Here is a 56,641-nt window from a genome sequence, read left to right as displayed (position 1 = left end):
CGGCGCCTCGACCTCGGTGCCCAGCAGGTGGCCGATCTCGTGGTGGAAGATCAGCGGCAGGCCGGTGATGCACAGCAGCAGCATGAACACCGTGCAGACAAGGCTGCTCCACTTGTGCACCCAGGCCCAGGTCTTGATCTTTCGGCTGTCCATGTCGTCGTGCGTCGTTGGGTGGAGAAAAGGCTAGAAGCGGTAGGTGGCGCTCGCCACGATGTTGCGTCGCGCACCGTACCAGCAGTCGCCGCGCGACAGGCAGGTGCTGAAGTACACCTTGTCCGTCACGTTGTTGATGTTGAGCGCATAGCGCCACTGGGCCGTATCGTAAGCAAACACCAGGTCGGCCAGTGCCACGCCGGGGATGCGCGGGCCGGTGCCGAACTGGGTGTCGCGGAACGAACTCATCACGCGCACGCCCGCGCCGGCCGAGAAGCCGCTCATGCCGGCCACCGAGAACCTGTACTTGGCCCAGAAGCTGGCCTGATGCTTGGGCAGGCCTTCGATCTGCGCGTCGGCGTCGGTGTAGTTGTAGTGGGCGATCAGGTCGAGGTTCGCGCCCACCGAGCCCTTGGCTTCCAACTCGACGCCCTTGGTCTTGGTGAGGCCGCGCTGCGAGAACACCTTCGGCTGCTCTTCGACGATCTGGTTCTTCTCGCGCAGGTCGTACACCGCGGCGCTGAAGGCCATGGCGCGGTTCTTCGGCTCGTACTTGACGCCCGCTTCCCACTGCTCGCCGCGCAGCGGCGAGAAGATGCGGCCTTCGCGCGGCGACTGCGGCGTGAACGACTCGCTGTAGCTCAGGTACGGCGACCAGCCCGAGGGATGGGCGTACATCACGCCCAGGCGCTTGGTGGTGGCGCTGCTCTTTTGCTCGTCGCTGCCGGCGGCGCTGGACACGGCGCGGTCATGGCGCAGGCCGGCCACGAAGATCCAGTTGTCGAGCTTGATCTGGTCCTGCAGGTACAGGCCGGTCTGGCGCTGGCGGGTGCGCGGACGCGCCACGCGCTCGGGTTCGTCCACGTGGCCGTACACCGGCGCATAGAGGTCGATGGTGTCCGCGGTGGTGCCGCCCCAGACGTTCTCGCGCTGGCGCGCGAAGTCCGCGCCCACGAGCAGCGTGTGCTTGAGCGCGCCGGTCTGGAAGTGGCCCTCGACGTGGTTGTCGAGTGTCTGTGTGCGGTTGCGGGTCAGCTGGCTGTCGAAGTAGCGGGGGAACACGCGCTTGAAGATCGGGTCGGTCGACCAGCTGTCGAAGCCGCTGAACGCGCCGCCGTAGTGGTAGCGGTTGTCGTTTTCGTTCTTCGCGTAGCGGAAGTTCTGGCGCACGGTCCAGCTGCCGTTGAACTTGTGCTCGAACTGCCAGCCGAAGGTCTGGCGCTCGCTGTTGTAGTAGTCGCCGGCCTCGCCGATGAAGCGGCTGGCGGGCACGCGGCCGTTCGGGTTCGGCAGCAAGGTGCCTTCCCACGGCAGGAACTGCGAGCTGCTGCCGCTCTTGTCCTTCTGCCACAGGCCCTGCAGCGTGAGCGAGGTCGCCGCGTTGGGCCGCCAGGTGAGCGAGGGCGCGATCACGCTGCGGTCGTCGGGCACGTTGTCCACTTGCGAATCGGACTTGCGCTGCAATGCGATCAGCCGGTACGACAGCGAGCCGTCGGCATTCAGCGGACCGGTCAGGTCGGCCTGCACCTGCTTGCGGCCGAAGCTGCCGAACTGCACGCCCACCTCGCGCTGGGCCTCCTGCAGCGGCCGCTTGCTGACCATGTTGACCACGCCCGCCGCGGTGCCCGCGCCGAACAGCATGCCCGAGGGGCCGCGCAGCACTTCGAGGCGCTCCAGCGTGTAGGGCTCGGTGCGCGTGGTGCTGGTGTAGTAGCCGTAGGCCTGGCGCAGGCCATCCAGGTAGATGTCGGGGTAGGCGCCGCGCACGCGGATCGAGTCGGTGCGCGAATCGACACCGTAGGCGTCGGAGCGCACGCCCGCCGCGTAATTGAGGGCGTCCTGCAGGTTGTTGGCGCCCTGGTCGACCATCTGGTCGCGCGTGATCACGGTGACGGACTGCGGCGTTTCCGACAGCGGCGTGTCGGTCTTGGTGGCGGTGACGGCGTTCTTCGCGCGGTAGCCGATCACGGGCGAGGTGGCGGTTTCGGCTTCGGCGTTCGCATCGACGCGCACTTCGGGCAGCGAACCCGTACCGCCCGTTTGCGCCAGAACGTGCTGCTGCGCGTAGATCGCCAGACAGCCCACCAGCACTGAAGCGGCCCTGCGCCGCGCCCTCATTCTTGCCATGTTTTTATTGCTCATTGAACACTATTGATAACAATTCGCATTCTATTGTCAAGAAAGTCGCGGTCCACGGGTTTTCCAGCACACGGGGGCGAAGCGTTGCAAAACCGCCGCGGTCGCCGTCGCGAGCCGGGCTACGATGCCGCCCGCACGCCCTTGCGTGCGCTGACAGGCCCCATGCTCAAGCTCCTCGCCTCGTTGTTTCCTGCGCTGCGCGGCCCGGCGCTGATGCTGGCCGTGCTGGTGCTCACCGGCTGCGCCGGCCTGCCGCCGCGCCTGCCCGATGGGCCGCCCTCGATCGCCATTCCCGCTTCGTCCGCCACCCCGCTCGGCCATGCCGCCGCCAGCCTCGATTCGCCGCCCGACGGGCTGTCGAGCATGCGGCCGCTGATCGAGGCCTCGTTCGCGCTCGATGCGCGGCTGGAGCTCATCCGCCGCGCCCGGGCCTCGCTCGACGTGCAGACCTACCAGCTCGGCAACGACAAGACCGGCCGCCTGCTGCTGCGCGAACTGCGCGACGCCGCCCGGCGCGGCGTGCGCGTGCGGCTGCTGCTCGACGACTTCTACACCGCCGGCATGGACCGCCTGCTGCTCGGGCTGGCCGCCGAGCCGAACGCGCAGGTGCGGCTGTTCAACCCTTTCGTGAACGCGCGCGATCACTCGTCGCTGCGCTGGCTGGAGTTCTTCGGCGATTTCCGGCGGCTCAACCACCGCATGCACAACAAGCTGTTCATCGCCGACGGCGCCATGGCCATCGCTGGCGGGCGCAACCTCGCGGACGAGTACTTCCTGCGCAGCGAGAGCGCCAACTTCATCGACTTCGAACTGCTGTTGGCCGGCCCGGTGGTGCCGCAGTCGGCCGGGATATTCGACACCTACTGGAACAGCGACGTGGTCTACCCGCTGCAGCGCATGGCCGGCACGACGCTCACGCCCGACGAGCTCAAGGCCGCCTTCGACGCCGCGACCTCGCCCGCCTTTGCGCCCCTGCCCGATCCGCTGGCCGCCACCGACCTGCTGGGCGACCTGCCGCTGGGCGCGCAGCTGGACAACATCGGCGAGACGCGCTGGATCCGGGCCGAGGCCGCCGCCACCGCCGACAGCCCGAACAAGGCCCTGGGCACGATGGCGCGTCCGCAGGAGTCGCTGGCACAGCGCTTCCACGAGATGCTGGGCGCCGCGAAGTCGAACGTGGTGGTGATCTCGCCCTACTTCATTCCCGGCGACGAGGGCATGGAGCGCATCCGCATGGGCCGCGACCACGGCCTGAGCATCACGGTGGTCACCAACTCGCTGGCCGACAGCGACGAGCCGCTGGTGAACATCAACTACAACCGCTACCGCGTCGACATGCTCAAGCTGGGCGTGAACCTGTACGAGGTGAGCACGCAGCAGCTCAAGCGCAGCGGCCAGTTCCGCAGCCTGCTCAAGAAGGCGCGCGGACGCCTGCACGCCAAATTGGCGCTGGTCGACCGCCAGTGGGTGCTGCTCGGCTCGATGAACCTCGACCCGCGCTCGGCCCTGCTGAACACCGAGTTCGGCGTGCGCGTGCGCAGCTTCGAGCTCACGCAGGCGCTGCTCTTCGCCTACCAGCTGGACGACATGGAAGGCGTGTACCGCGTCGTGCTCAAGCCCGACGGCCAGAACGTGCAGTGGATCGGCACCGGCGACGTGCACAACGAGGTGCTCGACAGCGAGCCCGACTCCAGCATGCTCACGCGCCTGCAGCTGCTGCTGTTCTCGTGGTTCGTGCCGACCGACCAGCTGTGAGCGGCGAGCGGGCGGCCCCGCGTCGCATCCTCGCCACAAATGCAAACGCCTCGCATTTAGCTCTTTAGAATTCAGCCCGCCGCGTCCAGCGGCCGTCATGGCGTCCCGCCACGGAGCTTCTTCCGTCCGCGCTGCGCCATTGCCTCACCCAGACATTTCCAGTTCAAGGCAGGGCACGACAACGCCCTTCGTCTCTCGCGACGAAGGGCGTTGTCGCGTACGGCTGCGCCTGCGCGGCACCGCCCTCCAAGAACAAGCACAACCGGACAACATGAAGCCCTCCTCCCGCACAGCCACCCGCACCGCCACCCCCTCGCGCCCGCTGTGGCCCCTTTCGCTGCTGGCCGGCGCCGCCCTCGCGTCGCTGTCGGGCGTGGCGCTGGCACAGGCCAGCGCCTCGACCCTGAAGGAAGTCACCGTCAGCGCCGAGGACGACAAGGGCTACGCCCCCGCCGCCGCCAGCACCGCCACCAAGGGCAGCGCGCCGCTGCGCGACGTGCCGCAGGCCGTGAACGTGCTGCCGGAGCAGCTGCTGCGTGACCAGGGCACCGTGTCGATGCAGGACGCCCTGCGCAACGTGCCGGGCGTGAGCTTCAACCACGGCGACGGCCAGCGCGACCAGGTCGTGATCCGCGGCTTCAGCGGCATCTCCGACTGGTTCGTGGATGGCGTGCGCGACGACGCGCTGTACTTTCGCGACCTGTCGGACACCGAGCGCATCGAGGTGCTCAAGGGCCCGGCCGCCGTGCTCTACGGCCGCGGCTCCTCGGGCGGCCTGATCAACCGCGTGACCAAGAAGCCCGTGTTCGAGCGCCGCTTCGGCGAGGTCTCGCTGGGCCTGGGCAGCCACCACTACACGCGCAGCACGATCGACCTGAACACGCCCATCGGCGAGAACATGGCCTTCCGCCTGAACGTGGCGGGCGAGCAGTCGGACAGCTACCGCGACCAGCAGTTCACCGACCGCCACAACATCGCGCCCTCGCTCGCGATCAAGTTCAGCCCGCAGACCGACCTGCTGCTGCAGTACACCAACCTACGCGACCAGCGCCTCACCGACTTCGGCATTCCGGCGCTCAACGGCCGCCCGGTCGATGTGCCCATCGGCGCCTACTACGGCTCTGCGCACGGCAAGCGCGACGACACCGTGACCAGCAAGGTGCAGACCTTCACCGCCACGCTGAACCACCGCTTCAGCGACGCGCTGAGCCTGCGCAACACCACGCGCTATTCCAGCTACCACCTGGACCGCAACAACACGCTGCCCAGCGGCACCACCGACCCGGTGCGCCTGACGGTGGGCCGCACGCGCGGCATCGTCGACCGCGACGAGAGCGGCTGGTTCAACCAGACCGACCTGACCTGGCGCAACGACCTGGGCGGCTTCAAGCAGGAGTGGCTGGTGGGCGCCGAGTTCGGCGTGCAGCGCAAGCGGCTGTTCAGCGTGTCTTCCGCTACAGGAGCGCAGCGCGTGAACCTGTTCAGCCCGGTGGCGGACCCGCTGCCGATCCCGCTGGCCACCTACCTCGCCGACGGCGCGATCCCGAGCAACAGCGAGTTCAAGACCGCGGCCGTGTACTTCCAGGACCAGATCACGCTGGCGCCGCACTGGAAGGCACTGATCGGCGGGCGCTACGACGTGTTCAAGCAGGACACCAGCTTCGAGCGCAAGCTCGCGCCGCTGGAGCGCACCGACCGCAAGTTCAGCCCGCGCGCCGGCGTGGTGTGGCAGCCCGACACGGTGCAGTCGTACTACGTGTCGTACAGCCGCTCGTTCCAGCCTTCGGGCGAGAACTTCGCGCTGTCCACCGGCAACATCGACAACGCGCCCGAGATCACCGTCAACAAGGAAATCGGCGCCAAGTTCGACCTGCTCGACGGCGGCCTGAACCTCACGACCGCGCTGTTCAACCTGGAGCGCTCGGGCATCAAGAACACCGACCCGAACAACCCGCGCCGCCAGATCAACGTCGGCACGCAGCGCACCAACGGCCTGGAGCTTGCGCTCAACGGCCGCCTGCCGGGCCGCTGGGACGTGAGCGCGGGCTATGCCTACCTCGACGCGAAGATGACCAAGTCGCTCGCCACCGTGAGCTCGCTGCAGCTGCCCGTGGGCGCCGCGATCCCGGTGCAGGGCAAGACCGCCGCGCTCACGCCGCGCCACTCGGCCTTCGTGTGGGCCATGAAGGACCTCGGCCACGGCTTCAGCGCCGGCGGCGGCCTGAACTACGTCAGCGCGCGCTATGCCTCGCTGAGCAACCTCGTCACGCTGCCCTCGTACCTGACCGCCGACCTCGCGGCCAGCTACAAGACCGAGCGCTACGAGATCGCGCTGAACCTGAAGAACATCGCGAACCGCAAGTACTACGTCTCGGCCCACGGCAGCGTGGACAACCTGATCCTGCCGGGACCGGGGCGCGAGGTGCAGCTGACGCTGCGCGCCAAGTTCTGAGAAGGCCTCAGGTCGCCGCCGCCACCTTGCGCCGTTGCAGCCACGTGACCCACCAGGCACCCGCCGTGCACAGCACCAGGTAGACGACGGCGACCAGGATGTAGACCTCGACCACGCGCCCGTCGCGTTGTCCCACCTTGCTGGCGGCGCCGAGAAAGTCGTTCAGGCTGATCACGTAGACCAGCGAGGTGTCCTTGAGCAGCGCGATGGTCTGGTTGATGAGCGAGGGCGTCATGTTGCGAAAGGCCTGCGGCAGGATCACGTGCCGCATCGCCTGCCCCGGCGACATCCCCAGCGACTGCGCCGCCTGCATCTGGCCGGCGCGCACGCTGCCGATGCCGGCGCGGATGATCTCGCAGTAGTACGCGGACTCCGCGAGCACGAAGGCCACGAGCGCGGCGTAGATCGGCCCGACGCCGAGGTTCGGGTCGCCGGTCACGGCGCGCAGCACCACCGGCATCAGGAAGTAGATCCACAGGATCGTGAGGATCAGCGGGATCGAGCGGAACAGGTTCACGTACCCCGCCACGAGCGCCGCCACCGGCCGCGGCGCGAAGATCCGCGTGATCGCCAGCAGGGTCCCCAGGCCGATGCCGGCGGCCATGGAGGCCGCCACCAGCAGGGCGGTCATCTGCAGGCCCTGCAGCAGGTACGGCCAGGCGCGCTGCAGGGCGACCCAATCGAAGTCGTAGCCCATCACGCGGCGCCCAGCAGCCCGGGCACGCGCACCCGATGCTCGATGCGGCGCATCAGCACGATCACGCCGTAGGTGATCGCCATGTAGATGAGCGTCGCCACGATGAAAGCCTCGAAGGGATGGGCGCTGAACTCGCTGAGCTGGCGCGTCTGCCCGGTGAGCTCCATGAGCCCGATCGTCAGCGCGACGGCCGAGTTCTTGAACACGTTCAGGAAGTCGGACGTCAGCGGCGGGATGACGATGCGCAGGGCCTGCGGCAGGATGACGTACCGGTAGGCCGCCACGGTTCCCAGGCCCATCGCCATGGCCGCCTGCTTCTGGCTGCGCGGCACCGACTCGATGCCCGCGCGCACCTGCTCGGCCGCCTTCGCCGCCGTGTAGAGCGTGAGGCCCACCAGCACGGTGAGGAACTGGTTCGCGGTCGGGTTCATCTGCTTGATCGCATGGCCCCAGGCGGTCGGCAACAGTTCGGGCACCACGAAGTACCAGAGAAACAGCTGCACCAGCAGCGGCGTGTTGCGAAAGCAGTGGATGTACACCGCCGACAGCGCGCGCGCCGTCCGGTGGGGCAGCGTGCGGGCCACGCCGGCGATCAGGCCCAGGCCCAATGCCAGCGTCCAGGCCAGCAGCGACAGCGCGACCGTCCACAGCAACCCGCGCACCAGCATCAGGCCGTACAGGCCCTCCCCCGTGACCGAGGGTTTGAAGAAGATCAACCAATCCCAGGTGTAGTGCATCGCGAAAGGTGCCGGCAGGCGGTTCGGTTCGTGAAGGGGTGGCCGCGCCCGCGCCTTACAGCGGCTGGTCGCTCGGATGGCGCACGAGCTCCTGCATGTCGGGCGACATCGGGAAGTTGACCGTCACACTGCCCTTCACCGCGATGGGCTTGAGGAAGTACTTCTCGTACAGCGCGGTGAACTCGCCCGATCGCATCATCCCGGTGATCACGCCGTCGACGAGCTTCTTGAACGCCGCGTCGCCCTTGCGCAGCATGCAGCCATAGGCCTCTTTCTGCTGCGGCACGCCGACCACCTCCCAGTCCGCCGGGTTCCTGGCGCGGGCGATGTTGCTGAAGAGAATGATGTCGTCCTGCGTCGCGGCCACCGCGCGCCCGGTCTCCACGGTCAGGAAGTTCTCGTTGATGTCCTTGGCCAGGATGATCTGGATGCCCCACTTGTTCTTCTCGTTGAGCTGCCGCAGCATGCGCTCCGCCGTGGTGCCCGCGCTGACCACGACGTTCTTGCCGACGAGGTCGGCCCAGTGCTTGATGCCGGAGTTCTTGCGCACCAGCAGGCGCGCGCCCACAACGAAGAAGGTCGTCGAGAACGACACCTGGTTCTGCCGCTCGGCGTTGTTGGTGGTCGAGCTGCACTCCAGGTCGACCGTCTGGTTGGCCACCAGCGGAATGCGCGTCTGCGGCGTGACTTCCAGGGTCTTGACCTCCAGCCGGGCGAGCTGCAGGTCCTTCTTCACCTGGGCGACCACGCGCTGCGAAATTTCCCAGGCGAAGCCAGCCTGCTTGTTGTGGTCGTCCAGGTAGTTGAACGGGATCGAGGCGCCGCGCGTGGCCACCGTGATCGCCCCGGTGTCCTTGATCTTCTTGAGCGTGCCGTCCAGCGGCGATGCGGTCTGCGCGGCAACGCCGGCGCACAGCGCGAGGCCGGCCATGGCGAGGAAGGAACGGATCAACGCGGCGTGAAGGGTCGGCTTGAAAGTCATCGCGGGCTCCAGGTGTCGGGGATCAGAGATCGAAACGCGTGGCGCAGGCGTCCAGCGCGCCGAGCAGCTCGTCGCGCAGGGCCTGGGGGTCGTCCAGGCCGATCGACAGGCGGATGACCGGCCCTTCGACGTCGCAGAAGTTGCGCCTGGCGAGTTCCTCCGCCGGGTAGAAGGCCGCGATGCTGCGCACGCCGCCCCAGCTGGCGCCGATGGCAAAGCGCTTCAGGCCGGCGAACAGCGCCCGGTAGGCGTCGTAGGGGCAGTCCACGAGCTGCAGCGACATCACGCAGCCGGGCTGCGCGAAATCGCGCGCCCACAGCGCATGGTCCGGCGCGCCGGGCAGCGCCGGAAAGAGCATGCGGCGCACGAGGCGGTGCGCGGCGAGTTGCCCGGCGATCAGGCACGCGCTGGCGGCCTGGCGCTCCATGCGCACCTGCATCGTGTCCAGGCCCCGGGCCACCAGGAAGCAGTCCTCCGGGCTCACGGCCAGCCCCATCAGCGACTGCAGGCCGCGCAAGGACCGGTACAGGCCTTCGTCCTGGGTGGTGACGCTGCCCATCAGCACGTCAGAATGGCCGCCCATGTACTTGGTGCATGCGTGAATGCACAGGTCGACGCCGTGCGCCAGCGCGGCAAAGCCCAGCGGGCTGGCCCAGGTGTTGTCGATGGCGGTCAGCACGCCACGGGCCCGCGCCACGGCGGTGATTGCCGGCACGTCCTCGACTTCCATCGTCACCGTGCCGGGCGACTCCAGCCAGATGAGCCGCGTGTTCGGGCGCACGAGGCGCTCGATGCCCGCGCCGATGCGCGGCGCATAGAACTCGACCTCGATGCCCAGCGCCTGCAGCCGTTCGACGGCGAAGGACTTGGCCAGGCCGTAGGCGGCATCGGTCATCAAGAGGTGGTCGCCCTTCTGGAGCAGCGCGAGCAGCGCGCCGCAGATGGCAGCCTGTCCGGAAGGAAAGACGATGCCGTGGGCGGCGCCGTCCAGCTCGGCGATGCGCGCCTCGAGGGCGCGCTGCGTCGGCGTGCCCGTCGTGCCGTAGCTGAAGCCGTCCGGCAGGCGGGTGCGGCGGTGCACGAAATCGTCGAGCGAATCGAACACGACCGTGGAGGCGCGCCACACCGGCGGCGCCAGGCTGGCGAAGGCGGCGTCTGCAGGGGACGCGCCGGGATGGGAAATGGAAGGGTTCACGGTGGAATTCAGTTCGCGGGGGCCGATTCGATGAGCTGCAGCGCATGCTTCATCTGCTCGACGGCCATGGTTTCGAGATCGGTGTAGACCTTCATCTCCACGCCCAGGCGGGTGAAGGTCTCGCGGGCGCTGGCGATCCGGGCCGGGTCCTGCGTCTTCGGGTTGGCCAGTGCCGCCTCGAGGCGCTTGTACTCGCTGGTGAGCAAGGCCGGCTGCTCGCCGAGGGCACGCAGGCCGGCATTGGTCATCGAACGGATGCGCAGCAGCATCTTCACGTCCGACTGCTCCATCTCGCCCTGCGCCCGCTCCAGCGCCAGCCTGGCGGCCACCGCCTGCGGGCTGTCGGGCTTGCGGGTGGCCGCGAGGGTCTGGAACCTGGCGACGTCGCTGGAAAAATCGTGCGCCCATGCGGGCGCCGCACACGCCAGGACCGTCACTGCAAGCGCTGTTCGAAGGTTCATCTCGCGTCTTTCGGGAAGTGGCTGAAGACACCAACTCTAGGACGCTGGAGATAATCCGGATCGCGCTCGAAATTCTTTCTCCATAAGTGGTTGTTATATGTTGCTCCGAGAGATCGAGGTGTTCCGTTCCGTGATGTCCGTGGGCTCCGCGAGCAAGGCGGCCGCGCTGCTGGGCGTGACGCAGCCGGCCATCAGCCAGTCGCTGCGCAGGCTGGAGGAAGCCGCGGGCTTTCCCCTGTTCCGCCGGCTGCGCGGCCGCCTGCACCCCACACCCGAAGCGCAGGCGCTGCTGACCGAGGTCGAGCGCGTCTTCGTGGGCCTGAGCAGCATCGAGCACCGCATGCGCAGCCTCAAGCGCTTCGGCGTCAACACGCTGCGCATGGCGGTGTACCCGGCCTTCGGCCTGAGCTTCGTGCCGCGGGTGCTGTCGCGGCTGGTGGCCGAGCGCGGCGACGCCGACGCCCGCCCGCAGATTTCGCTGCAGGTGCTCAGTTCGCGGGAGGTGCACGAGGCCGTGCTGGGGCGCCAGGTCGACTTCGGGCTGATGGCCGACGAGATGCCGACGACCGGTCTGGAGCACTCCGAATTCGCGCGCTTTCCGGGCGTGGTGGTGATGCATGCCAAGCACCGGCTGGCCCGCGCCAGGACCATCCAGCCGCATCAACTCGCCGAAGAGCCCTTCCTCGCGCTCAACCCGGAAGATGCGTCCCGGCGCCGCCTGGAGCGGGCCCTGGCGGACTGCAACGTCGCGCTGAGCGTGCTGGTCGAGACCCCGTACGCGGCCAGCGTGTGCGAGATGGCCCTGAGCGGCATGGGCATCGGCGTCGTCAACCCGGTCACCGCGCTGGAGTACGCGCAGCGCGGCCTGGCCGTGCGCCCGCTGTCGCTGGAGGTGTCCTTCGCGGGCCTGCTGGTGCTGCCGCCGGGACAGCCGCTGTCCGGCCTGGCGGTGCGCGTGCTCCAGCTCATGCGCATCCAGCTGGCCGAAGACCAGAAGGCCCTGGCGGGCCTTCTCAAGCCTCGCGCCAGGTAGCGCCGCGCAGGCGCAAGGCATTGGTGATCACCGACGCCGAGCTCAGGCTCATGGCCAGCGCCGCGATCATCGGCGACAGCAGCCAGCCGGTGAACGGGAACAGCACGCCCGCGGCCAGCGGCACGCCCAGCGCGTTGTAGAGGAAGGCGAAGCCCAGGTTCTGCTTCATGTTGGCGATGGTCTGCTCGGAGATGACGCGCGCCTGCGCAATGCCGCGCAGGTCGCCCTTGACCAGCGTCACCTGGGCGCTGTTCATCGCCACATCGGTGCCGGAGCCCATCGCCACGCCGACGTCGGCCTTGGCGAGCGCAGGCGCGTCGTTGATGCCGTCGCCGGCCATCGCGACGATGCAGCCCTCGCGCTGCAGCCTGTCGACCAGCGCGAGCTTGTCGGCGGGCTTCACTTCGCCGTGCACCTCGTCGATGCCCAGCTTCGCGGCGACGGCGCGGGCCGTGGTCAGCCCGTCGCCCGTGGCCATGATGACGCGCAGGCCCGAAGCCTTGAGCGCGGCCAGCGCCTCCAGCGTGGTGGGCTTGATCGGGTCCGACACCGCGAGCAGGCCGGCCGCCTGGCCGTCCACCGCCAGGAACATGACGCTCGCGCCCTCGGCCCGCAGCGCCTCGGCCTGCGGCTTGAGGTCGTCGACCCGCACGCGCAACTGCTCCATGAGCGCCGTGTTGCCGAGCGCCAGCTTCCGGCCGGCCACGGCGCCGCTCACGCCAATGCCGCTGCTGGATTCGAAACCCTCGGGCGTGTCCAGCGCCAGCTGGCGCTCGCGCGCCGCCCGCACGATGGCGTCGGCCAGCGGGTGCTCGCTGCCCTGGTCCAGGCTGGCGGCCAGGCGCAGCACCTCGTCGGCGGTGAAGCCGGGCGCAGGCACCGCGCGCTCGAACTGCGGCCGGCCTTCGGTCAGGGTGCCGGTCTTGTCGACGATGAGCGCATCGACCTTGCGGAAGTTCTCGATCGCCGCGGCATCGCGGAACAGCACGCCCTGCGTGGCCGCCTTGCCGGTGGCCACCATGATCGACATCGGCGTCGCAAGGCCCAGCGCACAGGGGCAGGCAATGATGAGCACCGCCACGGCATTGATGAGGCCATAGACCCAGCTGGGCTGCGGCCCGAAGAAGCCCCAGGCGAAGAAGGTCAGCACCGCGATGGCGATCACCGTCATCACGAAGTAGCCGGCGACCTGGTCGGCCATCCGCTGCATCGGCGCGCGGGAGCGCTGGGCCTGCGCCACCATCTGCACGATGCTCGCGAGCACGGTCTGCGAGCCGACCTTTTCCGACTGCATGACGAGGGCGCCGTTGGTGTTGAGCGTCGCGCCGATGAGCTTGTCGCCCACGCGCTTGGTCACGGGCAGCGGCTCGCCGGTGAGCATCGACTCGTCGACCGCGCTGCCGCCTTCGATCACCACGCCGTCCACCGGCACCTTCTCTCCGGGGCGCACGCGCAGCCTGTCGCCGACATGCACATGGCCGATGGGCACGTCTTCCTCGGTGCCGTCGGCGCCGATCCGGCGCGCCGTCTTGGGTGCGAGCCCCAGCAGCGACTTGATGGCCGCGGAGGTCTGCGAGCGCGCCTTGAGCTCGAGGATCTGGCCCAGCAGGGTGAGCGAAATGATCACCGCCGCCGCTTCGAAGTAGACCGACACGCGCCCCATCGACACGAACGACGCGGGGAACACGCCGGGCGCCACCGTGGCCACGACGCTGTAGGCAAAGGCGGCGGCCGTGCCCAGGCCGATCAGGGTCCACATGTTCGGGCTGCGGTTCGCCACCGACTGCACCGCGCGCACAAAGAACGGCCAACCGGCCCACAGCACGATGGGAACAGTGAGCACGAGCTCGATCCAGCTTTGCGTGCCCATCTCGAACCACTGCAGGCGGTGGCCGGCCATGGCGAGCACGGTGACGACAACGCTGAGCGGCAGCGTCCAGAAGAAGCGTCGCTTGAAGTCTTTCAACTCGGGATCTTCGCCCTCGTCGAGGGTCGGCATCTCGGGCTCCAACGTCATGCCGCACTTGGGGCAGTTGCCCGGGTGGTCCTGCCGGATCTCCGGGTGCATGGGGCAGGTGTAGACCGTGCCCTCCGCAGCGGGCTGCGCAGGGCCCGCGGGCGCATGCCCGTGCGATGCGTGGTGATCGTGGTGGCCGTGATGACCGTGGGGGTGTCCTGCGTGCCTGGTGGACGTGTCGTTCATTCGCGTTCTCCGACAGGAAAGGGGGAAGCCCTTGAGGGGGAAGCGATCAGTGTCCAGGTTGACACGATGTGAAGGTCAAGCCCTGTCGCGCGATACCCTGGAAGAAAAAGCGCCGGCATGGCGGCCGGCGCGTGAAAGACGCGTGCGCATCACGCTCACTTGCCGGCCTTGCCCACCAGCACCGCGCCCTTCATTCCGGCGTCGTAGTGGCCCGGCTGCAGGCAGCCGAAGTCGACCTTGCCGGCCTGGGTGAACTGCCAGACGATCTCGCCGGTCTTGCCCGCGGCCAGCGTGACCATGTTCGGATCGGCGTGCTCCATCTCCGGGTTCTTCTTCATGGCCTCGTAGTGCGCCAGCAGCGCCTTCTCGGTCCCGAGCACGAGCTCGTGCTTCAGGACGCCGGAGTTCTTGACGACGAAGCGCACCGTCTCGCCCTGCTTGACCTTGATGTCCGCCGGCGTGAAGCGCATCGAGTCCGTCATGTCGACCTGGACCGTGCGCGTCACCTTGGCGGCCACGCCGGGCTTGCCGACGGCGGCTTCGGCATCGTGGCCGTGGCCACCGGCATGGGTGCCCGAGGCAAAGGCGCCGGCAGCGGCCAGTGCGGCTCCTGCGGCGAAAACGGTGTTGCGGAAGGTGTGTGTCATGGTGTCCTTGGAGATTGCCGGGATGCCGCGACTCTAGGAAGCCAAGCCCGTCCACCACCGATCACCCGGATTACAAAAAAGCAATCTGCGCGTTCGACCTCTGTGCGTCGGCGACATGGGCACGGCCTTATTTTGCCCGGACAAAATAGCCGAAGACCTCCCGGCCGAGGGCACCCGCCCACCCGGTGTTTCCCCGGAAAAGCACGGCGGTGCCAAACGGCGGCAAGGGCGCCGCCCTTGAAAGGTCATCGAATGCCCTTATGATTAGCACTCGCTGCTGACGAGTGCTAACAGCCCTCCCATCCAGTCGACAGGTCGCCGGTTTCTCCGGCGCCCGACCACAAACAAACCCGTTTCTTACCCTTCCAGGAGATGCAATGAAACTTCGTCCTTTGGCCGATCGCGTGATCGTCAAGCGTGTTGACAGCGAAACCAAGACCGCCTCCGGCATCGTCATCCCCGACGCAGCCGCCGAAAAGCCCGATCAGGGTGAAGTCCTGGCCGTGGGCCCGGGCAAGCGCAACGACAAGGGCGAACTGGCCGCACTGACCGTCAAGGTCGGCGACCGCGTCCTGTTCGGCAAGTACAGCGGCCAGACCGTCAAGGTCGATGGCGACGAACTGCTCGTGATGAAGGAAGACGACCTGTTCGCAGTCGTCGAGAAGTAATTCTTCTCCTCCTTTCGATCCCATCCAAATTCAATCCATTCGGAGTTAATTCATCATGGCAGCAAAAGACGTAGTCTTCGGCGGAGAAGCCCGCGCACGCATGGTCGAGGGTGTCAACATCCTGGCCAACGCAGTCAAAGTGACCCTGGGCCCCAAGGGCCGCAACGTGGTGCTCGAGCGTTCGTTCGGCGCCCCCACCGTGACCAAGGACGGTGTGTCCGTGGCCAAGGAAATCGAACTCAAGGACAAGCTGCAGAACATGGGCGCCCAGCTCGTGAAGGAAGTGGCCTCCAAGACCAGCGACAACGCTGGTGACGGCACCACGACCGCCACGGTCCTGGCACAAGCCATCGTTCGCGAAGGTTTCAAGCTGGTGGCTGCCGGCATGAACCCGATGGACCTGAAGCGCGGCATCGACAAGGCTGTCACGGCCCTGGTCGCCGAGCTGAAGAAGGCTTCCAAGCCCACCACCACGTCGAAGGAAATCGCGCAAGTCGGCTCCATCTCGGCCAACAGCGACGAAACCATCGGCAAGCTCATCGCTGACGCGATGGACAAGGTCGGCAAGGAAGGCGTGATCACCGTGGAAGACGGCAAGTCGCTGGACAGCGAACTCGACGTCGTCGAAGGCATGCAGTTCGACCGCGGCTACCTGTCGCCCTACTTCATCAACAACCCCGAGAAGCAATCGGCGCTGCTCGACAACCCCTTCGTGCTGCTGTTCGACAAGAAGATCAGCAACATCCGTGACCTGCTGCCCGTGCTGGAGCAAGTCGCCAAGGCGGGCCGTCCGCTGCTGATCATTGCCGAAGAAGTCGAAGGCGAAGCCCTGGCGACGCTGGTCGTGAACACGATCCGCGGCATCCTGAAGGTCGTGGCTGTGAAGGCTCCTGGCTTCGGCGACCGCCGCAAGGCCATGCTGGAAGACATCGCCATCCTGACGGGCGGCAAGGTCATCGCTGAAGAAGTGGGCCTGACGCTCGAAAAGGTGACGCTGGCCGACCTGGGTCAAGCCAAGCGCATCGAAGTGGGCAAGGAAAACACGATCATCATCGACGGCGCTGGCGCTGCTGGTGACATCGAAGCCCGCGTGAAGCAAGTTCGCGTTCAGATCGAAGAAGCGACCAGCGACTACGACCGTGAAAAGCTGCAAGAGCGCGTGGCCAAGCTGGCCGGCGGCGTGGCAGTGATCAAGGTTGGCGCTGCCACCGAAGTCGAAATGAAGGAAAAGAAGGCTCGCGTCGAAGACGCCCTGCACGCCACCCGCGCTGCAGTGGAAGAAGGCGTTGTGGCTGGTGGCGGCGTGGCGCTGCTGCGTGCCAAGCAAGCCGTGGGCGAGTCGGTCAAGGGCGACAACGCTGATCAAGAAGCCGGCATCAAGCTGGTGCTGAAGGCCATCGAAGCGCCCCTGCGCGAAATCGTGAACAACGCCGGCGGCGAAGCCTCGGTGGTGGTGAACGCTGTGCTGGCCGGCAAGGGCAACTACGGCTTCAACGCTGCGAACGACACGTACGGCGACATGCTCGAGCTGGGCATCCTGGACCCGACGAAGGTCACCCGCACCGCACTGCAGAACGCCGCTTCGGTGTCCTCGCTGCTGCTGACGACCGAAGCCATGGTTGCTGACGCACCCAAGGACGAGTCCGGCGCCGGCGGCGGTGGCATGCCCGACATGGGTGGCATGGGCGGCATGGGCGGCATGGGCATGTAATTTCGCTCGCCCCCAGGCTGCGCGGCACTTCGTGTCCGCTACGCCAACCCCCTACCGGGGGCAACACCTGCGGCCCGGCAAAGCCGGTTCCGCGGTGTTTCGCGAAATGAAAAAGCCCCGCTTCGGCGGGGCTTTTTCTATGGGCGCTCGGTATTAGATCGGGCCTATCGGAACTGGTCGCGCAGCGCCATGTAGAGCACTTGGAACCGCGCATGCCGCGTCTTGTGTCCATCGGCTCCTTCGGATGAAGGCTCCAGCGTCTGCTTCACCGGCGGCAACGTGCACACCTCGGCCACCGCGCCCCCATCGGCCAGCCACGCCAACCGCGCCGCACCGAGCGCACCGCCGGTCTCGCTGCCCGCATACAGCGTCAACGGCACCTGGAAGATGTCGGCCAGCAACTGCCCCCACCACACACTGCGCGCACCGCCCCCCACCAGCGCGACTTCACGCAGCGGCATGTCGGCCGGCAGGCGCAGCGTGTCGAAGCCATCGCGCAAGCCGAAGCTCACGCCCTCGACCACGGCATAGGCGATCTCCGCGGGGCCGTGCGCATGAGTCAGGCCGAACAGCACCCCTTGCGCATTCGGGTTGTTGTGCGGCGAGCGCTCGCCCGACAGGTACGGCAGGAACAGCGGGCAGCGCGCCCGGTTCGCCAGCGCGACCGAGGCTGCGGCTTCGAGCAACGCCGCCTCGTCCGCGAACTTGAAGGTCTTCGCTGCCCAGCTCACCGCGCTGGCGGCCGAGAGCATCACCGACATCTGGTGCCAGCGCCTGGGCAGCGCGTGGCAGAAGGCGTGCATCGCCTGCGCGGGGTTCGGCAGGAAGCGGTCGGTCGAGACGAACACCACGCCCGAGGTGCCGAGCGAGACGAAGCCCTGCCCCGGCTCCACGAGCCCCATGCCGACCGCGCTGGCGGCGTTGTCGCCCGCGCCGCCGGCGATCTTCACGCCGTCGCACAGCCCCCAGCGCGTCGCGAGTTCCGGCTTGAGCAGCGCGGAGACTTCACTGCCCTCGACCAGCCGCGGCATGTGAGCGCGCGTGAGCCCCGTGGCGGCGAGCAGTTCGTCGGACCAGTCGCGCGCGCCCACGTCGAGCCACAGCGTGCCGGCCGCGTCGGACATCTCGCTGACCGCTTCGCCGCTGAGCATGAAGCGCAGCCAGTCCTTGGGCAGCAGCACGCGCGCCACGCGGGCGAAGACCTCGGGCTCGTGCTCGCGCACCCACAGCAGCTTGGGCGCGGTGAAGCCGGGCATCGCGAGGTTGCCCGCGATCTCGCCCAGGCGCGGCACGGCGCGCGTGAGTGCCTCGCACTGCGCACCGCTGCGGCCGTCGTTCCAGAGGATGGCCGGGCGCAGCACCTCGCCTTCCGCGTCGAGCAGCGTGGCGCCGTGCATCTGGCCCGACAGGCCGATGGCGCGCACCTGCAGCAGCGCCTCGGCGTGCGTGGTGCGCAGCTCGGCCATGACCGCCTCGAGCGCCTGCCACCACTGGGCAGGCGCCTGCTCGGACCACAGCGGTTGCGGCCGGTCGACCATGAGCGGCGCGCGTGCCACGCCGACGATGCGGTGATCGTCCGCGAGCAGCAATGCCTTGAGCTCGGACGTGCCGAGGTCGAGTCCCAGATACAAGATGGTCTCCCTGATGGCGCCTTCGGAGCGGGCGCGTTCGCCTTGAAAGAAGTCAGCCGAAGCGCGTGTCGGCCTGGCGCCTGAACTCGCTCGGCGTCATGCCCTTGATCTCGAGAAAGCGCCGGTTGAAGTTGGCCACGTTGTTGAAGCCCACCTGGTAGCAGATGTCGGTCACGTAGTGGTCGGTCTGCATCAGCAGGTGGCAGGCGCTGTTGATGCGCACGCGGTTCACGAAGTCGGTGAAGCTGTTGCCCGTCGAGCGGCGGAAGAAGCGGCTGAAGCGGCTCTCGCTCATGCCCAGTTCGGCGGCCACGTCCGACATCGAGATCGAGTCGGTCATGTTGTTGGTGATGCGGTTCACGATGTCGTTGATCTGGTCGACCTGCGCATCGCCGTCGCTGCCCTGCACGCCCTGCATCTGCACGCTCGACAGCAGCCGGTAGTCGGTGCACTGCGCCAGGTCGGCCATGAACTCGCAGAACAGGCCCAGGCGGCGCACGCCGCGCGCGGCCTTGATGGCATCCCAGTGCGCCAGCGCCTGCGCCGACATGCCGAAGAACTCGATGCCGTGGCGCGCGCGGTCGAGCAGCGGCATCACGTCGCGCAGCTCGGGAATCTCGGCGGCCGCGCGCTCGATGGGCTCGTGGCGGAACTGGATCACGCGGTCGCGCCCGGCGGCGCCTTCTTCGGGCACATCGAGCGAGATCCAGTTGTGCGGCAGGCGCGGCCCGCACAGCACGAGGTGGCCGGGCTGGAACGGCCCGATCCAGTCGCCGATGAAGGCCTTGCCCGAGGTCTCGGTGATCAGGTGCAGCTCGTAGTCTTCATGGAAGTGCCATCGCACCAGCGGGCTCGGAAAGCCGTGTGCGAGGCAGCGCACCAGGCCGGTTTCTTCCGGGGCCTCGTAGCCCAGCGACGGGGAGCGCGCGAAGTCGCGCTCCAGTTCGGGTTGGCGTTGACGAGGGATCGCGCGTTTGCGGGTGGTCGTGGTCATGGCGGCACGGATCGATCAGGGCCGGGAAGCGACGGCCTCGTTGTCTTCCTGCGAAAGCGCCGTGCGAACGGCTTCCAGCGTCGGTGGATCGGCGCCCTCGCGGGTGCAGTTCAGGGCCGCGGCGGTGGCGGCAAAGCGCATCACCGCGCGCCAGGCGTCGTCGCCCAGTTCGGCCAGTTGCGCCGGGTGCTCGACGCCGTGCGCCAACAGCGCCACCGACAGCCCGGCGGTGAAGGTGTCGCCCGCGCCGATGGTGTCGACCACCTCGACGCGCGGCGCGGCCACGGTGAGCGGCGCGCTGCCGGTGCGCCACAGCGTGGCGCCGGCACCGCCGCGCGTGACGACCACGGCGCGCGCGCCGGCCGTGAGGCATTCGGCCGCGAGCGCATCGACCGGCCGCCCGGGAGCGAGCAGCGCGGCGTCTTCGTCGCTGAGCTTGACCAGGTCGGCCATGGCGAACCACTCGGTGACGCGGGCGCGGTAAGCGGCCATGTCCGGGATCAGGCTGGGCCGCACGTTGGGGTCGAACACGATCACGCAGCGCCCCGTGTGGGCGGCCACGAGGTCGGCGATGCGCGACGACGCCGGCTCCTGCAGCAGCGAGATCGAGCCGAAGTGCAGGAAGCGGCATTCCGCGGGCAGCTGCGGCAGCGGCTCGGGCGCCCAGGTGGCGTCGGCGCTGCCCCGTGTGTAGAAGGCGTAGCGGTTGGTCTGCGGCGTGCGCTCCACGAACGCCAGCGTCGACGGTGCGTCGCTGCGCAGGATGAGCCGGGTGTCGACGCCGTTGCGTTCGAGAAAGGCCATCAGCCGCTCGCCGAACAGGTCGGTGGACAGCTGCGTGAGAAAGCCGGTCGGCTGCCCGAGCCGTGCGCAGGCCACGGCCGTGTTCAGCGGCGAGCCGCCTTCATGGCCGAGGAACGCCAGGGCGGCGCCTTCGCCGGCGGTGAAATCGATCAGGGCCTCGCCCGTGAGTGCAATGCGCATGGTGCTTGGATTTTCTTCTTCTGTCAGGGCAAGGCGCGGGCGTCGGCCAGGAAACCCGCTTCGGCAGCCAGGGTGGCGGGATGGTCGAGCAGCTCGGCAAAGAGGCGCGGCGGAATGGTGATGGCGCCCACGCCCAGCCCCAGCAGCGCCAGGTAGGCCGCGCGCGAACGGATGCTCGCCACCAGCAGCCGCGTGCGGGGCGAAGGCCGTTGCGCCACCAGCGACTGCATCTGCGCGATGAGCGCCAGCCCATCGATGCCGGCGTCTTCGAGCCGACCGAGGTACGGCGCCGCATAGGCCGCGCCCAGCTGCGCGGCGAAGTGCGCCTGCTCGGGCGCGTACACGGCGGTCCACGTCACAGGCACGCCCTGGGCGATGAGCCGCGCGCCGGCGTCCAGGCCCTGGCGCGTGGCGGGAATCTTGATGACGAGCTGGCCGGGGTCGAACTGCGGCAGCAGGACGGCGGCGTCTTCCAGCATGCCGTCGACCTCGTTCGAATACACCTGGGCCTGCACCTGGCGCGCGCCCAGGTCGATGCAACGTTTCAGCAGATCGGGGACGTAAGCGCGCCCCACGCCGGCGCGTTGCAGCAGCGTCGGGTTGGTCGTCACGCCGTGCACCACCGGGTGCGGCAGGCAGGCCTGCAGCTCGGCCAGGTCGGCGCTGTCGAGGTACAGGTGGAAGTCGTCGTTCATGCAGAAATGCGGAAGGAAGGTAGGGTTCAGCTCATGACATTGCCGCCGTCGACATTGAGGGTCTGCGCCGTGATGTAGCGCGCCTCGTCGCTGGCGAGAAACACCGCCGCCCCGGCAATGTCGCCCGGCACGCCCATGCGCCCGAGCGGCACGGCGAGGCCGACACGCCGCTTCTTCTCGCCCGGCGCCAGCCCTTCGGCCTTGGCGAACAGGCTGTCGACATGGTCCCACATCGGCGTGTCGACCACACCGGGGGCGATGCCGTTGACGCGGATACCGTGCGGCGCCATGGCCAGCGCGGCGCTCTGCGTGTAGCTGATGACGGCCGCCTTGGTCGCGCAGTAGTGCGACACCAGCGCCTCGCCGCGGCGCCCGGCCTGCGAGGCCATGTTGATGACCGACGCGCCCGGCGTGCCGGCCTCGACCATGTGGCGCAGCACGGCCTGCATCACGAAAAACATGCCCTTCACGTTGACGGCGAAGAGCCGGTCGAACGAGGCTTCGTCGCTGTCGAGCAGCGGCGCGAGGTCGAACACGGCGGCGTTGTTGAACAGCGTGTGGACGGGACCGAAGGCGACCTGCGCCTCGGCCAGCATGTGCGCGATGGCCTGCGTGTCGGTCACGTCGGCCGCGATGTAGGCGAGCGTGTCGGGGTGGGCTTGCTGCAGTGCGCGCACGGCCTCGGGCGCGGCGGTCGCGCGGTCGATCACGCTGCAGCGCGCACCCTCGGCGATGCAGGCCTCGGCGACCGCCAGGCCGATGCCGCCGCCGGCACCAGTCAGCAGCACATGGCGGTCCTGCAGGCGGCCGCTCATGGCGCGGCCTTCTCTTTGATGAAGCGGGCCACGCGCTCGCCGGCACGACGCACCGCATCGACGAGCCGCGCATCGCCCGCGAGGCGGCCCCACAGCCCGGCATCGGCGCACAGCGCCGCCACGGGGTCGGCCGCGTCGCAGATGGCGTGCGCGGCAGCATCGTCCATGCTCTGGTCCTGGTAGGCGTAGGGCAGCGCGCCCCGGTGCCAGCGCTGCAGGAACGCGAGGAACAGTGCGGGCAGCATCGCCACGCTGTCGATGCCCTGCCCGGCCGCGAGCCGCTCGCGCACGGTCGGCGCGATGAAGCCCGGGATCTTCGAGAAGCCGTCGGCCGCCACGCGCTGGTTGGTGTCGCGGATCGCGGGGTTGCCGAAGCGGTCGAGCACCACGTCGCGGTAGGCCGCCAGGTCGATGGGGCTGGGGCTCAGGCACGGGATGACGTCGTCGGTCACGTAGTCGAAGGCCATGCGGCGAATGGCCGCGTCGTGCGTGCCTTCGTGGATGAAGCCCAGCCCCGCCAGCGTGCCGGCCCAGGCGATGCAGCTGTGCGTGGCGTTGAGGATGCGGATCTTGGCCTCTTCATACGGCTGCACCGACTCGACCAGCTCCACGCCCACGCGCCCCCAGTCGGGCCGGCCGGCGATGAAGTCGTCTTCGATCACCCACTGGATGAAGCTCTCGCCCGTGACCGCCGCGCCGTCGTCGCGGCCCGTGGCGGCGCGCACGCGCGCGCGCAGCTCGGGCGGCGGGCGCGGCGTGATGCGGTCGACCATCGCGTTCGGGCAGCGGGTGTTGGCATCGACCCAGGCCTGCAGCGGCGCGTCGCCGACGAGCGCGATGAACTCGAGCAGGCCCGCGCGAAAGCGGTCACCGTTGTGGCGCAGGTTGTCGCAGTTCAGCAGCGTCACGGGGCCCGCCTGCGCGGCATGCCGTGCCCGCAGGATCGCGCAGACCGCGCCGTAGATCGTCTCGCCGGCCTCGCCGCGCCGCGCGCGTTCGATGTCGGCCGCGAGGTCGGTGAACGACAGGTCGAGCTTGCCCTTGGTGTCCAGGTAGTAGCCGGCCTCGGTCACGGTGAAGGAGACGATGCGCGTGGACGGCGCCGCGCCGCGCGCGATCACCGGGGCCAGCGAGGGCTCGTACGGCAGCACTTCGCGGATGGCTTCGATCTGCTCGTAGCGGTACTCGCCGGCCGGCGACACCGTCTCGAGCGTGTAGCGCCCGCCCTGGGCCTGCAGCGCCGCAACGACCTCGGCCATGTCGGGCCGGATGTTGGCGCCCGACAGCGACCAGCGGGTGTCGCCCGCATCGATCAGCCGCTGCAGGTAGACGGCCTGGTGGGCGCGATGGAACGAACCGAGGCCGAGGTGAAGCACCGTGAATTCCGAAGGCGCCGGTGGGGTGGGCACGAGGCCCGCTGCTGCGAGGGTCACGGGGAAGGTCCGTTGAAAGTGAGGGGCGTCGGATCAGGCGGCGACGGCGCGGCCTTCGCGGCTGAACAGGTGCAGCACGGACGGGTCGAGCTCGACCGCCACGTCGTCACCAGCCTGCAGCGGCGTGCGTTCGTTCTGGCGCGCGATGAGCGGCACGCCGCCCACGTCCACGTGGATCAGCGTGTCGGCGCCCAGCGCCTCGATGAGCTCGACGCGGCCCGGCACGCCGGCGGCCGCGCCCTGCTTCGGATGCACGCGCAGGCCTTCGGGGCGCACGCCCAGGAAGCCGTCTCTGGGCAGGCGCCCGCCGGTGGCGGCGGAAAAACTCGGGATGGCGCTCGCCGCCACCATGTTCATCGACGGCATGCCGATGAACTGCGCGACGAACTGGTTGGCCGGTCGGTCGTACAGCTCCAGCGGCGTGCCGACCTGCTCGATCAGGCCGTCCTTGAGCACCACCACACGGTCGGCCAGCGTCATGGCCTCGACCTGGTCGTGCGTCACGTAGATCGTGGTCGCGCCGAGCGCGCGGTGCAGCTTGTGGATCTCCACGCGGGTGTTGCCGCGCAAGGCCGCATCGAGGTTCGACAGCGGCTCGTCGAACAGGAACACTTTCGGCGCACGCACGATGGCGCGGCCGATGGCCACGCGCTGGCGCTGGCCGCCCGACAGGTCCTTCGGCGTGCGGTCCAGGTACTGCGTGAGGTTCAGCGTCTTGGCCGCGTACTCGACCTTGGTCCTGATCTCGTCCTTGGCCACGCCCGCGAGCTTCAGAGCGAAGGACATGTTGTCGTACACGCTCATGTGCGGGTACAGCGCGTAGCTCTGGAACACCATCGCCAGGTCGCGCTTGCCCGAAGGCGTCCAGGTGATGTCCTTGCTGTCGAGCAGCAGGTTGCCGCTGGTGATGGGTTCGAGCCCCGCGATCAGGCGAAGCAGCGTCGACTTGCCGCAGCCCGAAGGCCCGACGAAGACGATGAACTCGCCCTTCTGGATCTGCAGGTCGACGCCCTTGATGATGTGGACGTCGCCAAAGCTCTTCTTGATGTTCTTGAGTTCGAGGTAGGCCATGAGATGTCTCCCTTTCTTTACTTGACGGCGCCGAAGGTCAGGCCCTGCACGAGCTGCTTCTGGCTGAACCAGCCGAACACGACGATGGGCGCAATGGCCATCAGCGAGGCGGCCGACAACTTGGCCCAGAACAGGCCCTCGGGGCTGGAGTACGAGGCGATGAGCGTGGCCAGCGTGCCGGCCTTGGCGGAGGTGAGGTTCAATGCCCAGAAGGCTTCGTTCCAGCTCAGCACCAGGCACAACAGGCCGGTCGATGCGAGCCCGCCGACCGACAGCGGCATCACGACATGGCGGAACTCGGTCCACAGGCTCGCGCCGTCCATGCGCGCAGCCTCGAGGATCTCGTTCGGAATGTCCTTGTAGGCGCTATAGAGCATCCACACCATGATCGGCAGGTTCGACAGCGTGAACACGATGGTGAGCGCGGTGAGCGAGTCCAGCATGCCCGCCGTCTGCGCGAGCACGTAGATCGGCACCAGCGCACCGACGGCCGGCATCATCTTGGTGGAGAGCATCCACATGAGGATGTCGCGCGTCTTCTTCGTGCGGAAGAAAGCCATCGAGTACGCGGCGGGCGCGGCGATCAGGAGGCCCAGGATCGTCGAGCCCAGGCTGGTGATGAGCGAGTTGCGCGCGTACAGCAGGTAGTCGCTGCGGCGCTGCACTTCGCCGAAGTTGTCGAGCGTGGGCTCGAAGATGAACAGCGGCGGCACGTGGATCGCCTGCAGCTCCGTCTTGAAGGCCGTGAGGAACAGCCAGCCGAGCGGGAAGAACAGAAGCAGTGCCACGGCCCACGCACCGACGGTGCGCAGCAGCTGGGGAAGGAAGTTGCTGGGTTGCATGGTCGTTCCTTCTTCAGTCCAGGTTCTTGCCGATGATGCGGATCAGGAACACCGCGACGATGTTGGCCAGCACCACCGCGAACAGCGCACCGGCCGACGCCACGCCCACGTCGAAGTTCATGAGCGACTGCTTGAAGATCATGTAGGTCATGTTCGTGCTCTCGTTGCCCGGGCCGCCGTTGGTGGTGATGGCGATCTCGGCGAACACGCTGAGCAAAAAGATCATCTCGATCATGATCACCACGGCCATCGGGCGGCCCAGGTGCGGAATGGTGAGATAGAAGAAGCGCTGGAACGAACTCGCGCCGTCCATGCGCGCGGCTTCCATCTGTTCGCGGTCCAGCGACTGCAGCGAGGTGATGAAGATCAGGCAGGCGAAGGGCAGCCACTGCCAGGCCACCATGATGATCACGGAGAACAGCGGCACGTCGGTGAGCCAGTCGACCGGCTGCGCGCCGAAGAAGCGCCACACGTCGGCCAGGATGCCGTAGATCGGGTTCATCATCATGTGCTTCCACAGCAGCGCATTCACTGCGGGCATCACGAAGAAGGGCGAGATCAGCAGCACGCGCACGATGCCACGGCCCGGGAACGGTTCGTTCACCAGCAGCGCAAGCAGCACGCCGAACACCACGGTGATGACGATCACGCTGCCGATGAGCAGCAGCGTGTTCCACGTGGCCGGCCAGAAGTCGGGGTCGGTGACGAAGTAGTGAAAGTTCTCGATGCCCGCGAACGTGCGTTCGCCGGGCTGCATGAGGTTGTAGTTCACGAAGGAGAAGTACAACGTCATCAGCAGCGGCACGATCATCCACAGGAAGAGCGTGAGCACGGCGGGCGCCATGAGGGCGCGGGGCAGGAGTCTTTTCATGGTCTGTTCCTCTCAGGCTGCGGCCCTCTCCCCGCGGGGAGAGGGGAAGAAGCGTGGCTTACTTGTAGTAGCCGGCCTTCTTCATTTCGCGCTCAGCCGCGAGCTGCGAAGTCTTCAGCGCCTGGTCCACAGTGACCTTGCCCGACAGCGCCGCGCTCATCTGCTGGCCCACCGCCACGCCGATGGCCTGGAACTCGGGAATGGCCGCGTACTGCACGCCGACGTACGGCGACTTGGGCAAGGTGCTGTCGCTGAGGTTGGCGCTGTCGATGGCCTTCTTCTCGGCGGCGGCGAACTTGGCGACCTTCTGGAACTCGGGGTTCGCGTAGGTCGACTTGCGCGTGCCGGTGGGCACCGTGCCCCAACCATGCTCCTTGGCCACGAGGTTGACGTACTCCTTGGAGGTCGCCCACTTCACGAAGGTCTGCGCTGCGGCGCCCTTGGTCGAGCTGGAGGGAATCGCGAGGTTCCAGGTCCACAGCCAGTTGGCACCCTTGGGCGTCACGGCGACCGGCGCCTGTGCGAAGGCCACCTTGTCGGCCACCTTCGACTGCTTGGGGTCGCTGATGAACGAGGCCGCGATGGTCGCGTCGACCCACATGCCGCACTTGCCTTCGTTGAAGAGCGCCAGGTTCTCGTTGAAGCTGTTGGCCGAGGCGCCCGGCGGGCCGTAGGCCTTCATGAGGTCGACGTAGAAGCCGATCGCGTCCTTCCAGGGCTTGGTGTCGATCTGCGGCTTCCACTGCATGTCGAACCACTGGCCGCCGTTGGTGTTGACCAGCGTGGTCAGGAAGGCCATGTTGTCGCCCCAGCCCGGCTTGCCGCGCAGGCACATGGCGTACAGGCCGCCCTTGGGGTCATGGATCTTGCCGGCCAGCTCCTTCACCTGCGCCCAGGTGGGCTGCTCGGGCATCTTGAAGCCCACCTTGTCGGCCAGGTCCTTGCGGTACATGAGCATCGAGCTCTCGCCGTAGAAGGGCGCGGCGTACAGCTTGCCTTCGTGCGACAGGCCGGCGCGGATGGCGGGCAGCAGGTCGTCGGCGTCGTAGGCGGCATCGGTGGCGATGGGCTGCAGCCAGCCCTTCTTCGACCAGATCGGCGCTTCGTACAGGCCGATGGTCATCACGTCGAACTGGCCGCCCTTGGTGGCGATGTCGGTGGTCACGCGCTGGCGCAGCGTGCCTTCCTCCAGCGTGACCCACTTGAGCTTGATGTCGGGGTTGGCCTTTTCGAAGAAGGGCGTGAGCTTCTGCATCTCGATCATGTGGCCGTTGTTGACGGTCGCGATCACGAGTTCGGTGGCGGCGTGGGACACAAGGCCCGTGCCGATGAGTGCGAGGGCGAGGCCCGCTTTCAGAAAGCGCTTCATGGTGTCTCCTTGGGTGAGCGACGCCTCGGTATCGTGGTCGCCGTGCCCGGATTCTGGAGAAACGCGCTTGCGATTTTGGTATTTCGAGCGGCCAAACCAGTACTCTCTTGCACCAGTTGGCTAGTGGAATCCCTAGTTAACGCAATTCAGGATGGAAAAACGTCCGACTGAAGTTCTCGCCCGTCACGCGTGCCCACCCAGCAGCTGGCGCCGGAACTGCGCCGCCGCCGGCGACAGCGCCCGGTCCTCGCGGGTGATGAGGCAGATCGGCGGCACCCGCACCGGCAGCTCGACCGGCACGGTGCGCAGCACGCCCAGCCGACCGTAATGGTTGGCCTGCGAGGCCGGCATGACGGCGGCCATGTCGGAGTTCTCCAGCAGCGCCGTGATGGCGATGGGCGATGCCGTTTCGATGATGTCCAGCCGCGCCTGGATGCCCGCCTCGCGCATCGCCGCCTCGAAGCGCCCGCGCTGCGGCGAGCCCGGCGGCTGCAGCACCCATGACCAGCTCGCCATCTCGGCCAGCGTGACCGTGGCCGCGCGCTCGAACACCGGGTGCGCCGCGCGCACCACGACCACCTGCGACTCGCCCAGCAGCGGCACGCTCGCGTACTTGGCCTCGTCGTGGCCGTCGGTGAGGCGGCCCAGCACGAGGTCGACGTCGCCCTGCTCCAGCTGCGCCTGCATCAGGTCGCTGGTTTCGACCACCACCGACACGGCCACCTGCGGATGGCGCAGGTGGTACGCCACCAGCGCCGGCGCCAGCAGCTCGGGCACCGCACCCGGCACGCTGCCCACGCGCAGCGCGCCGCTCAGGCCGGAACGCAGCGCGAGCATTTCCTCGCGCGCGGTGCCGAAGTCGCTGAGCACGCGGTGGGCGTAGCGGATCAGGATCTCGCCGTAGGGCGTGGGCGCCATGCCGCGCGCCAGGCGCTCGAAGAGCTGTTCGCCCAGCGACTCCTCCAGCTGCTGCAGCAGCTTGGTGGCCGCAGGCTGGCTGATGTTCATGGCCTCGGCCGCGCGGCCGAGGTGGCGGTGCGCATCGAGCCGGGCGAGCAGGAGCAGCTGGCGCGGCCTCACATGCAGCATCAGCGAGGCGTCGGTGAGGCCGGGTTTCATGCACAAAAGTATATGGAGCTTCGGCCTTTTTCGATTGGATCGCGCGCCAGAAGCTCCGTAGGCTCGAGCCCACAACAAGCAGGAGACGACGCGATGACCCTCTTTCCCCTGGCCCGCGGTGCCGGCCTGGCGGCGCTCCTGGCGCTGGCGGCCTGCCTGAACGCGGGTGCGCAGCCGGCCTACCCCGACAAGCCGCTGCGCATCCTGGTCGGCGCCTCGCCCGGCGGCGGCACCGACATCCTCGCGCGCGTGCTGGCGGACAAGTTCGCGCCCGTGCTCAAGCAGCCCGTGACGGTGGAGAACCGCCCCGGCGCCTCGAACACCATCGCCGGCGAACTCACGGCCCGCGCGCCGGCCGACGGCGCCACGCTGCTGCTGGCCACCAACACGGCGCAGGCCGTGGCGCCGCACATCCTCAAGCTCAAGTACGACCCGCTGAAAGACCTGCAACCCATCGGCCTCGTGGCCGTGATGCCCAACGTGCTGGTGGTGTCGGCCAGCTCGCCCTACAAGTCGGTGAAAGACCTACTGGCCGCGATGGCCGCGAAGCCCGGCGGCTTCAAGTACGCGTCGTCGGGCATCGGCAGCACGCAGCACGTGGGCGGCGAAGCCTTCAACCTGGCCACGGGCATGACCTCGATCCACGTGCCCTACAAGGGCAGCTCGCAGGCGCACATCGACATCATCTCGGGCGAGGTCGAGATGATGTTCGACAGCACCTCCTCGGCCATGGGCCAGATCCGCGCCGGCAAGTTCCGCGCACTGGCCGTGAGCGCACCGCAGCGCTCGCCCGAGCTGCCCGACGTGCCCACGCTGGCCGAGCAAGGCGTCAAGGGCGCCGACGTGTCGACCTGGTACGGCCTGTACGTGACGGCCGGCACGCCGCGCCCCGCGGTCGAGCGGCTGAGCGCCGAACTCACGCGGACGATGGGCCTGGCGGACGTGCAGTCGCGCATCAAGGCCCTGGGCGGCGAGCCCGGCACGCTGACCGGCGAACCCTTCGCGGCGATGAACCGGCAGGAGTTCGACCACTACGGCCGGCTCGTGCGCGATGCGCGCATCAAGGCCGAGTGAGGCCGTCCCTTCTTTCTCTTTTCTCCACCTCCATTGCCGACCATGTCTACCCCATCGACAACCCCGCGCGTGACCTCCGCCAAACCCCGCATCGCCGTGCTGCTGGGCGACCCCAGCGGCGTCGGCCCCGAGATGGCCGTGAAGCTGCTCGCGCGCCAGCGCAACCTCGACGCCGCGCGCGTGCTGCTGATCGCCGACCCCGTCGTGCTGGCCGCAGGCGAGCGCGTGGCGGGCACGAAGCTGGCGCCGCTGCAGGTGAACGCCCTGGACGATCTGCGCTTCGAAGACGGCCGTCCGAGCCTCCTCGTGCGCGACTGGATGGCGGGCGAGGAACCGGTGCTCGGCGAGTCGAACGAGCGCTCGGGCCGGGCCTCGTTCGAAGCACTGGAGCTGGCCACGCAGGCCGTGCGAAACGGCCAGGCCGACGCGATCCTCTTCGCGCCGCTCAACAAGCATTCACTGCGCCTGGGCGGCCTCGTGCACGAGGACGAGCTGCGCTACATGCAGGAGCGCTTCGCGGTCACCGGCTTCGTCTGCGAGTTCAACCTCACCGGCTCGCTGTGGACCTCGCGCGTGACCTCGCACATCCCGCTGAAAGACGTGGCCCGGCACATCACGGTAGAGGGCGTGCGCGACGCCGTGAAGATCATCGCGTCGGCACTGCGCCGCGCCGGCGTGACACACCCGCGCATCGCCGTGACCGGCCTCAATCCGCACGCGGGCGACGGCGGCTCGATCGGCATGGAAGAGATCGAGATCATCGCGCCCGCCATCGAACAGCTGCGCGCCGAAGGCCACGACGCGCGCGGCCCGTTCTCGCCCGACACCGTGTTCATCGGCGCACGGCGCGGCGACGTGGACGCGGTGGTGTCGATGTACCACGACCAGGGCCAGATCGCGATGAAGCTCATGGGCTTCGAGCAGGGCGTGACCTTGCATGGCGGCCTGCCCGTGCCCGTGGCCACCTCGGCCAGCGGCAGCGCCTTCGACATCGCCGGCCAGGGCGTAGCGCAGATCGAAGGGCTGCAACAGGCCTTCGACTTGTGCGTGCGGATGGCAAGCGGCGCGCCTGCTGCACCTGCATCCGTCGAGGCGGCAGTGGCCTGAGCCGCCTGGCGCCCCAAAGAAAAAGGGCCGCGTGTGCGGCCCTTCGAAGGAAAAAAGCTCAGGCGCTCGGCGGTTCGCCGTAGGCGTTGCTCTCCGGCTGCGTCGGCTGAACGAAGAAATAGATCAGCACGAGATTGATCAGCGGGATGATCGACAGCAGCAAGAACCAGCCGCTCTTGCCGATGTCGTGCAGGCGGCGCACGCCCACCGCGAGGGCGGGCAGAAGCAGGGCCAGCGCTGCAATGAAGTACACGTACTCATGGATCAGGCCCGTCACGACGAGCACGCCGAACTGGGCCAGAAAAAACCACCAGAACTCGGAACGCGACGCACGACCCGTGAAATCGGTGTACTTGGCGATGCACGTCTTGACCGCTGTTTGAAAGTCCATTGACTCGCTCCTCTTGATGAATCCCAGGGAAATTTCCCCGGGGCCATCATATCGGCGCACTGTGCAACGACAAACTCGGCCAAACCGGCCACCACGCTGCAAACCAATGGCCTAAAGGCCTAGTGGATAGAGCCTTTGGCCAAGGCTTGCGAGGCTTGCAGTGACGTGCGCCGTCAGGTGCTCAGCCGCTGCAGCAGGCCGGCCGTGGAGGCATCGAGCCCCGAGACATCGCCTGAGGCCAGGCGCGGTTCGATGTCGCGCGCCAGCACCTTGCCGAGTTCCACGCCCCACTGGTCGAAGCTGTTGATGCCCCACAGCGCGCCGCTGGTGAACACGCGGTGCTCGTACATCGCGAGGAAGGCGCCCAGTGCTTCGGGCGTGAGCTTCTCGAACACGAAGAAGGTGCTCGGCCGGTTGCCCGGAAAGTTCTTGTGGCCGCCTTCGTCGAGCTTGCCGACCATCAGCGCCTGCGCCTGCGCAAGCGCATTGGCCAGCAGCTTGGGGTGGTGGCCGTCGAGGTCGTGCGAGGCGTCGCGCACCGCCATGAACTCGAGCGGGATCACGTCGGTGCCCTGGTGCAGCATCTGGAAGTAGGCGTGCTGTCCGTTGGTGCCGGGCTCGCCCCAGAGCACGGGCGAGGTGCCGAAGGCCAGCGGCGCGCCGCTCGCATCGACCTGCTTGCCGTTGCTCTCCATCTCGAGCTGCTGCAGGTAGGCCGGCACGCGCTTCAGGGCGCTGTGGTACGGCGCGATGCTGCGGCTCGTGAAGCGGTGGAAGTTGCGGTACCAGACATCGAGCAGGCCCAGCCGCACAGGCAGGTTCTGCTCGAGCGGCGCGGTGCGGAAGTGCTCGTCCATCGCATGCGCGCCCGCCAGCAGCCGGCGAAAGCCGTCGGCGCCGATGGCCAGCGCGATCGGCAGGCCGATGGCCGACCACAGCGAATAGCGGCCGCCCACCCAGTCCCAGAAGCCGAAGGTGGTGTCGATGCCGAACTGCTTCGCGGCCTCGACGTTGGTGGTGAGCGCGGCGAAATGGCCGGCGATGTCGGTGCCACCCGACTGTTCGTACCAGCGCTTGGCCGAGAGCGCGTTGGTCATCGTCTCGGCCGTGGTGAAGGTCTTGGAGGCGAGCAGAAACAGCGTGTGCTCGGGCGCCAGGCCCTTGAGCACGCCCGCCAGTTCGTGGCCGTCGACGTTCGAGACGAAGTGAAAGCGCTTGCCCGGCGCCACGAACTCCGCGAGCGCCAGCACCGCCATTTGCGGGCCGAGGTCGGAGCCGCCGATGCCGATGTTGACCACGTCGGTGATCGTGTGGTCGCTGCGCACCTTCTCGGCGTAGGCCAGCATGGCGTCGAGCGTGGCATGCACCTCGCGCAACTCGTGGGCCGTCTGGCGGCCGGTGGCCGCGTCGGCCGGCGCGCGCAGCAGCGTGTGCAGCACGGCGCGGTCTTCGGTGTTGTTGATGTGCGCGCCCGCGAACATGGCGTCGCGGTGGGCTTCGAGGCCGCATTCGCGCGCCAGCGTGAACAGCAGCGCCTCGGTGCGCGCGTCGATGAGGTTCTTCGACAGGTCGGCGAAGACGTGCGGCGCCTCCTGGCTGAAGCGCGCGAAGCGCCCGGCGTCCTCCACGAAGGCATGGCGAAGATCGAACTGGCGACCGGCCGTGTCGAAGCTGGACTGCAGTTGCGCCCAGGCCGGCGCGCGGTCACAGCGCAGGGTCATGGTCATGTTTACTTGCCGCTTTCCTGCATGAGCTTTTCCAGCTTCACGGCGTCGGCCGCGAAGGCGCGGATGCCTTCGGCAAGCTTCTCAGTGGCCATGGCGTCTTCGTTGAGCGCGAAGCGGAAGCCGGCTTCGTCGTAGCTCACCTTCTTCGCGTCGCCCGTGGCGGCGGCCTTGGCGTCGAGCGCGTGCGTGAGCGGCTCGTTGCTCGCGGCCAGCTCGGCCAGCAGCTCGGGGCTGATGGTCAGCAGGTCGCAGCCGGCGAGCGCCTGGATCTGCCCCACGTTGCGGAAGCTCGCGCCCATGACCTCGGTTTTGATGCCCTGCTGCTTGTAGTAGTTGAAGATTTCGCGCACCGACTTCACGCCGGGGTCGTTGGCGCCCGCGCTGGCGGCTTCGTCCCACTTGGCGCCGGCCGACTTCTTGTACCAGTCGTAGATGCGGCCCACGAAGGGCGAGATGAGCTGCACGCCGGCCGCGCCGCAGGCCACGGCCTGCGCGAACGAGAACAGCAGCGTGAGGTTGGTGCGGATGCCCTTCTGCTCGAGCAGGCGCGCGGCCTCGATGCCTTCCCAGGTGGAGGCGACCTTGATCAGCAGGCGCTTCTCGGTGTCGATGCCCTCGGCCTTGTACAGCGCCACGATGCGCTCGCCGCGGGCCACGGTGGCGGCGGTGTCGAACGAGAGGCGTGCGTCGACTTCGGTGGACACGCGGCCCGGGATGATGGAGAGGATTTCGGTGCCGAAGCGCACCAGCAGGCGGTCGATGACCTCGTCGAGCGGCTTGCCGGCGTGGGCCTGCACGGTTTCATCGAGCAGCGGCCGGTACTCGGCCTTCTGCACGGCCTTGAGGATCAGCGACGGGTTGGTGGTCGCGTCCTGCGGCTTGGAAATGCTGAGCTGCTTGAAGTCGCCGGTGTCGGCAACCACGGTGGTCCACTGGCGGAGTGCATCGAGTTGGTTCATGAAATCAATTATCCGGGGAGGGGTGTGACAAGTCCTGCACGCAGTTGCGCGGCGGTCGATGTTTTCATGCGAACCGTAGCACGGGTTTTCGCGAAGCTCCATCGGCCTGCAGCGCGAAGGGTTGTCGGCCGCCCTGCCCTACAGGGGCTGTGGTCCCCGGCTGACGGCAGCCAGCCGCGGCCCGGGGCACCCTGAACGGGACGCGACATCCACGCCGAGAACGACTTTCCCCAGGAGCCCTCATGACCCCTCGCCCCCCACGCCCCGCGACCGCCGCCGGCCGCGCCTTCGACGACCGCCGCACCAGCCACGCGATCGGCGCCATGGCCACCGCCTTCGTCGTGGGCGGCGTGGCCACCTGGTACGCGCTGGGCGCCGCACGCACGGCCCGTGCCCGGCCCGCCGGTCCGGCCGACGGCGCCCCGCTGATGCGCGCGCCGCTGCAGGTGGTGGCGCCGGTCGACCTGCACCGCTACGCCGGCGTCTGGCACGAACAGGCGCGGCTGCCCAACCGGTTCCAAAAACAGTGCGCCGGCCCGGTGAGCGCCGAGTACACGCCGCAGCCCGACGGCACCGTGCAGGTGCGCAACCGCTGCGTGCGCGACGACGGCAACTTCGACGAGGCCATCGGTAGTGCGCGCGTGGTGCCCGTGGCCGGCCAGCCCGGCGCGGGACGGCTGCAGGTGCGCTTCGCCCCCGCCTGGATGGGCTGGCTGCCGCTGGTGTGGGGCGACTACTGGATCTTGAAGCTCGACCGCGACTACCAGGTGGCGCTGGTCGGCACGCCCGACCGTGAGTACCTTTGGGTGCTGTCGCGCGCGCCGCGCCTGGAGGACGACGCGCTGCAGGCCGAGCTGGACTACGCCCGCAGCCTGGGGTTCGACACCGACAAGGTGGTGCTCACCGGCAGGTAGCGCTGCAGTTGCGCCGGCAGCTTGTCGGGCGCGGTGCAGTGGATGGCGTGCCAGCCGAAGGCGCGGGCCATCTCGACGTTGGCGGCCGAGTCGTCGATGAACACCGTCTGCTCCGGATCGAGGCCGTGGCGCATGGCCAGCAGCTCGTAGATCTCGCGCTCGGGCTTGAGAAACTTCACGTCGCCCGAGAACACGCCGCCGTCGAAGCGCTGCATGAAGGCGTGCAGGCGCTCGAGGGCGCGGGCGAACGGCACGGGCATGTTCGACAGGTAGTACAGCCGCAGCGGCTCACCGGCGTCGCGCTGCACGAGCAGCTCTTCGAGCATCGCGACCGTGACGTCGATCGGCGCCAGCCGCTCCCCGAGCCCGTCGAGCATGGCGTGCAGCGACTCGGCCGGCAGCGCCAGCCGCGCCGACATGCGGGCGATGGCCTCGTCCAGCGTGCGGGTGCCGCAGTCGAAGCCGGTCCAGTCGTCGTGATGGAAAAGGGCCCGGCCCAGGGCCGCGGCGGCGGCGTCAGTGGGGGCGTGAGAGGGGAGATGGGCCTGGACCAGCCGTGCCGGCTCCCAGGCGAACAGCACGGCGCCAAGATCGAAAACCACGTTCATGGCGCCATTGTTTCATGCGCCGGGCACCACGCTCACGCCATGGGTTCCGAGCGACAGGGTGGTCTGCGTGCCGGCCGCCAGCGGGCGCGACAGGTCGGTCGAGACCACGAAGACCGGCCCCAGCGGGGTGTCGAAGCCGTATTCGTAGAAGCTGCCCAGGTACGCCGACTTGCGCAGCGTGGCGGGCAGGCCATCGAGCGCGCCGATGTCCCAGGCCTCGGGCCGCACCGCCACCTTCACCGTGCCGGGCGCCACCGCGTAGCGCGGCTGCAGCCGCAGCGGGCCGAGCGTGACGCTGCCGTCGGCCTGTGCCACGGCCGGGAACACCATCGCCTCGCCCATGAAGCCGGCGACGAACTCGCTCTCGGGCCGGCCGTACAGCTGCTCGGGCGTGCCGCGCTGGGCGATCACGCCGTGGTCCATGACGATGATTTGGTCGCTCACGGCCAGCGCCTCGCTCTGGTCGTGCGTCACGTAGGCCACGGTGAGCTTCAGGCGCTGCTGCAGCGAGCGGATCTCCTCGCGCATCTCGCGCCGCAGGCGGGCGTCGAGGTTGGACAGCGGCTCGTCGAACAGCAGCACCGCCGGCTCAAGCACCAGCGCGCGCGCCAGGGCCACGCGCTGCTGCTGGCCGCCCGACAGCTCGCTGGGCAGGCGCTCGTCGAAGCCGACCAGGCCCACGCCCCGGAGCGCCTCGCGCGCGCGCAACGTGGCTTCGTCCTTCTTCACGCCGCTCATGCGCAGGCCGTAGCCCACGTTCTCGATCACGTTCATGTGCGGGAACAGCGCGTAGCTCTGGAACATCATGCTCACGTTGCGCTCGCCCGGGCCGAGCGTCGTGACGTCGCGCCCGCCCATGAAGATCGAGCCCGAGGTCGGCGACTCGAGCCCCGCGATCATGCGCAGCGTGGTTGTCTTGCCGCAGCCCGAGGGGCCGAGGATGGTGGTGAGCGTGCCCACGGGCACCTCGAAGCTGATGCCCTTGACGGCCATCGGGCCGTTCTTGTCCGTGCCGTAGCGCTTGGTGACGTTGCGGAATTCGATACCGTTCATACGGAGAGGCTTTCCATTTTGTGATGCCCTTGGTGATTGGGCGTGGCCCCGCGTCTTCCCAACTTGCGCTCTCCGACCACGAACTGCACCAGCGCAATGGCCAGCGACATCAGCACCATGAGCACCGTGCAGTAGGCGAGCGCGATGCCGTAGTCGCCATTGCCGACGCGGCCGATGATGTAGGTGGTGGCCAGTTCGTTCTCGGCCGTGACCAGGAAGATCACGGCGCTCACCGTCGTCATGGCGCGCACGAAGCTGTAGACCAGCGCGGCCACCAGCGCGGGCTTGAGCAGCGGCAGCACCACCTTGAACAAGGTCTGCGAAGTCGAGGCGCGCAGCATCAGCGAGGCCTCGTCGAGCGAGCGGTCGAGCTGCTTGAAGGCCGCCGTGCCGGCGCGCACGCCCACCGGCAGATTGCGGAACATGAAGCACAGCACGATGATGAGCCCCGTGCCCGTGAGCTCGAACGGCGGCACGTTGAAGGCCAGGATGTAGCTCACGCCCAGCACTGTGCCCGGGATCGCAAAGGCCAGCAGCGCGCCGAACTCGAAGGCGCCCTGCCCCTTGAACTCGTTGCGCGCCAGCAGCCAGGCGATGAGCAGGCCCAGCGCCGCGGTGATCGGCGCCGAGATGCCGGCCAGTTTCAGCGTGGTGATCAGCGAGTTCCACGCCGTGCCGGCCCACACCAGCCCGAACTGGCCCCACTCCAGCGCGAAGGCGCTCTTGAAGTGGTTGAGCGTGAAGCTGTAGTCGCGGCCCCAGGTCTGCACGAAGCCGCCCGCGAAGGCGAACAGGTAGACCACGGCGGTGAAGGCGATCCACGGCAGCGCGATGCACTGGATGGTGCGGCGCACGCCATCGGGCAGCGCCATCGCGATGCCGGCGTCGCCCTTGCCGCTCACGGTCGTGTAGTTCTGCTTGCCCAAGAGGCCGCGCTGCAGCGCGAACACGCCGAGCGCGAACAGCGTGAGCACCCAGGCCAGCGATGCCGCGCGGCCCTGGTCGTACTGCGCGCCGACGATGGCAAAGAAGATGTCGGTCGACAGCACCGAGAACTGCCCGCCCACCACCACCGGGTTGCCGAAGTCGGCAATGCTCTCGATGAAGCCGACCAGGAAGGCGTTGGCCAGCCCGGGCTTGAGCAGCGGCAGCGTCACGGTGAAAAACGCGCGGCGCCGGTCGGCGCGCAGCATCTGCGCGGCCTCTTCCAGGCTCGGCGCGATGCCCTGCACCACGCCGCGCATGATCATGAAGGCGATGGGCGTGAAGGCGAACAGCTGCGCCACCAGCACGCCCGGCATGCCGTAGAACCAGCGCGTGGGCTCGATGCCGAACACGTTCTCCAGCACCTGGTTGACGATGCCCGCACGGCCGAACAGCAGGATCAGGCCCAGGCCGACCACGAACGGCGGCGTGATGATCGGCAGCAGCGCCAGCACGCGCAATGCGCCCTGCCCGCGCCGGCTGCCGCGCTCGGCCATCAGCGCCATCAGCGTGCCCAGGAAGGTGGTGCCGGCCGCGGTGAGCAGCGCCAGCACCAGCGTGTTCCAGGCCACGCCGCAGCGCACGCCGCCCGCCAGGCAACCCAGGCCCCAGATGCGCTCGGTGAACACGCGCGCCGCGAAGGCCGTGATCGACCACTGCCCGTCTTCGTTGAAGAAGGCGCCCGACAGCGCCCGGCTCACCGGGTAGGCGATGAACAGCGCCATCAGCACGCCGCAGCCGACCACCGAGGCAGAGACGAACAGATCGCCCTTGAACAGGCCGAGCCGCGCCATGCCGAAGGCCGCCAGCAGCACCAGCGCCGTGAGCGCCACGAAGCCGCCCGCGCCGATGCCGAACTGGTTGACCGCCAGTTCGCCGAACTGGGTGTTGAGTGCCGCGACGCTCCAGCCGCGCGCGCCGATGGTGAAGCCCGCCACGGCCAAGCCGATGGCGCCGATCGCGCCGCCCGCCAGCAGCCAGCGCCCCTGCGCCTTGCCGGCCGGCAAGGCCGCACCGACGGCGCACAGCAGCAGCCCGGCCAGCCCGATGAAGAGCCAGCTGCGGCCCTGCGTCGCCGCCTGCATCAGGCCGTTGGCGCCTTCCGCCTGCCCGAAGACCTGCGGAACGGCTTCGTACCAGGTCGCATCCTGGATCGCATACCAGGGCAGCACGAGATAGGCCGCCAGGCCCAGCGCGACCCAGGCCCAGATCCATCGCCGCGCGCGCCGGGCGGCGGCCAGGGACGCCGGGTTGGCCGGCGCGCCTTCGTTGGAACGCGCCTGCACTTAGCGCGGCAGCGAGTTGACGTCTTTTTCCCAGCGCGCGATCAGGCGACGGCGCTCGGCGCTGGCGCCGTACTTGGCGTAGTCGTAGCTGATGAACTTGATCTTCTTGAAATCAGGAATGCGCGGGTCGAGCTTGGCGCTCGCATTGCTGGGCAGCTGGAACTGCTTGTTGGCGGCGCCCAGCTCCTGCGCGGCGGGCGTGAGCGCCCATTCGTAGAACTTCTTGGCGGCATCGAGGTTGCGCGCGCCCTTGATGACGCTCATGGAGCCGATCTCGGCGCCGGTGCCGTCGCTCGGCGTGATGGTTTCGACCGGAAAGCCCTGCATCCTCTCGCCCGGGCCGTCGTGCACGAAGCTGATGGAGATCGCGGTTTCGCCGCGCGCCACCGCCTTGATCGGGCCGGTGCCCGAGCGCGTGTACTGGCCCACGTTCTTGTGCAGCGCCTTGAGGTAGTCGAAGGCCTTGTCCTCGCCCATGAGCTGCACCAGCGTGGCGATCATGGTGTAGGCCGTGCCGCTCGATGCGGGGTTGGCCACCTGGATGTCGCCCTTGTACTCGGGCTTGAGCAGATCGGCCCAAGTCTTGGGCACGGGCAGCTTCTTCTTGGCCAGCAGCTCGGGGTTGTAGCCGAAGCCCAGCGGGCCCGAGTAGATGCCCACGGTCTTGTAGCCCGACTGCTTGGCCTGCTGCTGGGCCCAGGGATGCAGCTGCGTGAGCGTGGGCGACTTGTACTCAAGCGTGAGCCCCTGCTCGGCCGCCTGCAGGTGCGGGTCGCCCGTGCCGCCGAACCAGACGTCGGTCTTGGGGTTGTCCTTCTCGGCGATGAGCTGGGCCAGCGCCTCGCCCGAGCCCTTGAGCGCCATGTTGATGCGCACGCCCGTGGTGCGGGCGTAGACGGTGGAGATCACGTTGCACCACTCGGCCTGCACCGAGCAGATGACGTTGACGGTCTGCGCCGACGCGGCGGCCGACAGACCCAGCAGCGCGGCTGCCGTGAAAAGCTTCTTCATTGGTATTCCCCTGCCTCGGCAATAAAAAAAGGCCTCGCGGCCATGGGACAGCGTAGCTTTAGTACAGGTGTGCCGAATCGGTACAAGTACCATCGCGACTGGCACGTTGCCTGCTCGGCATTCAGACAAAGGAAAGTTTTCTCATGAGCTTCGATCTCGTTCTGTTCGGCGGTACTGGCGACCTTGCGTGGCGCAAGCTGATGCCCGCGCTGTTCCAGGCCTTCAGGCACGGCAGCCTGCCGCAGGACGGGCGCATCGTCGGCGTGGCACGCGACGACCTGTCGGACGACCAGTACCGCGAGCTGATCCAGTCGCGCTTCAGCGCCGTCGAAGGCGCCAAGCGCCCCTCCCCCGAGGAGTTCAAGAAGTTCGCGTCCATGCTGCACTACCTGCGCATGGACCTGTCCAAGCCCGCCGACTACGCCAGCCTGGCCGACCTGCTCAAGCAGCGCGATGCCAAGACGGTCGTGATGTACGTGGCCACGGCGCCCGCGCTCTTCACGCAGGTGGTCGAGCAGATCGCCGCCGCCGGGCTCAACGGCCCGCGCACCCGCGTCGTGCTCGAGAAGCCGCTGGGCCACGACCTCGCCTCCAACCGCGCCATCAACGCCGCGGTGGGCAAGGTGCTCGAAGAGAAGCAGGTCTTTCGCATCGACCACTACCTGGGCAAGCCCTCGGTGCAGAACCTGTTCGCGATGCGCTTCGGCAACGCGCTGTTCGAGCCCATCTGGCGCCGCGAGCACATCGCAAACATCCAGATCACCATGGCCGAGGACCTGGGCGTGGAAAAGCGCGGCGCCTTCTACGACCAGACCGGCGCGCTGCGCGACATGGTGCAGAACCACGCGCTGCAGCTGCTGTGCGCCGTGGCCATGGAGCCGCCCATCAACGCGCACGCCGACGCCATCCGCGACGAAAAGCTCAAGGTGCTGCGCGCCCTCAAGCCCTGGACGCCCGAGAGCCTGGGCCTGCACGCGGTGCGCGGCCAGTACACGGCCGGCACGGCCTACGGCGAGCGGGTGCAGGGCTACCGCGACGAGCCGGGCGTGAACCCCGACAGCCGCACCGAGACCTTCGTGGCGCTGCGCACCGAGATCGCCAACTGGCGCTGGGCCGGCGTGCCCTTCTACATCCGCACCGGCAAGCGGCTGGCCTCGCGCGACGCGCGCATCGAGGTCAACTTCCGCCCCACGCCGCACGCCATCTACCGCGCACCGGCAGGCAACGTGAACAAGCTGGTGATCAACCTGCAGCCCAAGGACGGCCTGGAGCTGCACATGCTCGCGCAGGCGCAGGACAACCGCCAGCGCGGCGGCAACGGCCACGCCAGCGCCGCCCAACTGGCGCCGGTGCAGCTCGACCTGGACTTCGACAAGCGCTTCGGCGCCGAGCGCGTGGGTGCCTACGAGCGCCTGCTGCTGGACGTGATCGACGGGCGCCTCAACCTGTTCGTGCGCAGCGACGAGCAGGAAGAAGCCTGGCGCTGGGTCGAGCCGCTCATCGACTCCTGGGAATCCGATGGCGGTCCGCGCCCCTATGCGGCCGGCACCTGGGGCCCCAGCGCCTCGAGCGCCATGATCGCCCGCGACGGTTTCGCCTGGGGCGAGGAGCAGTAGAACCGCCGAATGCGCCGCGCCTTCAGCCGAACTGAAGGCAGCGCATGCTGAGCGTGCCCGACTGGAAGCCTTCGTAGACCGTCTTCGCACGCTCGCCCGGCGCCGCAGCGCCCAGGGCATACAGGAAGGGGAAGTAGTGGTCCGGCGTGGCCACGGCGGTCGACGCCCCTTCGAGCTTTTCGTAGCCGATCAGCGCGCGGTCGTCCCGGCCGGCCAGCGCGGCTTTCACCGCCTCGTCGAACGACTGCGCCCACGGGCGGCTCGCCTTGAGCCCATCGGGCGTGCCGCGGTCGGTGGCACGCAGGTTGTGCACCACGTTGCCGCTGCCCATCACGAGCACGCCCTGGTCGCGCAAGGCCGCCAGGTCGCGCCCCACCGCATGGTGGAACGCCGCCGGTTTGTCGTAGTCGATGCTGAGCTGGAAGACCGGCACGTCGGCCTTCGGATAGAGGTGCTTCAGCACGGCCCAGGTGCCGTGGTCCAGCCCCCACTGCTCGGTCGCGATCACCGGCGCCTGCTTGACGGCGCCGATCGCTTCGCGCGCCAGTGCGGGATGGCCGGCCGCTGGGTACTCGATGTCGAACAGCGCCTGCGGAAAGCCGCCGAAGTCGTGGATCGTCTTGGGCCGCGTCTGTACCGTGACCCCGGTCGCACCCTGGCTGAGCCAGTGCGCCGACACGCTGAGGATCGCCGTGGGGCGCGGCAGCTCACGGCCCCAGGCGGCGAGGCGGCGCGTGAAGGCGTTGTCCGCCAGCGCGTTCATCGGCGATCCGTGGCCAATGAAGATGACGGGCATGCGGCGCGCCGGTGCTGCGCCGGCCGCGTGTGCGATCTCGGTCATCGACGCCAGCGCGGCGGTGGCGCCCAGCGCCGAGCCCATGAGAAAGCCGCGGCGGCCGAGCAGGCGGGTCATCGGGGTGGAGGTCATCGTGTCAGGGGGTGTGGATTCGGGGCCAACCTGGGACTGTGCAACAGAGTGAGGGCTGGGAAAGTGCGTTTACGCACACCGCCCGGCGCAAGCACCATGGTTCACGGCACGAATGCACGCAGGCGTTCGCCCAGCGGCGCCAGGAAATCGCGCAGCAAGGGCTCGCGCATCAGCGTGTCGAGGTAGCCCGGCGCCAGTCGCCCGTTCTCCGCATACACCGCCAGCACGCGCAGGCTTTCACCACGCAGCACGGTGGTCGCGTGGACGTCACCCTGCCGCTCGCTAGCGCTCGCCATGTCGCGCAGCAGCGCCGTGGCATCGTCGGCATCGGGCGCCCACTGTTGGCCGTAGAGCCGGGCCAGCCGCTGCGCCTCGGCGGACGGCACGTCGGGGAAGACCAGTGGCAGCAGACGCTCTCGCACACGGGTCAGCGCCGTCACATCGGTTTCCACGGGTCCCGCAGCGTGGCGGGTCGTCAGTTGGCTGAGACTGATGCCGAGGTTGGCGAGCCGCGCACCGCCGCGCACCAGTTCCAGCAGCAGGCCGAGCCATGCGAACCGGCCGAGCGTGGCGTCGAAGCCGAGTCCGCGTTGCTGGATGCGGGGCAGCGACAGCATCAGGCCGCCCATCAGCAGCGGCTGTTCATGCGGCAAGTGGGCCAGCAGCGCGGCCAGGATCTGGTCGTGCATCTCCGGCAGGCGCTGCATCGGCGGTTCCTCGCCGCCGTCGCGGGTGTACCAGGCACCGACCGCGCCGATCTCCGGCGACGCCCGCAGGAACGCGGACTGCACTTGCAGGCGCTCGGGCGCACAGCGCACGGTCGGCGCCCACAGCGCCAGCGCGTCGCCGCGCGCCTGCATCAACCCCCATTGCGCGGCGGCGGCCCAGCCCATCGGGACGGGCGCCTGCAACAGCAGCAGCCCGGCCAGGCGCGGGTCGGCGGCCATGCGCGCGCGAACCACGTCGACGGTGGCGTCGGTGGAGCCGTCGTCCACCACGATGATCTGGTGCGGTGCGAGGCTTTGCTCGGCGATCGATGCCAAAGCCTCCGCGACGTTCGCCTCGTCGTCTCGCGTCACCATCAGGACGGACACCTGCGAGGCAGGCTCATCCATGCGCCGTTCCCGCTGCCCCACCCATCGCTGCCGAGCCGCCGCAAGATAACGCTGCATCGCCTCCGCCAGCACCTCATGCTGCGGCGGCAAGGACTGCAGCGCCCGCGGCCCGGCGATTTCCAGCGCACGCCGCCGCGGCGCATCGGCCACCAGCGCGCGCACGCGGTCGACCAGCTCGTCCTTCGTGCACCCTTCGACCGCGTCGCGCAGCACCTGCGGAATCTCGGAATGCGGATACAGCTCCGACACCACGGCCTTGCGATGCCGCAGCAGGATCGACAGGCGCGGCAGCTCGACGGTACTGGAGTGATCGGCCTTGCGCATGTTCAGCCCGACCTTGGCGCGCGGCAGCAAGGCGTCGCGCTGCGACGGCGTCCAGGCGGTGCCGAAGGGGTAGGCCACGCGCAGTCCGGCGGCCGTCAATGCCTCCAGCACCTGCAGCCGCCGGGGCGTCGTCTCGCCGAAGAAGATGACGTCGATGTCCTGCTGCGCGTCGTCCAGCACTTCGGACTCCGGCACCAGCGGCGTGGCCAGCGGCTCGAAGCCCGGGCCCACGTAGTCGGATCGATGGATGCCCAGCGCCGGGTGGTACACCATGTTCTCGAGGCTGTACTCCCACACATGGGCGCGCTGCAGCAGCCGTTGGTAGCCGGGCATCTCCGCGAGCAACGCGGGCAGGGCCGGCTCGAAGTTGACGACGATCGCGTTCGGCGGCAGCTCGTCGTCCGAGGGCAGGCTCAGGCCCATCGCGAAGAAGAAGAGGTTGATGTCGTCGTTGTCGACACCCGGCCCCGGCGCGATGCTTGTGATGTAGCCGAGGCGTTCGCAGGCCAGGCGAAAACCCTCCATCACCTCCCGCACGTTCTCGTTGCCCAGCGAGCAGAAGCGCAGGTGCGGCCGATACGGAAAGTCCGTCGGCCAGCCCTGCGGGCTGCCGCCTTCACTCACAAGCGGCCTTCCTCCACCGCATGGCAGGCCACCTGCACGCCCTTCAGGCTCAGCAGCTGCGGCCGCTCGGTCGAGCAGCGCGCATTGGCGTGCGGGCAGCGCGGATGAAAGGCGCAACCGGTCGGCGGGTTCAGCGGGTTCGGCACCTCGCCCTGCACCGGCGTACGTGCGCGGCCGGTGTGCTTCATCTGCGGGATCGCGTCGAGCAGCATGCGGGTGTACGGATGCTGCGGCTCGGCGAAGAGCTTCTGCTTGTCCGCCACCTCGACCAGCCGGCCCAGGTACATCACGCCGACCTGGTCGGCCACGTGGCGCACCACGGCGAGGTTGTGCGAGATGAACAGGTACGTCAGGCCCTGCTCGCGCTGCAGGTCCTTCATGATGTTGAGCACCTGCGCCTGCACGCTCACGTCGAGCGCCGAGGTGGGCTCGTCGCACACGAGGAACTCGGGCTGCGTGGCGAGCGCGCGCGCGATGGAGATGCGCTGGCGCTGGCCGCCCGAGAACTGGTGCGGGTACTTGCTCATGTCCAGCGGCGAAAGGCCGACCGACTGCAGCAGCTCGCCCACGCGCTGGCGCAGCGCGTCCTTGTCGCTCAGGATGCCGTGCTCGCGCAGCGGCTCGCCGATGATGTCCTCGACGATCCAGCGCGGGTTGAGGCTCGCGTAGGGGTCCTGGAAGATCATCTGGATGCGGCGGCGCAGCTGACGGCCTTCAGGCGTCTTGAACGCGGCGTGCGCGTCCTGCCCGTCGAACTGCAGGCCGCCGCGCGTGGGCGCATACAGGCCCACCAGCAGGCGCGCCACGGTGCTTTTGCCGCAGCCCGATTCGCCGACCAGCGCGAGCGTCTTGCCGCGCTCGATGGAAAAGCTCACGCCGTCCACTGCATGCAGCAGCACGCGCGGCTTGCGTTCGAGCACGCGGTTGAGCCAGGGCGGCGACACGTCGAAGGTGCGTGCGAGGTCGTGCGCGACCACGAGCGGCTCGCCGGTCTTGGTCTTTGCTGCCGCAGCGTCCTTGCGGGGTTCGATCACGGCGCTCATCGGGTCACCTCTGCGAGGGGTTCGGCCGCCTCGGGCGTGGCGCGCTCGCCGGCCGCCAGGGCGTCGTGGTGCTGCGCGGCGATCTCGGCCTGCCCCGCATGCGGGTCGGCGGCGTCGTGCAGCCAGCAGGCGGCGCGCGTGGCGCCCGCGTGCATCAGCTCGGGCCGTTCGGTCAGGCAGCGTGCGAAGGTGCGCGGGCAGCGCGGGTTGTAGGCACAGCCGGTCGGAATGGCATTGAGCCGCGGCATGGCACCGTCGATCTGGTTGAGCCGTTCGCGGTCGCTCGTCATGTCGGGGATCGACGCCATCAGTCCCGAGGTGTAGGGGTGCGCGGGCTGGTGGATCACCTCGTGCACCGGGCCGATCTCGGCGATGCGGCCGGCATACATCACGGCCACGCGGTCGCAGGTCTCGGCGATCACGCCCATGTCGTGCGTGATGAGCATCACCGCCGCGCCGCGTTCCTTGCAGACCTGCTTGAGCAGCTGGATGATCTGCGCCTGGATCGACACATCGAGCGCGGTGGTCGGCTCGTCGGCCACGATGAGCTTGGGCTCGGCCGCGAGCGCAAGCGCAATCACCACGCGCTGGCGCATGCCGCCCGAGAACTGGTGCGGGAAGTGGTCGATGCGCTGTTCGGCGGCGGGAATGCCGGTGTCCTGCAGCAGGCCGATGGCGCGCTTGCGCGCTTCCGACTCGGTCACGGGCAGGTGGGTGCGGATGGTCTCGATGAGCTGGCGGCCCACCGTGTACAGCGGGTTCAGCGAGGTCAGCGGATCCTGGAAGATCGCGCCGATCTTGCGGCCGCGGATGGGGCGCATCGCATCGAAACCGAGGTTGTCGATGCGCTGACCCTCGAGCAGGATCTCGCCGCCGGCCACGCGGCCCGGCGGTTCGAGCAGGCCGATGATGGCCGCGCCGGTGAGCGACTTGCCCGCGCCCGATTCGCCCACCACGCCGAGGATTTCACCGGGCGCGATGTCGAAGGAAATGCGGTCGAGCGCGCGCAGCGTGCCGCGGCGGTTCGGAAATTCGACGACGAGGTCTTTGACCTGGAGCAGCGTCATGGGGGCGTTCTCCTTTTCTGTTCAGCGCAAGCGCGGATTGAGCGCGTCGCGCAGCCAGTCGCCGAGCAGGTTCACGCTGAGTGCGATGAGCACCAGCATCAGGCCCGGGAACACCGTGATCCACCATTCGCCCGAGAACAGGTACTGGTTGCCGATGCTGATGAGCGTGCCCAGCGAAGGCGAGGTCGGCGGCACGCCGACGCCCAGGAACGAGAGCGTGGCCTCGGTGATGATCGCGGTCGCGACCTGGATGGTGGCCAGCACCATCACCGGCCCCATCACGTTGGGCAGCACGTGGCGCAGCATGATGCGCAGCGGCGCCACGCCAGTGACGCGCGCGGCCTGCACGTATTCCTTGTTGCGCTCCACCAGCGTGGAGCCGCGCACGGTGCGCGCGTACTGCACCCAGCCCGTGAGCGAGATCGAGATGATCAGCACGCCGAAGGCCAGCGACTCGTGCGCGCCCGGAAAGAGCGCGCGGCCGACGCCGGCGATGAGCAGCGCGACCAGGATGGGCGGGAACGACAGCATCACGTCGCACACGCGCATGAGGAAGGAGTCGAGCCAGCCGCCGAAGAAGCCGGCCAGCAGGCCGAGCACCACGCCGACGACGACCGACAGCACCACCGACACCACGCCGACGATCAGCGAGATGCGGGCGCCGTAGATCACGGCCGAAAGAATGTCGCGGCCCTGGTCGTCGGTGCCGAGGATGTATTTGGTGGAGCCTTCAGCGCTCCACGCCGGCGGCAGGCGGGCGTCGCCGAGTTCGAGGGTGGCGAGGTCGAAGGGGTTGTGCGGCGACACCCATCCGGCGAACACCGAACAGAAGACGCACACCAGCGCAATGACGGCGGCGGCGATCGCCACCGGCGAGGTGCGGAAGCTGTAGCCGACATCGCTGTCGAGCCAGCGAGCAAGGGTTTTTTTCATCGCCGGGCCGCGTGGGGGTTATTTTTCATCGTGAGGCAAAAAAGAATGGGCCCGCAAGAAGCGGGCCCATGGTCGGGCCGCTCAGGCAGCGGCCCACGGTCGACTTACTTGATGCTCATCCACTTGAAGTACATGAAGTTGTCGGCCAGCTGCACCAGCTCGACCTTCTTGCTCACGCCCCAGGCCAGCGACTGCTGATGCAGCGGCAGGTGGCCGATGTCGTCGGTGTGGACCTTGAAGGCTTCCTTGATCATCTCGTTGCGCTTGGCCTTGTCCGACTCGGACTGGATCTTCTTGGTCAACTCGTCCAGCTTCGGATTGCAGTAGGCGCCCAGGTTGAACTGGCCCGTGCCCTTGTCGTCGGGACACGAGGTGAGCGAGCTCAGCGCGTTGTGCGAGTCGTAGGTGGTCGGGGTCCAGCCCAGCATGTAGAAGCTGGTGTCGCGGCGCAGGATCTTCGGGAAGTAGGTGCCCTTGGTCTCGGCCACGAGGTTGATCTTGACGCCGATCTTGGCCAGGTTGGCGGCCACGCTCTGACAGATCTGGCCGTCGTTGACGTAGCGGTCGTTCGGGCAGTTCATCGAGACTTCGAAGCCGTTGGGGTAGCCGGCTTCGGTCAGCAGCTTCTTGGCGGCGTCGACGTCGAAGGGCAAGCGCTTGTCCTGGTCGGCGGTCCAGCCATTGATGCCCGGGCCGACGAGCAGCGCGGTGGGCTTGGAGGCGCCGCGCATCACGGTGCGCTGGATGCCGGCGATGTCGATGGCCTGGTAGAAGGCCTGGCGCACGCGCTTGTCCTTGAACGGGTTCTTGCCCTTCACGTTCGAGTACTGCAGCTCGTCGCGCTTCTGGTCCATGCCCAGGAAGATGGTGCGCATCTCGGGGCCGGTGATGACGCGGGCGTTGGGCGCGGCGTTGATGCGCGCGATGTCCTGCACGGGCACGGGCTCCATTACGTCGACTTCGCCGGAGACCAGCGCGGCCACGCGCGTGGCGGGGTTGGCGATGGGCGTGAACACGATCTCCTGCGCGTTGCCGTCGATCTTGCCCCAGTAGGTGCCGTTGCGCGTGAACACGGTGCGCACGTTGGGCTGGCGCTCGCGCACGCGGAACGGGCCGGTGCCGTTGGCCTTGAACGAAGCGGTGTTCTCGATGCCCTTGCGGCGGTCGACGGGCTTGGTGGCCTGGTTTTCCTCGCACCACTTCTTGCTCATGATCATGGTGAGCGAGATCACGTCGGGCAGGATCGGGAAGGGGCCGTTGGTTTCGATTTCGACGGCGAGGTCGCCGACCTTGCGCACGGCCTTGATCTCGCTGAGCGTGGCCTTCATGTCGGAGCCGTCGCCCTGCGCACGCGCGAAGCTGAACACCACGTCGTCGGCGCTGAACGGCGTGCCGTCATGGAACACCACGCCCTTGCGCAGTTCGAAGCGCCACACGTTCGGCGAGGTCTGCTTCCAGCTCGTGGCCAGCAGCGGTGCCAGGCTCAGGTCCTTGTTGCGGCCCACGAGAGTTTCATAGACGTTGGCGGTGACGCTCAGTTGCAGCGACTCGTTGAGCGAGTGCGGGTCGAGCGACAGGGCGTCGCCCTGGTTCGCGATGCGGATGGTCTGCGCGCTGGCGACCATGCTGACGGCGCCCAGGGCGCACAGGACAGCGACCGCAGCCGCTTGCTTCTTGAAACTCATGGGAACACTCCTCGGGTTGAAATCGAACACATCACGGCGCCGCGGTGGCGGCGGCTTTCCCTGGCTGCAGGCTGCGGGTAGCAGCCAGCGGCATGCCCTGCTCGATCAGGCCCGCATGCAGTGCGGCGCCCAACGGCAGGATCTCGTCGTTGAAGTCGTAACGGCTGTTGTGCAGGAAGGCGCCACTGCGGGCGTCCTGGCCGATGCGCAGATAGGCACCGGCCTTCTTCTGCAGCATGAAGGAAAAATCTTCGGCGCCCATGCTGGGCTCCAGGTTGCGATCGACGTTCTTCGCGCCGACCAGCGCCTGCGCCACGTCGGCCGCGAACATCGCTTCGGGCGCGGTGTTGATCGTGGCCGGGTAGATGCGTTCGTACTTGATCGTCGCGGTCGCGCCAAAGCCGGTGGCAATGGCCGTGCACAGCTCGCTCAGTCGCTGCTCGACCTGCGCCTGCACGCGTGCGCTGAAGGTGCGCACGGTGCCGACCAGCGTGGCCTCGCCCGGGATCACGCTCATCGCGCCGAGGTCGCCAGCCTGCACGGCGCAGATGCTGACGACGGCCGCGTCGATGGGACGCACGCTGCGCGACACGATGGTCTGCGCCGCGGTGATGATGTGCGCGGCCACCACGACGGGGTCGATGGTCTGGTAGGCATGCGCGCCGTGGCCGCCCTTGCCCTTGATCTCGATCGTCACGCGATCGGCCGCGGCCATCATCGCGCCGCGGTTGATGCCGACGGTGCCGGCCGGCATCGCGGGCCAGTTGTGCATGGCGTAGACGGCGTTCACCGGGAAGCGGTCGAACAGGCCGTCTTCGATCATCACGCGCGCACCGGCCAAGCCTTCTTCGCCGGGCTGGAAGATCAGCACGGCGGTGCCGTCGAAGTCGCGCGTCTCGGCCAGGTAGCGCGCGGCGCCGACGAGCATGGCGGTGTGGCCGTCGTGGCCGCAGCCGTGCATCAGGCCGTCGTTGGCGGAGCGCCAGCCGAAGTCGTTGTCCTCGCGCATGGGCAGCGCGTCCATGTCGGCGCGCAGGCCGATCATGCGGCCGCTGGCCGTCGACTTGCCGCGGATGACGCCGACCACGCCGGTCTTGCCGATGCCCTCGTGGATCTCGTCCACGCCGCAAGCCCGCAGTGCTTCGCGCACGCGGCCCGCCGTGTAGACCTCTTCGAAGCCAAGCTCGGGGTGGGCGTGCAGGTCGCGACGAAAGGCCGTGATCTCGGGGTAGAAGCTGGCGATGTGCGCGAAGGCCCGGCCGGAGGCCTGCAGGCGCGGCGTTGCGGCAGCGGTTGCGACACTCACCTCAATGGCCTCCCGCCTTGCCCACGCGCAGCCGCGGATCGACCACGAAGTACAACAGGTCGACCACGAGGTTGATCACCACGAAGATCAGCGCGATCAGGCACAGGTAGGCGGCCATCACCGGAATGTCCGCGAAGGTCACGGCCTGGATGAAGAGCAGCCCCATGCCGGGCCACTGGAACACCGACTCCGTGATGATCGCGAAGGCGATCAGGCCGCCGAGCTGCAGGCCGGTGATCGTCATGACCGGCACCAGCGTGTTCTTGAGCGCATGGCCGAAGTGGATCGCGCGGTTCGACAGGCCCCGTGCGCGCGCGAACTTGATGTAGTCGGTGCGCAGCACCTCGAGCATCTCGGCGCGCACCAGCCGCATGATCAGCGTGAGCTGGAAGATCGCCAGCGTCACCGCCGGCAGGATGATGTGGTGCCAGCCGTCGGCCTTGAAGAGCCCGCTGGTCCACCAGCCGAACTGCACCGTGTCGCCGCGCCCGAAGCTCGGGAACCAGCCCAGCGTCACGGCGAAGACGAGGATCAGCAGGATGCCGATCAGGAAGGTGGGCAGCGACACGCCGAGCAGCGAGACGGTCATGAACACCTGGCTCATGAAGGTGCCGCGGCGCAGGGCGGTGTACACGCCCATCGGAATGCCGACGAACAGGGCCAGGGCCGCGGCCACGAGCGCGAGTTCGAGCGTGGCCGGGAAGCGCTCGCCGATCAGGCGCGACACCTTGGCGCCCTGGCGCAGGCTCAGTCCGAATTCGCCTTGCGCGGCGTTGACGAGGAAGTGCCAGAACTGCACGAAGAAGGGTCGGTCGAGCCCCAATGCGGCGCGCATTTCACGGATCTGGTCGGGCTTGGCATCCTGCCCCAGCAGGAACACGACCGGGTCGCCGACATATTGAAAGAGGAGGAAGGCAATGAACGCAACCGCGATCATCACGATCACGGCCTGGATCAGGCGGCGCAGTACAAAGGCAGTCATTCAGCAACAAGAGTGATCGCGGCATGCTAGCAGTGCAAGCAGCGTGCCCGCACGGGGGTTCCCCGGGGGTGGAGGCGCAATTTTTACGAGTGAGAACAGGCGCGTGCCAAAAGAAAAAGCCACCCGGCTTGCGCCGGGTGGCTTTCAGTCTTTCGATTCGAAGCTGGCTTGCGCCAGCATCAAATTAGAAAGCGTGACGGATACCGAAGTCGTAGCCGGTCGAGTTCTTCGGGGTGAAGACACCGCTGTTGATGAAGGCCGGGCCGCCAACGGTCAGGGCTGCACCGTTCTTGTTGCTCACGCGAGCAACGGTAGCGTACAGAGCCGTGCGCTTCGACAGGTTGTGCACGTAGCCGATAGCCAGCTTGTTAGCCTTCGGGTCAGCGATACGCGGCTGGAACAGCACTTGCGGCTGGTTCAGGTCGTACTTGACGCTCGAGTACGAAGCGCGGATCAGGCCAGCACCGACGGGCACGGTCACGCCGAGCAGGTAGCCGGTCAGGTCGGTGTCAGGCGTAGCGCCGACGAAGGGGGTGACTTCGTAGTCGACCTTGTTCTTGACGCGCGACACTTCACCGAACAGCTTCACGGGACCGAAGTCGTACGAAGCGCCCAGGTTCAGCGTGTTGACCTTGTTGGTCACGCCAGCGTAGAACTGGTCACCCGAGGTGCTGCTGCCATAGGCCAGCGCAACGTCCAGAGGACCGTTGGCGTAGCCGAAGCGGCCACCGACGTAACGGCCGGTGCGCGAGTTGTTCGCGACGTTAGGCGTAGCGGTACCAGGGCTGAACTTGTCCTTCTCGTGGAAGCCGTACTGCACTTGGCCGTAGAAGCCGCCCAGGTTCGGGGGCAGGAAGTAGCCGATGGTGTTGCTGGCGCGAACGTAGTTCGGATTGCCACCAAAGCCACCCGAACCGCCGGTGGTGTTGAAACCGCTGGCCGTCGAGATCAGGTTGGTGCCAACGCCGTTGGTGCCGAACGGATCGAACACGGTGTCGTTCCAGAACGTCGGGGTGTAATCACGGCCCAGACGAACTTCACCGAAACCACCCGACAGGCTCACGGTCGAGCGACGAGCGAACGTCGAAACGCCAGTTGCGCCGTCGTCGTTGGTGATCGGGGCTTCGAGCCAGAAGCTGGCTGCCAGGCCACCACCCAGGTCTTCCGTACCACGGAAGCCCAGACGGCTGGAGTTGTAACCCGAGTTAGCCAGAGCCGTGCGGCTGACCTTGACGCTGCCACGGTTCAGGTAGAACGGGTTCAGGAAGGTGGCGCCGTTCAGGTCACGCGAGGTGGACGAGTAGCCGCTGATCGACGCGTCGACCACACCAAACAGCGTGACGGACGACTGAGCCGAGGCAACACCGGCAACAGCCAGGGCAGCCAGAGCAACTAGAGATTTTTTCATTGCAAGTTTCTCCAAGGTTAAACATAGGGCTCCGGTGCGAAGGGCTCACCGTGACTGGCACTTTTGTGCTCCCACCGGACCCCGGGCCAACCTCCTTTTGGGAAGTTGATGCTATTGCACCAGAGCCGCTGCGGCAGGGCAAAACAAATCGCCCTAAATCTTGGAAGCCCCGCGTGTTTCGTTGCAGTCGTGCAACAAAGGACTTAGACGGGTGGTTTTGCCACGATATGAAACGAAATGTGCTGTCCTTGCATCGCCGGACAGGTGCGTTCAAATAGACCCATGACCGCCCTGCTCGACCCCGCCCTCACAGCCGCCGATGCGGCTTTGCGCACGCTTTTTGCCCGATCTCACGCCACCCGGTCGCTTCCGCCCGCGATCCAGCCGCAAGGTGAATTGAGCGAATCGGAGCGCCGCGAGGCCGGTGCGCTGATGCGCGTGAACCATGTCGGCGAAGTCTGTGCCCAGGCGCTGTACACCGCCCAGGCCGCCGTGGCGCGGGACCCGGCGTTGCGCGCGCACTTCCTGGAAGCCGCGCATGAAGAAACCGATCACCTGGCCTGGACCCGGCAGCGGCTGGACGACCTGGGCGCCCGCCCGTCCCTCCTGAATCCACTCTGGTATGCAGGCGCCTTCGGTCTTGGCCTGATTGCCGGACGCCTGGGTGACCCCCTGAGCCTCGGCTTTGTTGCCGAAACCGAACGGCAGGTGGAGGCACACCTCGAAAGCCACCTGGACCGCCTGCCGTCGACCGATCACGCGTCCCGCGCCGTGGTCGAGCAGATGAAGATCGACGAAGCCCGCCACGCCACTCAGGCCGTCGACGCGGGCGCCGCGGAACTGCCGGCCCCGGCCAAGGCCCTGATGCGCCTGGCATCGCGGGTCATGACGACCGTCGCCCACCGAATCTAGGGCCTTCGGTCGCCATCCAACGGGGGTTTCAGGTCTCGATCAGATCGAAGCTGGTCGTGATTTCCGCCGTCTTCGCCAACATGATGCTGGCGGAGCAATAGGTTTCGTGGCTGAGAGCGATCGCCCGCTCCACGGCGGTGGCCGGAATGCCCTTGCCCGCCACGGTGAAGTGCATGTGGATCTTCGTGAAGACCTTGGGGTCCTTCTCGGCGCGCTCGCTGGTCAGCTTGACGCTGCAGCGCTCGACGCGATGGCGCCCCCTCTTCAATATGAGCACCACGTCGTAGGCGGTGCAACCGCCCGTGCCCGCGAGCACGGTCTCCATCGGCCGCGCTGCGAGGTTCTGGCCGCCGTTCTCGGGCTTGGCCGCGTCCGGGGCGCCGTCCATCATCAGGACATGGCCGCTGCCGGTCTCGGCCACGAAGCCCATGGCCGATCGGGTGCCTGCGTCACCGGTCCAACTTACTGTGCATTCCATGGTGTTCAGCTCCAATTGGGATGAATTCGTGCGGAAAAATGCGCACCAAACATCAACTTGTGTGTGGGAAAAGCATCGCCTGCTTGTTGCATCGCAACAAAGGGTGGGTATACTCTATTTCATTGCTGCGCACTTCATGGTGCGCACCCAGTTGTCTCCTCCACCCTTCCAATTGGTGGATTTAGCCCCGAGTCGCAAGACTCGGGGCTTTTTTCTTTGTGCGTCCCGACGGCGGCGCCACTCTAGCCGTCCGCCCCGGAAGGGCAGCTGCTCTGGCTGCCCTGGCTGTTGCCGGTGTTGCCTCGGCTCAGTCGTCCGTCACGCTGTTTGGTGTGGTCGACGCGTCGATCAGCGGCTACTCGTCCACCTCGCGTGACCTGGGCAATGGCGTCACGTACGACAGGCTCGGCTTCCCCATCTACAACCCGTTCTACCTGAACCGCGGCAGCATCAAGGCAAGCCGCCGTGAACTGGCCCACTCGGGCTACAACTCCAGCCGTCTGGGCTTCCGTGGCACGGAAGACCTCGGTGGTGGCCTGGCCGCCAGCTTCTGGCTCGAGGCCCCGATCAGCAACGACGACGGCCAGACGGGCGTCTCGACATTCACGCGCCGTTCGACCGTGAGCCTGTCGGGCGGGTTCGGTGAAGTCCGCCTCGGCCGCGACTACACCCCGACGTTCTGGAACGACACCGTGTTCGATCCGTTCGGCACCAACGGCGTGGGCACCAACCTGGTCTCGACGGCCAACGGCTCGTTCGGCGGTTTCACCGGCTATGCCGACGGCAAGAAGCTTCCCGATGCCCTCAAGAACGTTCCGCAGCTCCCCGATGCCGGTGGCAGCAACTACGTTCGCGCCGGCAACAGCATCGGCTACTTCCTGCCGCCGAACCTGGGTGGTTTCTACGGCCAGGTGATGTACGGCTTCCACGAGAAGACCAAGTACAGCCCCGGCACCGCAACGCCCCTCACGGAAAACGCATCGCGCACCGGTCGCTATGTCGGTGGCCGCTTCGGCTACGCCAACGGCCCCCTGGATGTTGCGCTGGCTTATGGCAGCAGCACCGTTGGTGACCAGTTCTACGTCGGCACGACCACCAAGGTCAACACGCTGAACCTGGGCGCTTCGTACGACTTCGGTCCCGTGAAGCTGTTCGGTGAACTGTCGCGCGCCAAGAACAAGGTTGACTACGAAGTCGAACCGTACCTCGGCGGCCGTCCGGACATCGACCTGACCGGCTACCTGCTCGGCGTGACCGTGCCGGTCGGTGCTGGCCTGATCCGCGCTTCGTACTCGAGCGTCAAGTACGACGAGAACCTGGTTGCCCGCAACCCCTGGGAAGTGCTGCCCGCAGACAAGAAGGCCAACAAGCTGGCGATCGGCTACGTGCACAACCTGTCGAAGCGCACGGCCCTGTACGCCACCGTTGCTCGCGTGAGCAACAAGAACGGCGCATCGCTGACCGTCGGCGGCCCGGGCTTCCAAGGCACCGGGAACGGCTTCACGCCGAAGACCTCGACGGGCTACGACTTCGGCATCCGTCACGCCTTCTGATCGTTCGCTGTCGATTCACATGCTGGCCCACGCCAGTTTGAATCTGCAAACGCTCAAGCCGCCCGGTTCAAGCCGGGCGGCTTTTTGTCCTTCCTCAATTCATCCGGCCACGCCTGCTCTGCAGCAGCCCCACATTCATTTCTCCGCTCAGCACCGATGCGTAGAAACGCTCGACCATGTTGACACTCGTTCGTGCATTGCGCGCCAGCGTCAGCATGTCGATCCCCTGCCCATACAGGAGCCGCAACGTGATGGCCGTATGGCGCAAGCAATACAGCGTCCTCGACTGACCCAGCGGTCCTTTCTCGAGACCGGTCTTTTCGAGCACCCAGTGAAAGAAGAAATTGAGAACCGCCAGCGCGTGCTCGCGGTTCTTCAGGTGCGGCATGAAGATGTAGTCTTCCGCCCCGCCGAAACCATGGGTCTCGCGGTACGCGACCAGGCATTCATAGACACGAACGGCAGGTCGCAGGCTCACGATGGGCTGGCTGTGCCGCTTGGTCTCCGGCAGGTTCATCCGCAGGTAGACATGCTTGCCTCGCACCACCTCGATGTGCTTGTGCTTCATGAGCTTGATGTCGCTGGGACGCACGAAGGTGTTGACCATCCAGCGGATCAGCCACGGCAGCTCGTCGGGCATGACGAGCAATTCGCGTGCGATCCAGAAACGTTCGCCGGCCGTCAGCCGATCCAGCACCGGGTGCGAATGGCCGCGCAAGCTGCGCGCCGCCGCAATCAGCGCACGGTACTCCGCCACGCTGAAGCTGCCGCGCGGCTGGCTGCGCACCTTGACCTTCGGGAACACGGGGGCCTCGCGCAACGCACCGACGTGCACGCCATGCATGACCACCTTGCGCAGCAACACGAGGTATTGCGCGATCGTCGTGCTGGTGAAG

At 67.8% G+C, this 56,641-nt stretch carries 49 protein-coding genes (2 of these 49 cut by a window edge); 11 read left to right on the top strand and 38 right to left on the bottom strand.

Annotated features, from left to right (window positions below; genetic code table 11):
- Positions 1 to 153 carry the beginning of a PepSY-associated TM helix domain-containing protein gene (locus AC1RGU_RS22870; RefSeq protein ID WP_159274002.1) on the bottom strand. It extends 1,050 nt beyond the left edge of the window, so the window shows 153 of its 1,203 coding nt (coding positions 1-153); its start codon is at positions 151 to 153; its stop codon lies beyond the left edge, outside the window.
- 30 nt (positions 154 to 183) lie between these two features.
- Complete coding sequence (locus AC1RGU_RS22865; protein WP_492697870.1) at positions 184 to 2,280, bottom strand: TonB-dependent siderophore receptor; 2,097 nt, start codon at positions 2,278 to 2,280, stop codon at positions 184 to 186.
- A gap of 174 nt (positions 2,281 to 2,454) precedes the next feature.
- Between AC1RGU_RS22865 and AC1RGU_RS22860 the strand changes: the two genes are divergently transcribed.
- Entirely contained in the window at positions 2,455 to 4,047 is a 1,593-nt protein-coding gene (locus AC1RGU_RS22860) for a phospholipase D family protein (protein ID WP_492697872.1), read from the top strand.
- A gap of 271 nt (positions 4,048 to 4,318) precedes the next feature.
- Entirely contained in the window at positions 4,319 to 6,499 is a 2,181-nt protein-coding gene (locus AC1RGU_RS22855; protein ID WP_492697874.1) for a TonB-dependent receptor, read from the top strand.
- Between the two features lie 7 nt (positions 6,500 to 6,506).
- On the opposite strand, the gene AC1RGU_RS22850 is transcribed toward AC1RGU_RS22855, so the two are convergent.
- From AC1RGU_RS22850 to AC1RGU_RS22830, 5 genes are read right to left on the bottom strand one after another with little or no spacing between them, the layout of a single operon-like run.
- A complete protein-coding gene (locus AC1RGU_RS22850) occupies positions 6,507 to 7,196 on the bottom strand; it encodes an amino acid ABC transporter permease (protein ID WP_159278447.1) in 690 nt (229 codons plus the stop codon).
- The gene (locus tag AC1RGU_RS22845) at positions 7,196 to 7,933 is read right to left on the bottom strand and encodes an amino acid ABC transporter permease (RefSeq protein WP_159273998.1); all 738 of its coding nucleotides are present in this window, start codon (positions 7,931 to 7,933) and stop codon (positions 7,196 to 7,198) included. Before AC1RGU_RS22845 ends, AC1RGU_RS22850 begins: the two co-directional genes overlap by 1 nt.
- A gap of 55 nt (positions 7,934 to 7,988) precedes the next feature.
- Positions 7,989 to 8,915, bottom strand: a complete 927-nt coding sequence (locus tag AC1RGU_RS22840; protein WP_139700983.1) for a transporter substrate-binding domain-containing protein — start codon at positions 8,913 to 8,915, stop codon at positions 7,989 to 7,991.
- Between the two features lie 22 nt (positions 8,916 to 8,937).
- Positions 8,938 to 10,110: a trans-sulfuration enzyme family protein gene (locus AC1RGU_RS22835; protein WP_492697877.1), complete on the bottom strand. Its 1,173-nt coding sequence runs from the start codon at positions 10,108 to 10,110 to the stop codon at positions 8,938 to 8,940.
- Between the two features lie 8 nt (positions 10,111 to 10,118).
- Complete coding sequence (locus AC1RGU_RS22830; RefSeq protein ID WP_492697879.1) at positions 10,119 to 10,571, bottom strand: hypothetical protein; 453 nt, start codon at positions 10,569 to 10,571, stop codon at positions 10,119 to 10,121.
- A 97-nt stretch (positions 10,572 to 10,668) separates the two neighbouring features.
- Between AC1RGU_RS22830 and AC1RGU_RS22825 the strand changes: the two genes are divergently transcribed.
- The gene (locus AC1RGU_RS22825) at positions 10,669 to 11,604 is read left to right on the top strand and encodes a LysR substrate-binding domain-containing protein (protein WP_139700977.1); all 936 of its coding nucleotides are present in this window, start codon (positions 10,669 to 10,671) and stop codon (positions 11,602 to 11,604) included.
- On the opposite strand, the gene AC1RGU_RS22820 is transcribed toward AC1RGU_RS22825, so the two are convergent.
- Both AC1RGU_RS22820 and AC1RGU_RS22815 read right to left on the bottom strand, forming a co-directional pair.
- Entirely contained in the window at positions 11,585 to 13,807 is a 2,223-nt protein-coding gene (locus AC1RGU_RS22820; RefSeq protein ID WP_492697881.1) for a copper-transporting P-type ATPase, read from the bottom strand. The genes AC1RGU_RS22825 and AC1RGU_RS22820 overlap by 20 nt on opposite strands.
- A 155-nt stretch (positions 13,808 to 13,962) precedes the next feature.
- A complete protein-coding gene (locus tag AC1RGU_RS22815) occupies positions 13,963 to 14,454 on the bottom strand; it encodes a cupredoxin domain-containing protein (protein WP_095743735.1) in 492 nt (163 codons plus the stop codon).
- A 377-nt stretch (positions 14,455 to 14,831) separates the two neighbouring features.
- Between AC1RGU_RS22815 and AC1RGU_RS22810 the strand changes: the two genes are divergently transcribed.
- Both AC1RGU_RS22810 and groL read left to right on the top strand, forming a co-directional pair.
- Positions 14,832 to 15,122 (top strand): co-chaperone GroES, encoded by a 291-nt coding sequence (locus tag AC1RGU_RS22810; protein WP_056572926.1) that lies wholly within the window; start codon positions 14,832 to 14,834, stop codon positions 15,120 to 15,122.
- A gap of 55 nt (positions 15,123 to 15,177) precedes the next feature.
- Entirely contained in the window at positions 15,178 to 16,833 is a 1,656-nt protein-coding gene (groL, locus tag AC1RGU_RS22805; RefSeq protein ID WP_042579049.1) for a chaperonin GroEL, read from the top strand.
- A gap of 164 nt (positions 16,834 to 16,997) precedes the next feature.
- Here groL and xylB read toward each other — a convergent pair whose 3' ends face one another.
- From xylB to AC1RGU_RS22750, 11 genes are all read right to left on the bottom strand, one after another.
- Complete coding sequence (gene xylB, locus AC1RGU_RS22800) at positions 16,998 to 18,464, bottom strand: xylulokinase (RefSeq protein ID WP_492697883.1); 1,467 nt, start codon at positions 18,462 to 18,464, stop codon at positions 16,998 to 17,000.
- Between the two features lie 52 nt (positions 18,465 to 18,516).
- Positions 18,517 to 19,458: an AraC family transcriptional regulator gene (locus tag AC1RGU_RS22795; RefSeq protein ID WP_062471853.1), complete on the bottom strand. Its 942-nt coding sequence runs from the start codon at positions 19,456 to 19,458 to the stop codon at positions 18,517 to 18,519.
- A 15-nt stretch (positions 19,459 to 19,473) separates the two neighbouring features.
- A complete protein-coding gene (locus tag AC1RGU_RS22790) occupies positions 19,474 to 20,442 on the bottom strand; it encodes a carbohydrate kinase family protein (protein ID WP_492697885.1) in 969 nt (322 codons plus the stop codon).
- Positions 20,443 to 20,465: 23 nt separating this feature from the next.
- On the bottom strand, positions 20,466 to 21,137 hold the full coding sequence (locus AC1RGU_RS22785; protein ID WP_492697887.1) for a transaldolase family protein: 672 nt from the start codon (positions 21,135 to 21,137) through the stop codon (positions 20,466 to 20,468).
- A 26-nt stretch (positions 21,138 to 21,163) separates the two neighbouring features.
- Entirely contained in the window at positions 21,164 to 21,952 is a 789-nt protein-coding gene (locus tag AC1RGU_RS22780; RefSeq protein WP_139700969.1) for an L-iditol 2-dehydrogenase, read from the bottom strand.
- Positions 21,949 to 23,328: a D-arabinitol 4-dehydrogenase gene (gene dalD, locus AC1RGU_RS22775; protein ID WP_492698276.1), complete on the bottom strand. Its 1,380-nt coding sequence runs from the start codon at positions 23,326 to 23,328 to the stop codon at positions 21,949 to 21,951. The genes AC1RGU_RS22780 and dalD overlap by 4 nt, the downstream gene beginning before the upstream one ends.
- Positions 23,329 to 23,418: 90 nt before the next feature.
- Positions 23,419 to 24,456: an ABC transporter ATP-binding protein gene (locus AC1RGU_RS22770; protein WP_492697889.1), complete on the bottom strand. Its 1,038-nt coding sequence runs from the start codon at positions 24,454 to 24,456 to the stop codon at positions 23,419 to 23,421.
- Positions 24,457 to 24,473: 17 nt separating this feature from the next.
- Positions 24,474 to 25,298 (bottom strand): carbohydrate ABC transporter permease, encoded by an 825-nt coding sequence (locus tag AC1RGU_RS22765; protein WP_013539656.1) that lies wholly within the window; start codon positions 25,296 to 25,298, stop codon positions 24,474 to 24,476.
- 13 nt (positions 25,299 to 25,311) lie between these two features.
- Positions 25,312 to 26,169, bottom strand: a complete 858-nt coding sequence (locus AC1RGU_RS22760) for a carbohydrate ABC transporter permease (protein ID WP_070059984.1) — start codon at positions 26,167 to 26,169, stop codon at positions 25,312 to 25,314.
- Between the two features lie 58 nt (positions 26,170 to 26,227).
- The gene (locus AC1RGU_RS22755; protein WP_492697891.1) at positions 26,228 to 27,538 is read right to left on the bottom strand and encodes an ABC transporter substrate-binding protein; all 1,311 of its coding nucleotides are present in this window, start codon (positions 27,536 to 27,538) and stop codon (positions 26,228 to 26,230) included.
- Positions 27,539 to 27,721: 183 nt separating this feature from the next.
- The gene (locus AC1RGU_RS22750) at positions 27,722 to 28,657 is read right to left on the bottom strand and encodes a LysR family transcriptional regulator (RefSeq protein WP_307695479.1); all 936 of its coding nucleotides are present in this window, start codon (positions 28,655 to 28,657) and stop codon (positions 27,722 to 27,724) included.
- Between the two features lie 93 nt (positions 28,658 to 28,750).
- Here AC1RGU_RS22750 and AC1RGU_RS22745 point away from each other — a divergent pair, with 93 nt between their 5' ends.
- Together AC1RGU_RS22745 and AC1RGU_RS22740 are read left to right on the top strand one after the other, a co-directional pair.
- Positions 28,751 to 29,731 (top strand): Bug family tripartite tricarboxylate transporter substrate binding protein, encoded by a 981-nt coding sequence (locus AC1RGU_RS22745; protein WP_369631344.1) that lies wholly within the window; start codon positions 28,751 to 28,753, stop codon positions 29,729 to 29,731.
- A 42-nt stretch (positions 29,732 to 29,773) separates the two neighbouring features.
- Positions 29,774 to 30,838 (top strand): 4-hydroxythreonine-4-phosphate dehydrogenase PdxA, encoded by a 1,065-nt coding sequence (locus tag AC1RGU_RS22740; protein ID WP_492697893.1) that lies wholly within the window; start codon positions 29,774 to 29,776, stop codon positions 30,836 to 30,838.
- 58 nt (positions 30,839 to 30,896) lie between these two features.
- Here AC1RGU_RS22740 and AC1RGU_RS22735 read toward each other — a convergent pair whose 3' ends face one another.
- The 3 genes from AC1RGU_RS22735 to tal form a co-directional block, all read right to left on the bottom strand.
- Entirely contained in the window at positions 30,897 to 31,229 is a 333-nt protein-coding gene (locus AC1RGU_RS22735; RefSeq protein ID WP_354345485.1) for a DUF805 domain-containing protein, read from the bottom strand.
- 173 nt (positions 31,230 to 31,402) lie between these two features.
- On the bottom strand, positions 31,403 to 32,956 hold the full coding sequence (pgi, locus tag AC1RGU_RS22730; protein WP_492697895.1) for a glucose-6-phosphate isomerase: 1,554 nt from the start codon (positions 32,954 to 32,956) through the stop codon (positions 31,403 to 31,405).
- A 2-nt stretch (positions 32,957 to 32,958) separates the two neighbouring features.
- Positions 32,959 to 33,915, bottom strand: a complete 957-nt coding sequence (gene tal, locus AC1RGU_RS22725; protein WP_492697897.1) for a transaldolase — start codon at positions 33,913 to 33,915, stop codon at positions 32,959 to 32,961.
- Positions 33,916 to 34,157: 242 nt separating this feature from the next.
- On the opposite strand from tal, the gene AC1RGU_RS22720 reads away from it, so the two are divergent.
- Complete coding sequence (locus AC1RGU_RS22720; protein WP_492697898.1) at positions 34,158 to 34,829, top strand: lipocalin family protein; 672 nt, start codon at positions 34,158 to 34,160, stop codon at positions 34,827 to 34,829.
- Here the strand turns inward: AC1RGU_RS22720 and AC1RGU_RS22715 are convergent.
- Genes AC1RGU_RS22715 through AC1RGU_RS22700 form a run of 4 tightly spaced genes read right to left on the bottom strand, consistent with a single transcriptional unit; the run spans position 34,775 to position 39,771 of the window.
- Positions 34,775 to 35,437, bottom strand: coding sequence for an HAD family hydrolase (locus AC1RGU_RS22715; RefSeq protein WP_492697900.1), 663 nt, complete (start codon positions 35,435 to 35,437; stop codon positions 34,775 to 34,777). The genes AC1RGU_RS22720 and AC1RGU_RS22715 overlap by 55 nt on opposite strands.
- Positions 35,438 to 35,449: 12 nt before the next feature.
- Positions 35,450 to 36,490, bottom strand: coding sequence for an ABC transporter ATP-binding protein (locus AC1RGU_RS22710; protein ID WP_492697902.1), 1,041 nt, complete (start codon positions 36,488 to 36,490; stop codon positions 35,450 to 35,452).
- On the bottom strand, positions 36,487 to 38,760 hold the full coding sequence (locus AC1RGU_RS22705; protein WP_369644665.1) for an ABC transporter permease: 2,274 nt from the start codon (positions 38,758 to 38,760) through the stop codon (positions 36,487 to 36,489). Before AC1RGU_RS22705 ends, AC1RGU_RS22710 begins: the two co-directional genes overlap by 4 nt.
- Entirely contained in the window at positions 38,761 to 39,771 is a 1,011-nt protein-coding gene (locus AC1RGU_RS22700) for an ABC transporter substrate-binding protein (RefSeq protein ID WP_492697904.1), read from the bottom strand.
- Between the two features lie 143 nt (positions 39,772 to 39,914).
- Here AC1RGU_RS22700 and zwf point away from each other — a divergent pair, with 143 nt between their 5' ends.
- On the top strand, positions 39,915 to 41,387 hold the full coding sequence (gene zwf, locus AC1RGU_RS22695) for a glucose-6-phosphate dehydrogenase (protein WP_062472648.1): 1,473 nt from the start codon (positions 39,915 to 39,917) through the stop codon (positions 41,385 to 41,387).
- Between the two features lie 22 nt (positions 41,388 to 41,409).
- On the opposite strand, the gene ygiD is transcribed toward zwf, so the two are convergent.
- The 9 genes from ygiD to AC1RGU_RS22650 form a co-directional block, all read right to left on the bottom strand.
- Positions 41,410 to 42,315, bottom strand: coding sequence for a 4,5-DOPA-extradiol-dioxygenase (gene ygiD / locus AC1RGU_RS22690; protein ID WP_492697905.1), 906 nt, complete (start codon positions 42,313 to 42,315; stop codon positions 41,410 to 41,412).
- Between the two features lie 101 nt (positions 42,316 to 42,416).
- Entirely contained in the window at positions 42,417 to 44,378 is a 1,962-nt protein-coding gene (locus tag AC1RGU_RS22685; RefSeq protein ID WP_492697906.1) for a glycosyltransferase family 2 protein, read from the bottom strand.
- The gene (locus AC1RGU_RS22680) at positions 44,375 to 45,421 is read right to left on the bottom strand and encodes an ABC transporter ATP-binding protein (protein WP_307583274.1); all 1,047 of its coding nucleotides are present in this window, start codon (positions 45,419 to 45,421) and stop codon (positions 44,375 to 44,377) included. The genes AC1RGU_RS22685 and AC1RGU_RS22680 overlap by 4 nt, the downstream gene beginning before the upstream one ends.
- Positions 45,418 to 46,488 (bottom strand): ABC transporter ATP-binding protein, encoded by a 1,071-nt coding sequence (locus tag AC1RGU_RS22675; RefSeq protein ID WP_095948287.1) that lies wholly within the window; start codon positions 46,486 to 46,488, stop codon positions 45,418 to 45,420. Before AC1RGU_RS22675 ends, AC1RGU_RS22680 begins: the two co-directional genes overlap by 4 nt.
- A 21-nt stretch (positions 46,489 to 46,509) precedes the next feature.
- Positions 46,510 to 47,421 (bottom strand): ABC transporter permease, encoded by a 912-nt coding sequence (locus AC1RGU_RS22670; RefSeq protein WP_095948286.1) that lies wholly within the window; start codon positions 47,419 to 47,421, stop codon positions 46,510 to 46,512.
- A 104-nt stretch (positions 47,422 to 47,525) separates the two neighbouring features.
- A complete protein-coding gene (locus AC1RGU_RS22665) occupies positions 47,526 to 49,106 on the bottom strand; it encodes an ABC transporter substrate-binding protein (protein ID WP_070060000.1) in 1,581 nt (526 codons plus the stop codon).
- 31 nt (positions 49,107 to 49,137) lie between these two features.
- Positions 49,138 to 50,412: a M20 aminoacylase family protein gene (locus tag AC1RGU_RS22660; RefSeq protein WP_070060001.1), complete on the bottom strand. Its 1,275-nt coding sequence runs from the start codon at positions 50,410 to 50,412 to the stop codon at positions 49,138 to 49,140.
- Between the two features lies 1 nt (position 50,413).
- Positions 50,414 to 51,394: an ABC transporter permease gene (locus tag AC1RGU_RS22655; RefSeq protein WP_056573001.1), complete on the bottom strand. Its 981-nt coding sequence runs from the start codon at positions 51,392 to 51,394 to the stop codon at positions 50,414 to 50,416.
- A 184-nt stretch (positions 51,395 to 51,578) separates the two neighbouring features.
- Positions 51,579 to 52,802, bottom strand: a complete 1,224-nt coding sequence (locus AC1RGU_RS22650) for a porin (RefSeq protein ID WP_070094987.1) — start codon at positions 52,800 to 52,802, stop codon at positions 51,579 to 51,581.
- Positions 52,803 to 53,084: 282 nt separating this feature from the next.
- Here AC1RGU_RS22650 and coq7 point away from each other — a divergent pair, with 282 nt between their 5' ends.
- The gene (coq7, locus tag AC1RGU_RS22645) at positions 53,085 to 53,714 is read left to right on the top strand and encodes a 2-polyprenyl-3-methyl-6-methoxy-1,4-benzoquinone monooxygenase (RefSeq protein ID WP_492697909.1); all 630 of its coding nucleotides are present in this window, start codon (positions 53,085 to 53,087) and stop codon (positions 53,712 to 53,714) included.
- A gap of 28 nt (positions 53,715 to 53,742) precedes the next feature.
- On the opposite strand, the gene AC1RGU_RS22640 is transcribed toward coq7, so the two are convergent.
- Positions 53,743 to 54,192: an OsmC family protein gene (locus AC1RGU_RS22640; RefSeq protein ID WP_062472691.1), complete on the bottom strand. Its 450-nt coding sequence runs from the start codon at positions 54,190 to 54,192 to the stop codon at positions 53,743 to 53,745.
- Positions 54,193 to 54,464: 272 nt separating this feature from the next.
- Between AC1RGU_RS22640 and AC1RGU_RS22635 the strand changes: the two genes are divergently transcribed.
- Positions 54,465 to 55,745, top strand: a complete 1,281-nt coding sequence (locus AC1RGU_RS22635) for a porin (protein ID WP_492698278.1) — start codon at positions 54,465 to 54,467, stop codon at positions 55,743 to 55,745.
- A 94-nt stretch (positions 55,746 to 55,839) separates the two neighbouring features.
- Here AC1RGU_RS22635 and AC1RGU_RS22630 read toward each other — a convergent pair whose 3' ends face one another.
- Positions 55,840 to 56,641: the 3' portion of a site-specific integrase gene (locus tag AC1RGU_RS22630; protein ID WP_492697910.1), read on the bottom strand. Its footprint extends 329 nt past the window's final position; the window shows 802 of its 1,131 coding nt (coding positions 330-1,131); the start codon falls outside the window, past its right edge; it ends in the stop codon at positions 55,840 to 55,842.

The sequence above is a fragment of the Variovorax sp. GW823-FHT02B07 genome (assembly GCF_058797695.1).
The sequence above is the reverse complement of the archived record's forward strand: the minus strand, read 5'-3'. Positions and strand labels throughout refer to the sequence as shown.

What these genes read in the sequence shown, in the direction of transcription:
- AC1RGU_RS22720 (WP_492697898.1), top strand. Translation starts at nt 34,158, where the DNA reads ATGACCCCTCGCCCCCCACGCCCCGCGACCGCCGCCGGCCGCGCCTTC.
- AC1RGU_RS22760 (WP_070059984.1), bottom strand. Translation starts at nt 26,169, where the DNA reads ATGAAAAGACTCCTGCCCCGCGCCCTCATGGCGCCCGCCGTGCTCACG.
- AC1RGU_RS22700 (WP_492697904.1), bottom strand. Translation starts at nt 39,771, where the DNA reads ATGAAGAAGCTTTTCACGGCAGCCGCGCTGCTGGGTCTGTCGGCCGCC.
- AC1RGU_RS22840 (WP_139700983.1), bottom strand. Translation starts at nt 8,915, where the DNA reads ATGACTTTCAAGCCGACCCTTCACGCCGCGTTGATCCGTTCCTTCCTC.
- AC1RGU_RS22745 (WP_369631344.1), top strand. Translation starts at nt 28,751, where the DNA reads ATGACCCTCTTTCCCCTGGCCCGCGGTGCCGGCCTGGCGGCGCTCCTG.
- AC1RGU_RS22640 (WP_062472691.1), bottom strand. Translation starts at nt 54,192, where the DNA reads ATGGAATGCACAGTAAGTTGGACCGGTGACGCAGGCACCCGATCGGCC.
- AC1RGU_RS22735 (WP_354345485.1), bottom strand. Translation starts at nt 31,229, where the DNA reads ATGGACTTTCAAACAGCGGTCAAGACGTGCATCGCCAAGTACACCGAT.
- AC1RGU_RS22785 (WP_492697887.1), bottom strand. Translation starts at nt 21,137, where the DNA reads ATGAACGACGACTTCCACCTGTACCTCGACAGCGCCGACCTGGCCGAG.
- AC1RGU_RS22670 (WP_095948286.1), bottom strand. Translation starts at nt 47,421, where the DNA reads ATGAAAAAAACCCTTGCTCGCTGGCTCGACAGCGATGTCGGCTACAGC.
- AC1RGU_RS22825 (WP_139700977.1), top strand. Translation starts at nt 10,669, where the DNA reads ATGTTGCTCCGAGAGATCGAGGTGTTCCGTTCCGTGATGTCCGTGGGC.
- AC1RGU_RS22675 (WP_095948287.1), bottom strand. Translation starts at nt 46,488, where the DNA reads ATGACGCTGCTCCAGGTCAAAGACCTCGTCGTCGAATTTCCGAACCGC.
- ygiD (WP_492697905.1), bottom strand. Translation starts at nt 42,315, where the DNA reads ATGACCTCCACCCCGATGACCCGCCTGCTCGGCCGCCGCGGCTTTCTC.
- AC1RGU_RS22810 (WP_056572926.1), top strand. Translation starts at nt 14,832, where the DNA reads ATGAAACTTCGTCCTTTGGCCGATCGCGTGATCGTCAAGCGTGTTGAC.
- AC1RGU_RS22765 (WP_013539656.1), bottom strand. Translation starts at nt 25,298, where the DNA reads ATGCAACCCAGCAACTTCCTTCCCCAGCTGCTGCGCACCGTCGGTGCG.
- AC1RGU_RS22750 (WP_307695479.1), bottom strand. Translation starts at nt 28,657, where the DNA reads ATGAAACCCGGCCTCACCGACGCCTCGCTGATGCTGCATGTGAGGCCG.
- AC1RGU_RS22680 (WP_307583274.1), bottom strand. Translation starts at nt 45,421, where the DNA reads ATGAGCGCCGTGATCGAACCCCGCAAGGACGCTGCGGCAGCAAAGACC.
- AC1RGU_RS22740 (WP_492697893.1), top strand. Translation starts at nt 29,774, where the DNA reads ATGTCTACCCCATCGACAACCCCGCGCGTGACCTCCGCCAAACCCCGC.
- pgi (WP_492697895.1), bottom strand. Translation starts at nt 32,956, where the DNA reads ATGACCATGACCCTGCGCTGTGACCGCGCGCCGGCCTGGGCGCAACTG.
- AC1RGU_RS22860 (WP_492697872.1), top strand. Translation starts at nt 2,455, where the DNA reads ATGCTCAAGCTCCTCGCCTCGTTGTTTCCTGCGCTGCGCGGCCCGGCG.
- AC1RGU_RS22865 (WP_492697870.1), bottom strand. Translation starts at nt 2,280, where the DNA reads ATGGCAAGAATGAGGGCGCGGCGCAGGGCCGCTTCAGTGCTGGTGGGC.
- AC1RGU_RS22795 (WP_062471853.1), bottom strand. Translation starts at nt 19,458, where the DNA reads ATGACCACGACCACCCGCAAACGCGCGATCCCTCGTCAACGCCAACCC.
- AC1RGU_RS22855 (WP_492697874.1), top strand. Translation starts at nt 4,319, where the DNA reads ATGAAGCCCTCCTCCCGCACAGCCACCCGCACCGCCACCCCCTCGCGC.
- tal (WP_492697897.1), bottom strand. Translation starts at nt 33,915, where the DNA reads ATGAACCAACTCGATGCACTCCGCCAGTGGACCACCGTGGTTGCCGAC.
- AC1RGU_RS22850 (WP_159278447.1), bottom strand. Translation starts at nt 7,196, where the DNA reads ATGGGCTACGACTTCGATTGGGTCGCCCTGCAGCGCGCCTGGCCGTAC.
- AC1RGU_RS22780 (WP_139700969.1), bottom strand. Translation starts at nt 21,952, where the DNA reads ATGAGCGGCCGCCTGCAGGACCGCCATGTGCTGCTGACTGGTGCCGGC.
- AC1RGU_RS22790 (WP_492697885.1), bottom strand. Translation starts at nt 20,442, where the DNA reads ATGCGCATTGCACTCACGGGCGAGGCCCTGATCGATTTCACCGCCGGC.
- coq7 (WP_492697909.1), top strand. Translation starts at nt 53,085, where the DNA reads ATGACCGCCCTGCTCGACCCCGCCCTCACAGCCGCCGATGCGGCTTTG.
- AC1RGU_RS22755 (WP_492697891.1), bottom strand. Translation starts at nt 27,538, where the DNA reads ATGAAGCGCTTTCTGAAAGCGGGCCTCGCCCTCGCACTCATCGGCACG.
- AC1RGU_RS22655 (WP_056573001.1), bottom strand. Translation starts at nt 51,394, where the DNA reads ATGACTGCCTTTGTACTGCGCCGCCTGATCCAGGCCGTGATCGTGATG.
- AC1RGU_RS22815 (WP_095743735.1), bottom strand. Translation starts at nt 14,454, where the DNA reads ATGACACACACCTTCCGCAACACCGTTTTCGCCGCAGGAGCCGCACTG.
- AC1RGU_RS22830 (WP_492697879.1), bottom strand. Translation starts at nt 10,571, where the DNA reads ATGAACCTTCGAACAGCGCTTGCAGTGACGGTCCTGGCGTGTGCGGCG.
- AC1RGU_RS22770 (WP_492697889.1), bottom strand. Translation starts at nt 24,456, where the DNA reads ATGGCCTACCTCGAACTCAAGAACATCAAGAAGAGCTTTGGCGACGTC.
- AC1RGU_RS22845 (WP_159273998.1), bottom strand. Translation starts at nt 7,933, where the DNA reads ATGCACTACACCTGGGATTGGTTGATCTTCTTCAAACCCTCGGTCACG.
- AC1RGU_RS22715 (WP_492697900.1), bottom strand. Translation starts at nt 35,437, where the DNA reads ATGAACGTGGTTTTCGATCTTGGCGCCGTGCTGTTCGCCTGGGAGCCG.
- AC1RGU_RS22710 (WP_492697902.1), bottom strand. Translation starts at nt 36,490, where the DNA reads ATGAACGGTATCGAATTCCGCAACGTCACCAAGCGCTACGGCACGGAC.
- zwf (WP_062472648.1), top strand. Translation starts at nt 39,915, where the DNA reads ATGAGCTTCGATCTCGTTCTGTTCGGCGGTACTGGCGACCTTGCGTGG.
- AC1RGU_RS22650 (WP_070094987.1), bottom strand. Translation starts at nt 52,802, where the DNA reads ATGAAAAAATCTCTAGTTGCTCTGGCTGCCCTGGCTGTTGCCGGTGTT.
- groL (WP_042579049.1), top strand. Translation starts at nt 15,178, where the DNA reads ATGGCAGCAAAAGACGTAGTCTTCGGCGGAGAAGCCCGCGCACGCATG.
- AC1RGU_RS22820 (WP_492697881.1), bottom strand. Translation starts at nt 13,807, where the DNA reads ATGAACGACACGTCCACCAGGCACGCAGGACACCCCCACGGTCATCAC.
- AC1RGU_RS22665 (WP_070060000.1), bottom strand. Translation starts at nt 49,106, where the DNA reads ATGAGTTTCAAGAAGCAAGCGGCTGCGGTCGCTGTCCTGTGCGCCCTG.